Raw genomic sequence first — 57,671 nt, 5'->3', positions numbered from 1 at the left:
CACGATGACGACCCCGAAGCGGGCGCGCTCGCGGCGGGCGGCAAGCAGGGAGCCGACGACCGCACCGACCGCCATCATCGACGACAGCAGCCCGAACTCGGCGGCTCCCTTGCCGAAGACTCCGGTGGCCATGGTCGCGATGAAGACGGGAAAGTTGAAGCCAAAGGTGCCGACCAGAAAGACCATGACGAGCACAATCAGAATGTCGGGCCGGCCGCGAACATAGCGCAGCCCATCCCGAATCTGGCCCTTCGCTCGGCCAAGCTTCGCCACCGGAAAGAGCTGCCCGCGCCGCATGAACCAGAGCGAGGCGAGTACGCCGGCGAAGGATGCCGCGTTCACGATGAAGACCGGCCCGGCACCGATCGCGGCGACGAGCACGCCAGCTACGGCAGGCCCGATGAGGCGAGCGGTCTGGAACGACATCGAGTTGAGCGCCACAGCGTTGGGCAGGTCTTTGTCGCTCACGAGTTCTGAGACGAACGCTTGACGAGCGGGGGCATCAATCGCGGTCGCGACTCCGAGCAGGAGTGCGAAGACGTAGACCTGCCACAACTGCACGTGACCCGAGATCACAAGGATGCCCAGGCCGAGAGCAAGAGCAAACTGGCTGAATTGGGTCCACAGCAGCACGGTGCGACGGTCGAAACGGTCGGCGATGATTCCTGTGAGTGGCATCAGCAGCAGCATGGGGCCGAACTGCAGCGCCATTGTGAAGCCGAGAGCGGCGGCGTCGTAATCGGTCAGGTCAGTAAGCACGATCCAGTCTTGCGCGGTGCGTTGCATCCAGGCGCCGGTGTTGGAGACGACAGCACCGATGATCCAGAGGCGATAGTTGAAGAGGCGAAGCGAGCGAAACATTGCGCTCACGAATTGGCCAACTTCACGAGAACGGGGATGGCGGCGTGCAGGGCGGCATGCTCCTCGGGGCTGAGCCCCTCGAGCTCTGCGGCGAACCAAGCTGCGCGGCGTTGGCGGGTCTTGTCGACCAACTCGATTCCGGCATCCGTGGCTTCAATGAGCACTTTGCGGCCGTCGTCGGGCGAGCTGGAGCGGGTGATCAGGCCTTCGTCGCTGAGGCAGTTGACGGTGCGGTTCATCGAGGGCGGGGTGACGTGTTCATGCTCGGCGAGGGCGGCGAGGGTGCTGCCGCCGTGGTGAGTCAGCACGTAGAGAACGGAGAGTTGGCTGTCGCTCAGGGTGTCGTCGTGACGCTGCTGGCGGATGCGACGAGCGATACGCATGAGGGTGATTCGAAGCTCGTCGTCTAGTTTGTCTGGCACTTTCGTTAGTTTAGCAAATTAGTCTTGCTAACTAAATGTGAATCTGGCCAGCTTTACCCATATTGCTTGGAACTTCGCCGCCATAGAATGGAGGCAGCAAGGAGGCCCAATGCCCAAGTTCACGGTGCCACGAACTGATCACTCCTACACGGATGCCCACGGAGTGACGATTCACTATTACGTGTGGCAATCGCCCAAAGCCCATGCGGTGCTTCAGCTCACGCACGGCCTCGGCGACCACGCCCGCCGCTACGAATATCTCGCCCAAGCGCTCGTCGCTGCCGGCTACACGGTCTATGCCGATGACCACCGTGGGCACGGTGCAACCGGTCTCGACCAGAACGCGGGCGACGCCAGCAAACTGGGCAAGCTCGGCAAGGGCGGCCTGCGGGCGGCGACCGAAAACATCCGCGACCTCACGAAGATCATTCGGGCCGAGAACCCCACCCTTCCGTTGGCGCTGCTCGGTCACTCGTGGGGCTCCCTCATGGTGCAAGACGTGCTCAATCACCACGCCGACGAATACGAAGTGGCAATCCTCACCGGCACCGCGCACCGCACCTTCGCCCACATGAACAGCGGCAACCTCAACGCCAAGCACAAAGACCTCGGCACCACTGGCTACGAATGGCTTAGCCGCGATGCGCAGGTCGCCGAAGACTTCGTGCACGATCCGCTGACGTTCTACGCGGATGCTCTGAAACTCTTCGGCCCCATCGACGGCATGCGTCTGCTCGGTCGTCCGGCCAAACACCTCAAGCGCGACATCCCGATTCTCATCATGATCGGCGACGAAGATTCGCTCGGTGGCGAAGCCAGCATCGAGGCGCTCGCTGCCGACTACGTGGTGCGCTCCAAGCTCACCGACGTTGAGGCCATCGTGTATCCGGGTGCCCGCCACGAAATCTTCAACGAGACCAACAAAGACGACGTCATTCGAGACCTCGTGGTGTGGCTCGATGCTCGGCTCAAGCCCGTGCATCCTGACGCGACACCTCCGGCGCCAGCCCACCCCGAGGCGACCGAACCCAAATAAATGGCATCAATTTTCACTGAGATTCTGAACGGCCGCTCGCCCGGGCGCTTTATTTGGGCGGATGACCGTGTCTTCGCCATTCTCACGATCGAGCCCCGCAAGCCAGGCCATGTGCTCGTGATTCCGCGCCTCGAGGTTGATCGGTGGAGCGAACTCGACGAAGACCTTGCGATGCACATCTTCCGTGTCGGGCGGCTCATCGGCCTTGCCCAGCGTGACGAGTGGGATGCCGACCGGGTCGGTCTCATGTTCGAGGGCTACCGGGTGCCGCACGCGCACTTGCACGTCTGGCCGTCGTGGAATGTGTATGAATACAGCCACACGGGCATCAACCGCGACCCGGGTGCTGCGGCTCTGGACGAAGCTTTTCGGCGATTGCGGGCCCGCATGATCGAGCACGGCCACGGCGAGTTCGTGCCGCCGCTTGACTGGTCAATTCCGCAGGCTGACACTGCCCAGTAGGCTGGATTCGGTACAACTAGACAGGGGTGAGTGATGCACGGCGAATTCAAGGTGCCTGGCGGAAAACTCGTAGTGGTCGATCTCGACGTTGTCGACGACGCCATCACCAGCTTCCGGCTCGCCGGCGACTTCTTTCTTGAACCGGATGATGCTCTCGAAGACATCAACGCCGCCATCAACGGGCTCCCCGCAAACTCTGACGCGAAGACCATCACGGCCGCGATTCAGCAGTCGCTGCCCGAGGGCACCGTCATGCTCGGTTTCTCTGCCGAGTCGGTCGCCACGGCCATCCGTCGTGCACTGCAACGTGCCACGACCTGGAAAGACTACGACTGGCAGATCGTCACTGGGCCACCTCTCGAACCGCGCCTGCAAATGGCGATGGACCAGGTGCTCTCCGAAGAGGTTGCCTCCGGTCGTCGCCAACCCACTCTGCGCATTTGGGAATGGGACAAGCCCGCCGTCGTGATCGGCAGCTTCCAGTCTCTGCGCAACGAAGTTGACCTCGAGAACGCGAAGAAGTTCGGCTTCGAGGTCGTGCGCCGAATCTCAGGCGGTGGCGCCATGTTTATGGAGGCGGGCACCGTCATCACCTACTCGATCTACGCGCCGGTCGAGCTCGTGCAGGGCATGACCTTCGCTGACTCGTATGCGTTCCTCGACGAGTGGGTCATCATCGCTCTCAAATCACTCGGCATCGATGCCAGCTACCAACCCCTCAACGACATTGCGAGCCCCACGGGCAAGATCGGCGGGGCAGCCCAAAAGCGTCTCGGTGCTGGTGCTGTGCTGCACCACGTCACCATGAGTTACGACATGGACGGCGAGAAGATGGTGCAGGTGCTGCGCATCGGTCGCGAGAAAATGAGCGACAAGGGCACCAAGTCGGCGGCCAAGCGAGTCGACCCGCTGCGCAGCCAGACCGGCATGGAACGTGCCGATATCATCGACAGAATGGTTGCCACCTTCCGTGGGCTGCACGGTCTCACCGAGAGCGAACTCACCAGCGATGAGATCGCTCGTGCTGAAGAACTCGTGACCGAAAAATTCGGCACTGAAGAATGGTTGCAGCGCGTTCCGTGAACACCACTCTCCGCGGCCTGACCCTCACGCTCACCCTTGCCGCGCTGCTGCTGGGCGGCATCGTGGCGTCGGCTGTGCTCGGGCAACTTCCGGTGAGCCCTGCCGAAGTGGGCGGATCGCTGCTGCGCTCGCTCGGCATCCAGAACGCCTGGGCACCCACCGATTCGATCGTGGAATCCACGCTCTGGGTGGTGCGTTTCCCCCGGATTGCGATGGCCATGGTCGTGGGTGCAGCGCTCGCCGTTGCGGGCGCTGTGATGCAAGCCATCTTTGGCAACCCGCTGGCCGAACCTGGCGTCGTGGGTGTTTCATCCGGTGCCGCTCTTGGTGCCGCGATTGCGATCGTGGTGGGAGTTGCCGCGCTCGGTGACAGTGCGATTGCGCTCTTTGCTTTCGTCGGCGGGCTGCTCGCCACGCTGCTGGTTTACTTCGTCTCGCGGGCCAACGGTCGCACCGAAGTGGTGACGCTGCTGTTGACCGGTATCGCCGTGAACGCCTTCGCTGGCGCCGGCCTCGCTTTCTTGCTGTTCGTCGCCGACTCGGGCAGCCGCGAACAAATCGTGTTTTGGCAACTGGGCTCGCTCAATGGTTCGCGCTGGAGCGAAGTGCTCATCGTGGCGCTCGTCACCGCGATCGGTCTCGTCGCCGCCGTGGTGCTCGCGCGCCCCTTCGACCTGCTCGCGCTGGGGGAGCGCAACGCTCGTCACCTCGGTGTGAACGTTGAGCGCCTGCGCATCGTGTCGATCGTGATCGTTGCTCTTCTCACCGGTGTTGCCGTGGCGTTTGTGGGAATCATTGCCTTCGTCGGTTTGGTTGTGCCGCACGCCATGCGGATGGCGATCGGGCCGGCCCATCGCCCGCTCATCATTGCCAGCGCTGTCGGCGGCGCAGTACTGCTCGTGCTCTCCGACCTGCTCGCCCGCTCCGTCGTGCCCGGCGGCGACCTACCGATCGGTCTCCTCACCTCGCTCATTGGCGGCCCGTTCTTCTTCTACCTTCTGTTCCGCCAACGCCGCCAGAGCGGAGGGTGGGCATGATTAGCGCACGCAACGTGAGTGTTCAACTCGACTCTCGCGCCATCCTCGACGACGTCAGCCTCGATGTTGCTCCGGGCGAAGTCCTTGCCCTCGTCGGGCCCAACGGTGCCGGAAAGTCGACGCTGCTGTCGGTCTTGAGCGGCGACCGCAAGCCAGACAGCGGAACCGTGACCATCGACGGGCGCGATATCGGCGGCATCCGACATGCAGAGCTCGCCCGCTTGCGCGCCGTTCTCACTCAAGAGAACACGGTCAGTTTTCCCTTCCGGGTGTCTGAAGTCGTTGCCATGGGCCGAAGCCCGTGGTCGCGAACCACGGATAGCCGTGACGACGTTGCCGTCGTTAATGATGCTCTTGCTGTCACGGATGTCGCCCACCTGAGCGAGCGCCGGTTCACCACGCTGTCGGGGGGCGAAAAGGCGCGCGTCTCGCTCGCGCGAGTTCTCGCTCAGCACACCCCCGTCGTGTTCTTGGATGAGCCGACTGCAGCCCTCGACCTGCGCCACCAAGAAGAGGTGATGCGGGTTGCCCGCTCGATGGCCGCCGATGGTCGTGCTGTCGTGGTCGTACTCCACGACCTCAGCCTCGCCGGTGCCTACTCCGACCGCCTCGCCCTCGTTGCGCACGGCACGCTCGACGCGATCGGTACTCCCAGCGAAGTACTCACCGCCGAGCGCGTCGAGCGGGTCTATGGCCTCGCGGTCGACCTGCACGACGTTGGCGGGCATCCGGTAGTCGTTCCCCGACGCTGACGGCGGCTATTGACAGACCAGCCGCCTGGAACGATTAGCGGCTGAGAAGGTCGCGGTACTCGGGGTGATCGGTGATGAATTTATCGATGAACTCGCACTTTGCCACGACGCGGGTTTCGCTTTCGGCACGCACCAGATTGAGGGCGCCGCGGGCTAGTTCGCTGCCGCGACCCCGGCCTCGAAACTTGGGATCAATCTCGGTGTGCACAAAAACGATCTGATCGTCGCGCAGCTGGTAGTCGGCGAGTCCGGCCTGCACGCCATCGACAAGCAACTCGTACCGGTGCATTGCAGGGTCGTGGATAACTTCGCTGGCCATGACCAAAGCCTAGTCGCGGTGTCTCGGCTGGGGATGTGTTCTGCGGCGCGTCAAAGCATGGGAATAGTATCGACGGGTGTCTGATTCTCCTCCCCCCAAATTCGGCGGGTCACGCCGTCGATTGATCATCATCGCCGTCACCGGTTTCGTACTGATCGTTATTGCCGCAGTGGCTTCGTTTGTCGCGCTTGAGCCCAGTCCCGAGCCGGTTGCGACCGCAACCCGCACGCCTACTCCGACGCCCACTCCCACCCCGACGCCAACACCTACCCCCACTCCCACGTTCGACAAAACCCAGTTCTCCATCGACGATGCGAGCAGTCTCTGGGTCGTCGCGAATAAGTTACGCCCGCTCAACCCGCAAACCTACGAACCGAACCTCGTGTTCGTCGATGTGCCGTACGTGTATGAGCCCTACTTGACGCCGGATGCTGCCGCGGCGGTCATCGAAATGTTTGCTGCGTTCGAAGCTGAAACCGGGCTTCAGATGCAGTCGCAGAGCTCCTACCGCAGCTATTGGTCTCAAGAGAGCGTCTATGCCGGCTGGGTATCAAGTCTTGGGCAAGAGGCTGCAGACCTCACGAGCGCGCGCCCAGGCCACAGCGAACACCAAACCGGTCTCTCGATTGACGTGAGTGCGTCGCCTGCGAATTGCACCCTTGACCAGTGCTTTGGTGACACCCCGCAGGGGCAGTGGTTGGCGGAAAATGGCTGGAAGTACGGCTTCACTGTCCGCTATCCCGAGGGAAAAACCGACATCACCGGGTACGAGTACGAGCCATGGCACATGCGCTACGTGGGCAATGCACTTGCCGCTGAACTTCACAGCACGGGCATCCAAACCTTGGAAGAGTTCTTTGGTCTGCCTGCCGCACCGAACTACGGCTAGTCGCTGGCACCCTAAACTCGTGTCATGACTTCGACGCCGCACCCCGACACTGTGAGCTACAGCTACCTCGGGCCTGCCGGAACCTTTACGGAGGCCGCGCTTAAGCAGGTTCCCGAAGCGGTCGGTGCCCGCTGGCAGAGCGTCAACAACGTTGGCGAAGCTCTCGACGATGTCACGAGCGGTCGCAGCGTTGCCGCGATGATCGCTATCGAAAACTCGATCGATGGTGGCGTCAGCGTCACTCAAGATGCGTTGACCACCACCCCCAATCTGCGGATCTTGGGCGAATACTTGGTGCCCGTGAACTTCGTGCTCGTGGCCCGGCCTGGAACGACGCTCGCCGACGTGACGACGGTGAACGCGCATCCGGTCGCCTATGGGCAAACGCGGCGCTGGATTGATGCCCAGCTTCCCCAACACGGCTACATCCCTGCGACCTCCAACGTTGCCGCTGCCGCATCCTTGCTCGACAACAGCATTGCGGATGCCGCAGTCGCCCCACCCGGAATCACCGAGCACTATCCGCTCGAGGTTCTTGCTGAGAACATTGCGAATAACCAGAACTCTGTGACGCGGTTTGTGCTGGTCTCGTCGAACGCCGAATTGCCTGAGCCGACCGGCGCAGACAAGACGAGTGTGATCGTTGAACTCCCCGACAACGCTCCTGGTCGCTTGCTCGAAATGCTTGAGCAGTTTGCGACGCGCGGCGTCAACATGAGCCTCATCGAATCGCGGCCGATTGGTGACGAGCTAGGTCGCTACCGCTTCGTCATCGATCTTGAGGGGCACATCCTCGATGAGCGGGTGGCAGACGCGCTGCTCGGGCTGAAGCGGTTCAGCCCGAACGTCATCTTCTTGGGCAGCTACCCGCGGGCAGACAAGCTCGCCACGACGGTAACGCCGCGCTACGGCAACGATGTGTTTGTTGAGGCACGCGACTGGTTGCGGGCCATCACCACTAACGAGCCTTCGGCTACTCGCGAGCCGTAGCCTTTTTGCTTCGCGCTTTTTCTTGAGCGGTCGTGCGCGCAGTGGTGCGCGCTTGTGATCGCGCCTTGGAATGAGCCCGTACTTCGGCGCGAGTGTGAACCTTCGGTACGCGCACAATGAGCGCGCCGGGTTCCACCCAGGCGTGCACTGATTTGGCGAGACCGAAGTCGTCTCCGTCGAGCTGAAACTCCTCCGGGGTATCGACGATCATGTTGAGGTCGCTGCCTTTGGCGTAGCGCACGTCACGCACGTCTTTCGAGAGGTCGATAATGCGGCGGCCGATCACGCTTTTGCGCAGCACGCCGTTCTCCCACGCAATCTTGTTCCAAATGTTGAGCCACCCGAAACGACCGCGAGGTATGAGCGCGGCCATATCGAGGATGCCGTCGTCGGGTTGGGCTTCGGGCATCAGCAGCAAACCACCGGGCAGTGATCCGCAATTGCCGATGATCACGGTGTGCGCGCTGAGGGAACGATTGGGGGAGCCATCCACGCTGAAGCGCAGCTTCACAGGTTTCAGCTCGGGAATGGACCGCGCAATGCCGTCGACGTAGGCCAACCAGCCGACAGCTTTCTTCAGCTTCGTGCTGGTGTTCTTGATCATCTTGGCGTCGAGCCCTAGGCCCGCCATCACCAAGAAGGCGTGTTTTTCGTGCTCGTCGTTGTCCCGCACAATTTCGACCATGCCGAGGTCGATGGCGTGGTCTGCACCGTGGAAGGCCAGTTCAACACTGTCGCGGATGCTGCCTGTTGGTAGATCCAAGTTGCGAGCGAGGAGATTACCTGTGCCCGCCGAAACGACAGCCAACGCGACTCCGCTGCCCCCGAGGGCCTCGGCCACAGCACGCACGGTGCCATCGCCGCCTGCAGCGATCACCACGGCGACACCACGACGGATCGCACTGCCGGTGACGTTCTGGCCGGCATCCTCCTTGGTCGTGGAAAACCAGATGGGGGCAGCCCAGTCGGCGGCCTTCGCCGCAGCAGTGACCATCTTCTTGAGCTTGGCAAGATCGACCTTGATGGGGTTGTAAACAACCGCAACTTTAGGTTTTGAGTTTCGAGGGGTGGGCACAGATAAACGCTACGCCATGAATCGGTAGGCTGTAGGGGTGATTGACCCCCAAATTCTTAGAGAAAACCCTGAAGCCGTGCGGCGGTCGCAAATCGCGCGCGGAGCTTCGGTCCAGTTGGTCGACGATGCTATTGCCGCCGACCAGAAGCGTCGCGTCAGTATTGGCGAATTTGAGGCGCTCCGGGCTGAGCAAAATAGTTTCGGCAAGAAGGTCGCTCAGGCGCCATCCGAAGAGAAGAAGGCGCTCGTCGCTGAGGCTCAGAAGCTGGCTGCTCGGGTAAAGGCCGCTCAGCTGGTTTCCACCGAGGCTGAGGCAGAATTCACTCGCATCGTCGGTGCACTCGGCAACATTGCTGTTGAGGGCGTTCCCGTGGGTGGCGAGGATGACTGGGAGCTCGTGCGCGAAGTTGGCACTCCCAAAAAGTTCGACTTTGAGCCCCGCGACCACGCGGATCTCGGCGAAATCCTGGGAGCCATCGACATTCCCCGCGGAGTGAAGGTATCGGGCAGCCGGTTCTACTTCCTCAAGGGTGTTGGTGCGCGACTCGAAATCGGCCTCATGAACATGGCTCTCGATCGCGCTATCGCTGGCGACTTCATCCCGCTCATCACGCCAACGCTCGTGCGCCCCGAGATGATGGCCGGCACCGGGTTCTTGGGTGAGCACTCCGATGAGATTTATTACTTGCCCGCCGACGACTTGTACCTCACTGGTACGAGTGAAGTGGCACTCGCCGGTTATCACTCCGACGAGATCCTCGATCTCTCGAAGGGCCCGCTGCGCTACGCCGGTTGGTCGACCTGCTACCGCCGTGAGGCCGGTTCTGCGGGCAAAGACAACCGCGGCATTCTGCGGGTGCACCAGTTCAACAAGCTCGAGATGTTCAGCTACGTGCTACCCGAGAATGCTCAGGCCGAGCACGAGCGCCTGCTGTCGTTCCAAGAATCGATGCTGCAGGCGTGTGAGCTCAGCTACCGCGTGATCGATGTTGCCGGTGGTGACCTCGGTTCGAGCGCTGCTCGCAAGTACGACATTGAGGCCTGGGTTCCTACTCAGGGCACCTACCGCGAACTCACTTCCACCTCGAACTGCACGACTTATCAGGCGCGCCGTCTCGACATCCGCTATCGCACCGAGTCGGGTAAAACCGCCCCGGTAGCGACCATCAACGGAACTCTCGCAACCACCCGCTGGCTGGTTGCCATTCTTGAAACCCACCAACAGCCCGACGGGTCGGTCGTGGTGCCGAAAGCACTTCGCCCTTACCTCGGTGGCCTAGAAATTTTGGAGCCAATCGCGTGACAACCGCAGCGCAGGATGACCGCTGGATGATCGCACTCGACATCGATGGCACTGTGCTGCTCGAGTCGGGCGAGATGAACGACGCCGTTATTGCGGCGGTCGCGAAGGTTCGAGATGCCGGGCACGAAGTTATGTTGGCCACCGGTCGTTCGGTTGCCATGACTTTGCCTATTCTGCAGAAGCTCGGGCTGAAGCCGCAGTACGTGGTCTGCTCTAACGGGGCGATTACGCTCAAGCGCAACCCGATGGGCGAGGGCGGCTACAGTCGCGAATTTGTGGAGATGTTCAACCCCAGAGAGGTGCTCACGAGCATCAAGGAGCACTTGGGTTCGGCGAACTACGCGGTTGAGGATGCGACGGGCAAGTTCTTTGTCAACGGCAAGTTCCCCGACGGTGCGCTCGGTGCGGTCAGCGAAGATGTGGCTTTCGATGAGCTCGTGAAGGTGCAGGCGACACGCGTTGTCGTGATCTCGCCCCAACACCAAGTCGATGATTTCCTCTCGGTTGTCGAGAAAATGGGCCTTCACAAGGTCAGCTACAACGTGGGCTGGACTGCCTGGCTCGACATCGCGCCCGATGGCGTCAACAAGTCGACGGCGCTCGAAAATGTGCGTTCGCGTCTCGGCATCCCGCGCACGCGAGTGCTCGCCATGGGTGATGGTCGCAACGACATCGACATGCTCGAGTGGGCGTCACGTCACGGCCGTGGCGTTGCGATGGGCCAGGCTCCGGATGACGTGCTCGCGGTCGCCAACGAGGTCACCGAGAGCGATCTCGACGATGGCGCCGCGCTCGTTCTTGCCGCCTTCAAGCCGTAGCGAGCCGTAGAACGCCGTAGCGAGGTTTAGCCGAGCCCAAGCCCGAACGCCGAGCTCAGCCAAACCACCCGCTTCTGCGCTGAACCCCTTCGGCGCAGAACTCTGTTAAAGCTCGCTGAGTGCTTCGTCGTAGATGGCCATGGCGCGCGCAACTTCGTCGGGTGTCACGACAGCCGGCGGTACGACGTGGATGCGGTTGTCGGCAATAAACGGCAACAGTCCGCGCTTCACGAGCGCACCCTTGATGCGGCCCATGTCAGCCGCGCTGAGAGGCTCGCGCGTCTCGCGGTTGGCGACCAGTTCGAGCGCCCAGAACACGCCGCTTCCGCGAACGTCACCGATGCAGTCGTGCTTCTCGGCGAGAGCGGCAAGGCCGGGGCCGATGTGATCGCGACCGATCATGGCAGCGTTCTCGATGATGCCTTCGTCTTCCATCGCGGTGATGGCCGCGACGATCGAGGCAGCCGCGATGGGGTGACCCGAGTAAGTGAGTCCGCCGGGAAAGACGCGCTCGTCGAACGTTGCGGCGATCTCGTCAGAGATAATCACACCGCCGACGGGGATGTAGCCGGAGTTCACTCCCTTGGCGAAGGTGATGAGGTCGGGCTTCACGTCGAACGCTTCGAACGCGAACCAGTGTCCGGTGCGACCGAAGCCGACCATGACCTCATCCAGAATCAGCAGGATGCCGTACTTGTCGGCGATCGCGCGAACACCAGCCATGTAGCCGGGCGGCGGGGTCAGCACGCCAGCAGTTCCGGGGATGCTTTCGAGCAGGATCGCGGCGATTGACTCGGCGCCTTCCGCTTGGATGGTGCGCTCTAGGTGGTGCAGGGCGCGCTCGGATTCTTGTTCGGGGGAGTCCGACCAGAATTCGGAGCGGTACTCGTAGGGGCCGAACACGTGCAGGTGGGCGCGAGCGTATTCGTTGGGGATGCGGCGCCAGTCGCCGGTGGCGACTACGGCCGATCCGGTGTTGCCGTGGTACGAGCGGTAGCGCGAAATGATCTTGTCGCGGCCGGTGTGCAAGCGGGCCATGCGCATGGCGTTCTCGTTGGCATCCGCTCCACCGTTGGTGAAGAAGACCTTGTTCATGCCGTCGGGCGCGTGGTCGGTGATTTTGCGGGCTGCTTCGCCGCGGATGTTGATGGCGTGGGCCGGCGCGACGGTAGCCATGATGTCGGCCTGTGCCTTGATGCCGGCGATGACTGCTGGATGCTGGTGGCCGATGTTGACGTTGACGAGCTGGCTCGAGAAGTCGAGGTATTCGTTTCCTTCGTCGTCCCAAACCATGCTTCCGTGGCCGCCTTCGAGCACGAGCGGTTTGAGTGCGCCCTGTGCTGACCAGGAATGGAATACGTGGGCGCGGTCAAGCGCGACGGTGTCGGCGTTGCTGTGCTGGGGTGTTGCGGGCGCGGAGTTCATGGGGCACCTTTCGTGACGAAGCTGAATGACTCAACTATTGCTGCCGGCCACTCGCGCGTGGCTGCCAATATGTACACCAGATCACCAATTGTTCGACATAATGTGACTACAGGGCGATGAGGGGAGAAACCGGATGCTCCCGACGATTCAATGGCTGCTCACGAGGCGCACATTGCGACTGAGCGTGATCGAGGCGAGCGCCACCGCAGGCGCTAACACCAGCCCCGTGGAGAGTGCCAGACTCAGCTCCGCTTTCACGGCCAGAATGAGCGCTCCGATTAGTTGGGTGCACAGTTCCGACCTCGATGACCCGACGCCGTTCTTGAGCCGCGGCAATGTTTTGCTCACCGATGGTGCGCAGTTCGGGTTCGGAGCAGCTGCTGAGCTTTACGACTACGACTCCTACATTGAGCGCCTCATCGACACCGGTCTTGTCGGGCTCGGTTTCGCAACGCACTTTCTTCACCAAGGCATGCCAGAGGCGCTCGCTGCGGCTTGTGCGCGTGTGGGCTTCCCCCTTATTGACGTTCCCGATCGCGTTCCCTTTATTGCGGTCATCCGCGAAGTCGCTGATCGCATCGCGGCGGAGCGCAGCCGTCGCATGGCATGGTCGATTTCTGCCCACAAAGCCATTTCGCACGCCGCTCTCAAACCAACAGGCTTGCGGTCAACCCTCATCGAGCTCGAACGTCAACTCTCATGCTGGGTTGGGCTCTTCGACGCGACAGGTCACCCGATTCCCGTTCCTGGCCAGCAACGCTCCGCAGCTCGCTTTGCTCAGCCGGTAAGGGATGAGGTGGCGCGGGCGCTGCGCAAGGGCAGCCGGTCATCCACCGCCTTCACTCTCGACTCTGGGCAAGTCACCATCCAGACCCTCGGCCAGAACGGAGAGTTGCGCGGTGCGCTGGCTCTTGGCCGCGGCGTGCCTCTTGATCGTGCTGAGAACGAACTCGTGACGAGCGTGATCGCGATGGCCACCCTTGCGCTTGAACAGAACCGCACCCTGGATGCCACGCGTGGTCAGCTGAGGTCGTCACTGCTCGAGCTGGTGCTCTCCGGCAACGTCGCCGCGGCCGCGGCAATTGCTGGCGAAGTGTGGGGCGCTCTTCCGGTAGCGCCGCTGAGCGTCGTGGCGATTGCACGGCAAACCCACAGCCACTTCGTACTGGATGCCCTCGACGCCCTCTCGCTTGATGCCGACGGCAGCGCATTTTTCGCCGTTCGCGGCGACACCGTCGTCGTTCTCGTTGAAGCGGGCGCACAGCAGCAGTTCTCCGCACTGCCTTCTGAACTGACCGACGTGCAGCGAGACCTCACACAACTCATCGCTGACCACGAGCTCGTGGCAGGCAGCTCCAGTGCCGTCGATTATGCGGGGCTGGGCGCAGCGCTCGGGCACGCATCCAGCGCCCTCTACGCTCGCGGCGGTCAGGCTGGGCTCACTGATTTCGCGGATATTGGCGACTCCGGAATGCTCGGGGTGCTCCAGGCTGCTGGTGCTGAGCGAGTGGCGCACCGAGTGCTCACGCCGCTCAGCAATTTCGATAGCGCGCATTCGGCGGCTCTCGTGGAGACGTTGCGCTCCTGGTTTGCGAACGATTGTTCGTGGGGCGCGACGGCTGCGAAGCTCGGCGTTCATCGGCATACGGTGCGGTCGCGCGTCGACCAAGCGGCGAGCATCCTGAACCTCGATCTGGAGTCGTTCGAGGGGCGGCTTGAGGTGTGGGCGGCGCTTCGGCTGCACGGCTAGAGCTCACTACCCCCATTTCGAGCCTTCTAGCCTGCCTTTCAGGTACGCCTTGCGGGCATCAGATACACTCTGAACTTGCGTCACGCAAGGAGGGCTGTCCGAGCGGCCGATGGAGCCAGTCTTGAAAACTGGTGGGCAGAAATGTCTCGTGGGTTCGAATCCCACGCCCTCCGCTCTGCGTGTCATGTCTTGTTTCCGGCTAAAGAAAGGGGAGTGCGATGAGTGAACTTCGTCCGCGCTCAGAGTTGCGTTCGCGCTCTGTAGACCGCACCGACTCGAAGAAAAAGCCTGAAGTCCAAGGTCTGGCACGTCACGGACGGTTGAAGAAGCCAGGACCGTGGGGCTCGATCGCTAAGGTCGTTGCCGCATCGCTCGCTGTTCTGTTAGTCAGTGGTGCCGCTGTTGGCGCTGTCGCCTTTGACAATGTTTATAGTCAGCGCGACACCGTTGCCCTCATCGGTGAAACCGAAGGCGCTCCGCCTCAGATCGGCAGCTTTGAGGGTGGCTTCAACATCCTCATCGTGGGTAGCGATACTCGCGTTGATCAGGATGGCGTCGGAGGCTCCGCAGCGGTTGAATCTGGTGAACTCAATGACGTCAACATGATTTTGCATGTGGCGGCTGACGGTCAATCCGCGACTGCCATCAGCTTTCCGCGCGACTTGGTTATGGGTATTCCGGAGTGCCCGAGCTTGGATGGCGATTACAACAAGTACTACTCCACCGAGGCGCTCAACACGGCGATGTCGTATGGCGGCCTAGCCTGTGTCGTCTTGACGCTGTCAGAGTTCACCGGCCTCGATATCCAGTTCGCCGGCGTTATTACTTTCCAAGGTGTCATCGAGATGACCAACGCCATCGGCGGCGTTCCTGTCTGTATCGATGGCCCGCTCGTTGACCCGCTCGCAGACATCAACCTTCCTGAAGCAGGCACATATGTACTTCAGGGTGCTGAAGCTCTAGGCTTCCTCCGTTCTCGCCACGGTGTGGGTGACGGTAGTGACCTCACGCGCATTAGTTCGCAGCAGGTTTATCTTTCTTCGATGGTGCGCACTCTCAAGAGCGAAGACACGCTCGGTGACTACAAGAAGCTCTACAATCTGGCGCAAGCCGCGATCGATAACATGCAGCTGTCGACTGGACTCAGCGATGTTCCGACCCTCGTCTCCATCGCTCTGGCGTTGAAGGATGTTCCGCTCGATACGGTTCAGTTTGTGCAGTACCCCGGTACCACTGGCGGCGTCGGCGTGTACTCGGGCAAGGTTCAGCCGAACACGTACCTGGGTGATCAAATGATTGACTTGATCGCGGCCGATGAACCATTTGTGCTCGCAAACGCTGGAGACGACATGGGGTCCTACGTCAACCCTGATTCTGTTGAATCGACTACGGAACCCGAAGCCACAGAGTCGGCCGACCCCAATGCAACGGCTGCTCCTGAGGTTGATGCCGAGGTTCTCGATATTCGCGGCCAGAGCGCTGCGGATGAGACCTGCACGATCACGAACAGCTACTAATCGTTCTATTTGAGGCTCGGTTCGTCGTTCCGCTCCTAAGCGGTTATGATTGCTGAGTACGTCTGGAGACGTCGCATAGTCCGGCCTAGTGCACCACCCTGCTAAGGTGGAGTACCCGTAAGGGTACCGAGAGTTCAAATCTCTCCGTCTCCGCTCTGCAAAGAAAACCCTTGATTGTTCAAGGGTTTTCTTGCGTTAAGAGCGGTGATCATTGCCAACGCGAAGGGACGTCGTGAAAACCTACACCGTCGCCGAAGCGGCCGCGCGAATCGAGTTGCTGAGCGAGCGCACAAGCGGTGCGCCCTTTCTGCTTGGCGTTGTCGGGCCGCCCGGGGCAGGTAAGTCGACGTTCGCGGAGAAGCTCGCGGTGCCTATCCTCCCGATGGATGGTTTCCACTTCGCCAATGAACACCTCGACCGTCTAGGCCTTCGGAACAAGAAGGGTGCGCCGGGGACTTTCGATGTTGAAGGCCTTGCCTCAACACTGCGTCGGCTGCGTGCCGGGGAGACTGTCGTCGTTCCGCGATTCGATCGAGCGGTCGACGCCGCCATCGCTGGCGCGGTTCTGCTCCCCGGCGATGCCCCGTTGATCGTGACGGAAGGCAACTACCTTCTCCACGACAATGCCGGCTGGGGTGCGATACGACCCCTGCTTGATGAGGTCTGGTATCTCGACGTCAATGACGACCTTCGGCGCGACAGGCTCGTGGCCCGTCACGAGCGTTACGGGCGTTCGGAGGCGGATGCCGCCCGCTGGGTTACCGAGGTCGACGAACCCAATGCTGTGCTCATCCGCACGACGCGCCAGCGAGCGGATGCCGTCGTCGCTGCTTCCTGAGCGCCTGGCTGGCGCCTGAGCGCTGGCTAGCACCGGCGCGTCCACAGACTAGGCTCGGGCGTTATGGCAACTGGCTCAACGATCCACACTTTCACGGTGCAATTGGCGGATGTGGACCGCGGGGTTTACGACGACTTCACGCTTCGCGTCGCGCGGCATCCCTCTGAAACAGACTTGTACATGATGACTCGTGTGCTCGCGTATTGCCTCGAATTCGAGGAGGGAATCGCGTTCAGCGAGGGAGTCTCGTCGACCAATGAACCTGCAGTTCTGGTTCGCGACCTCACCGGCACGATCACGGCCTGGATTGAGATCGGTGCACCGGATGCTGCCCGACTTCACTTCGGTAGCAAACTGGCAGACAGGGTCGCCATCTACACGCACCGTAACCCGGTAAAGGTTGCAGCTCCGTGGGCAGGCAAGAAGATCCACAACGCGAGCGAAATTGTCTTCCGCAGTTTTGATCCCGGCTTCATCGAAGACGCTGTGGCCGCCCTGGAACGACGCAACGCTGTCACCCTGTCGGTGACGGAGGGGCAGCTGTATCTCGAGCTCAACGGCACCACGGTGAGTTCGGCACTGCATAGCCACCCCGTGGAGTAGCGACGGTGCGTTGACCTTTCCCGAGAAGCACCTGTGGTGTGTGAAGTTCTCGGAATGAATGCCGCCCGCCGCTATGTTGGTCTAGAAGATGACTATTCTGCCGCGCACCCAGCCTCCCGCCCTTTCGTTGCCACTCGCGCGCGGAGGTTCCCTTGAGGATCTCGCGCTGGGGACGGGCGCCGATGGCCGTTTCACCCTTCTGGTTTTCTATCGCGGTCTGCACTGCCCGGTGTGCCGCAAGCAGCTTCGCGAACTTGACGACAACATGGATGCGCTGCGTGAAGCCGGGGTGGGTCGCGTCGTGGCCATCAGCATGGACACCCTCAAGCGCGTCACGATATCGATCGAGGATTGGGAACTCAGTCGGCTTCCGATTGCTTATGGGTTGAGCGAAGAGCAGGCTCGCGAATGGGGTCTCTTCCTCTCGAGCGGTTTCAAGAAGGGCGAACCGGAGCTGTTTAGCGAGCCGGGCATGTTCATTCTTGACGCCGACAACACCGTGTTCTGGACTACTGTTTCCAGCATGCCTTTCGGTCGGATGCCCGTGAAGGCCATCATTCATGGTCTCGAGTACGTCACCGAGACCGATTATCCCGCGCGCGGAACGGTAGCGCCCGCGCACTGAGTCGTGCACGCCGGGTGTAGCTCTGAACGGTAAGGCATTCTTCGGCGCCGAAAGGCAGAGAGCTCTCTTCGCGGGGGATCGCTTCTGCTCGCTATGAGTGTGCTGTGCTTGCACGATCTTTGTGGTCCGTGCTTTACTGTCGGAAAGCGTTTACCGAAGGCCGCGACGACGAGGCCGGATCGAACAGAAAGCAGGACCGGCATGACTGACACCACTGTTGCCACAGCGACCCCTTCTCTCGCGCCCGTGCGTGAAATCGGCATCATTATGAATGGTGTCTCGGGCCGCATGGGATACCGCCAGCATCTCGTTCGCTCCATTCTGGCGATCCGCGACAACGGTGGCATCCTGATGCCCGACGGTTCGAAGGTCACCGTGAAGCCGATCCTCGTTGGTCGAAACGAAGCGAAACTCGCCGAGCTCGCTGCCAAGCACGGAATTGCGGACTACACGACCGATCTCGACGCTGCCCTCGCCGATCCGCAATGGGAAATTTACGCTGACTTCCTCGTCACCAAGGTCCGTGCTTCCGCTCTGCGCAAAGCTATCGCTGCCGGTAAGGCGATTTACACGGAGAAGCCCACCGCTGAATCGGTCGACGAGTCGCTCGAACTGGCACGCCTCGCCCGTGATGCTGGGGTCAAGACCGGGGTCGTGCACGACAAGCTATACCTTCCGGGATTGCAGAAACTCAAGCGCCTTATCGACTCCGGGTTCTTCGGCGAGATCCTCTCCGTGCGGGGAGAATTCGGCTACTGGGTGTTTGAGGGGGACTGGCAGCCAGCTCAGCGTCCCAGCTGGAACTACCGCAGCGAAGACGGCGGCGGCATCATCGTCGACATGTTCCCTCACTGGAACTACGTGCTTGAGAATCTGTTCGGTGCGGTAGAGACGGTCTATGCGCAGGCATCCACTCATGTTCCGACTCGCTGGGATGAAAATGACGAGCCGTATACGGCCACAGCAGAGGATGCCGCGTATGGAATTTTCGAACTAGACGGCGGAGTGGTCGCTCAGATCAATTCCTCCTGGACCGTTCGTGTCAATCGCGATGAACTCGTCGAATTTCACGTTGACGGCACGCTCGGATCTGCCGTGGTTGGCCTATTCGGTGCAAAGATTCAGCACCGAAACGCCACACCCAAGCCAGTGTGGAATCCCGACCTCGCTGACGACCACGATTACGACGGCGATTGGGCAGAGATCCCGACGAATGACGTCTTCCAGAATGGCTTCCGTCAGCAGTGGGAGGAATTCTTGACGTCGCACGTTGAGGGCACCGACTACGAGTTTGATCTGCTTGCTGGAGCTCGCGGCGTCTTGCTCGCTGAGGCTGGACTTCAGTCGAGCCGTGAAGGCCGCAAAATCCAACTGTCCGCGCTCACGCTCGACTGATTTTCGGGAGAACCTACCGATGACGAGCCTCACCCTCCTTTCCTCCGCCGGCGAAATCTCTTCGGTAGAACTTGCCGAAGCGGCGAACTACACGAAACCGGAAGCCGCGCTGCGCAGCCGCGTTGCGTACGCCGCTGCCCATGTGGTGCCCACAGTCACGGCAGACAATACGCCAGGGCAGCCTGCGAGCGTCGACTGGGATGCGACTCTCGCGTTCCGGCGTCACGCTTACTCGTGGGGCCTCGGTGTTGCCGATGCGATGGACACCGCGCAGCGAAACATGGGATTGGATGCCGCGGCGACCCGCGAACTCATCTCGCGTTCGGCTGAAGTGGCTCGTGAGGAGGGCGGCTCGGTCGTCGTCGGCGTCAACACCGATCATGTCGATGATGAACACATCACCCTCGACGAAGTGATTGACGCCTACAAAACTCAGCTTCACTTCACCGAGGAACAGGGTGCCGGCCCCGTGCTCATGGCGTCGCGACACTTGGCCCGCGCCGCCGAATCCGCTGACGACTACAGGCGCGTCTACCGCGAAGTGTTGTCGTCGGCGTCGGGACCGGTCGTGCTGCACTGGTTGGGTACCGCTTTTGACCCGGCCCTCGAAGGGTATTTCGGGTCAACCGACTGGCGCGTAGCCGCCACCGTCGTGCTCGAAATCATTCACGAGAATGTCGAGAAGGTCTCGGGCATCAAGATGAGCCTGCTCGATGCTGCGTCTGAAGTTTCGGTGCGCGAACGCCTGCCAGCCAGCGTGCGCATGTTCACCGGTGACGATTTCAACTATGTCGGACTGATTGGTGGCGCGGATGTTCCAAACGCGGAGCAGCCAGCGCGCGACCCTTTGAGCGATCGCCAACACTCCGACGCGCTCTTGGGGGCGTTCGCGGCACTCACGACATCGGCATCAGCGGCCATTCAAGCGCTCGATGCGGGGGACGCCGCTCGGTACCGCGCAATTCTCGAGCCGACGGAAGCTCTCAGCCGACACATCTTTGCGGTGCCCACGTTCTACTACAAGACCGGTGTCGCGTTCATGTCATGGCTGAATGGGCATCAGCCCGCTTTTCAGATGGTTGGCGGTTTGCATTCGGCTCGAAGCCTTCCGCACCTCTCGCGGATTATCGAACTTGCCAATGCGTCTCACTCCTTGGAGCAGCCAGAACTCGCGAGCGTCCGCTGGCACGGGATGCTCCGGCACAACGGAATCGACGCACCGGGAGCGAAATCATGATCACCATCGACCCGCGCCTGTCGATCAATCAGGCGACGATCAAGCACGCGGATCTGGCGACGGCTCTGCGCGTTACCTCCGAGGCAGGCGTTCAAGCGATCGGGCTATGGCGCGAACCTGTCCACGAGGTGGGGCTCTCTGTCGCGGCATCTATGCTGAATGGATCCGGCCTCCGCTTCACCACTCACTGTCGATCGGGCTTCTTTACTATGCCGGAGGGTAAAGAACGCCGCGCGTCAATCGACGACAACAGGGTCGCTATCGAGGAAGCGGCAACACTCGCAGCAGCGGGGGCTGCTGGTTCCACCGCGATCTTGGTTCTCGTATCCGGCGGTCTGCCCGAGGGCTCGCGCGACCTCGTTGGCGCGCGGGAACTGGTGCGGGACGCGATCGGAGAGCTTGCGCCGCACGCGGCTGCGGCGGGCGTGACGTTGGCCATCGAGCCGCTTCACCCGATGTTTGCCAGCGATCGATGTGTGGTCTCGACGCTCGCCCAAGCCCTAGATATTGCTGCCGATTTCGATTCAGCGGTAGTGGGGGCGGCGGTTGATACATTCCATATTTTTTGGGATCCCGATGTCTTAGCGTCTATCGCGCGTGCGGGCAATGAGGGGAGAATCGCGACTTATCAGGTGTGCGATTGGAAGACGCCGCTTCCGTCAAATGTTTTGCTGAGCCGGCACTACCCTGGCGACGGAGTAATTGACTTTGGGTCCCTTACTCGTGCCGTCGTCGACGCTGGATACGACCGAGATATTGAAGTCGAGATCTTCAACGAAGAGATTTGGGCTACTGATTCAGCAGTGGCGGTAGATCGCACAGCAAGAGCCTTCGCCTCGGTTGTTTCGCCCCATTTGGCGGCAGCTACCTCGTCGTCGTGAGTCTGGCTCATGAGGCAGGACCTCCTCGGATGTCGTGGCGGCGCCCTCTAGACTCGGGCATGTGAGCGATTCCCCGACCTCGTCCCGCGCAGCAGCGACCCTGCATGATGTTGCGCGTGAATCCGGCGTCTCGTTGGCCACAGCATCCCGGGTTCTGAATGGTTCTCAGCGAGTGGTCGCGGAGAGCTATCGAGAGCGTGTGCATGCTGCGGCAGAAAAGCTTGGGTACACGGCCAACCTCTCCGCCCAAGCAACAGCACGGGGCACGGCGGCGATAGTTGCGCTGCTCGTGGCAGACATTGCGGATCCCTACTTCGGCCAGATTGCTGCGGGGGTCGCCCGCGGGGCGGACGAAGCGGGGCTTGTCGTGACAATTGCAATTACCGAGCGTGATCCGCAGCGTGAAGTGCGTCTCATTCGGGCGCTACGCGGTCAGCGGCCGCGAGGTCTCATCTTGGCGGCATCGCGCACCGAAACAAACGAAGCCGCAGGCTTGCACTCAGAGCTGGAGTCATTCGCCGCTGGAGGCGCGCGCGTTGTGACGCTCGGCAGTGCATCTGGCGACCACCGAGCAGTGCTGTTCGATAACCGTGCCGGAGCTCGAGAGCTTGGATCGGCTCTGGCCGCGCGAGGATATCGCGATGCGATCGTGATCGGTGCTGCACAAGGAATCCGCACCTCTGACGACCGAATCAGCGGATTCAACGAGGGCTTCGTGGATGACGGCGGCGGGAACATCCATCAGGTAATCAGGGGCGAGTTTACGAGGGAGTCCGGATACGACTCGGTCTCACAGCTGCTTCTAGGAGACCTGCCAGCGGGCACGCTTATTTTCGCGATCAGCGACGTCGTTGCCATCGGCATAATGTCGGCACTTCGAGATGCCGGGCGAGGTGTTGGCGAGGACATTGCTGTGGCTGGTTTTGACGATATCGCCACGGGCCGAGACGTTCGACCGGGCCTAACCACGGTGAGAGTTCCTCTTGACGAGCTCGGCTACCGCCTATTGTGCGCGGTGATTGATGATGAGTGGGATGCGGCAGCTGAGCCAAAGCCGCTAGAGGTCATCATTCGCGGGAGCACTCCGGAGCGTTGAACGCCGCGGGGGTGCGATTCGAGCATCGCCTCTCCGTGCAGCGCTCTGAACTGCACGTGGACACTAGACGGGAAAGCGCTATCCCTGACACAATGGGGGCAATGACTGCCGAAAGAGAACGTGCTCCTCTCGCCCTCATCGCCAGCGGCGGTGGGCGCTACGGCGACCCCTGGCACCCTTTCGACGAGACCTCCGCAGCACTAGCGATGCTGCTCGAGGCGGATGGATGGCGGGTGATCATCGACTCGGATGTCGATCACGCGCTCACGAGATTGGACGACGTACAGCTTTTAGTGGTCAACGCCGGTGACCCTTCGCGGAACATACCAGACAGCATCCAACAGCCCACAGCAGCCCTGGTCGCTGCCGCCACCGCTAGCCTTGCCCGTGCCATCGATCGAGGGATGGGAATCTTGGCAACCCACACCGCGGTGGCATCGCTTCGCGACTATCCGCGATGGCGTGCATCGATTGGAGGCGTGTGGCGAGTGGGCACGTCGTGGCATCCACCGCTCGCGTTGTCATCCGTTCACGTGCGGGAAAGCTCTCACCCGATTAGTCGAGGCACGACGGATTTCACTCTGGTCGATGAGCTGTACACCGACCTCGAAGTTGATGACAATGTGTGTGTTCTCGTAGACCATTCGCTTGACGGAGTGGTTCATCCACTTCTGTGGGCACGGGAGACGACTGGCCGGGCGGTGGTTTCTGCCTTCGGGCATGACGTGCGCGCCTACGAATCGACCGCCGTGCAGCATTTAGTCCGTCGGGCGGCGCGCTGGGCCAGCCGAATCGACTCCTGAACCGAAACTCATCACAGCAACACAACTGAAAGGGGCACACGTGGGCGCAATCGAGCAAGAACTCGCTCTCGGTGTTACGTCGCAGCAAGGGCGTACCGCAAAGATCGAGGGCAAGAGCTATGGAATAGCTATCGCGTCTGAACTCCTCGCGAAGCGGATCTTTGGGGAGAACTACGAGCTCCTCGATGCCGTTCCTGGCGACGCAAATTTGCCGATCGTGACAGCGTGGGACGATGCCGCGCTTGAGCGGCTAGCAGACGTGGATGTTCTCATCACGGGATGGGGCGCTCCGAAGCTGACCGATGAGGTTGGCGACCAGCTTTCGCAACTGACCGCGGTGGTTCATGCCGGCGGGGCGACGGCATCGCTCATGACACCGAACATGCGCGAGAGGCTCTTGCTCTCGAGCGCGGGTGATGCGAATTCGATTCCTGTGGCGGAGTACTCTCTTGCAATGATTCTGCTGTCCTGCAAGCAGGTGTTTCGATCGCAGAAACTCTATCGAGAGCGGCGCTCGCAGATCAACCGAGAAGTATCGTTTCCCCTTGCTGGAAATTACGGCCAGACAGTGGGCTTGGTTGGTGCCTCGAAGGTTGGGCGACTGCTGATTGAGCTCCTTCGCCCTTTCGATCTGCGAATTCTCATGCACGACCCCTATCTTTCGGAGCGGGAAGCCCGTGAACTAGGGGTCGAGCTGGTATCGCTGAATGACGTCATGTCGTCGAGTGATGTGGTCTCGTTGCACGTTCCATTGAACTCTGAGACAAGGGGGATGATCGGGCAGGCCGAGTTGTCCGCAATGCGACCTAACGCGACTCTGCTGAACACAGCGCGGGGTGCGGTTATCGACTTTCCGGCCCTCGAGAAGGAACTGCTTACAGGCCGAATTGACGCCATTCTCGACGTGACTGACCCATTCGAACCCTTGCCGAGCGATTCGCCACTGTGGGATTGCTCGAACGTCATGATCACTCCCCATGTGGCCGGCTCGATGGGCACGGAGCTTCGGCGTATCGGACAGCACGTTGCAGAAGAGGTGGCGCGTGCGTTGCGAGGAGAGGCGTTTGTTGCGCAGGTTGAAACGCAGCCTTAGTGAAACCGAGGCCTGATACAGCACCGTATCGCGCAAATTTCGCCATTCACCCGCGTGTCCCCCTGATGGGGGTAGACAGCGAGTGCCACTCGCCATAGGGTCGATGCTGAATCGTTATTCAGTAGTGCGTGTAGGGCTGTCGAAACCTAGTCGGCACCCGCGTACGTGAGCCCGACGAAGGACTTTGGCGTGAATCCTCCTGTAGATCCCGACGTACGTCCGCGAGGTGACGGCGAGGCTCTACTCGCTCGTCGCATGATTATCACGAGTGGCATCGCAGCGCTTGCCGCCGTCGGTGCGGCCGCCGCGAGCAGTGCCGCTTTTGGTCCGGCGAGCACCCTCTCTCTGCTTCCGGATGGCGCGAGCCCTCCCGCGGCTCCTCCGTCTACCGGGTCTGCGCCGCGCAACACTCCGGTGCCGACCACTCCGACACCGAGCGCGACGTCCACGAACCCGCCGGCCACGAAGAACCCGACCGGGGGCACGAACCCACCCGCGACTCAAGACCCGCGTTCACCGGCAACGGCAAACCCGCCCGCCGACCGCGACCAGAGTTACGCGAATCCGGGCGCAGGAACCGGCACGACGCCCCGTGCTGACACGCCATCAGCGGCGAAGCCCGCGACCAAGCCAACACCGCAAAAGGGGTCGACCGCTCCCGAGGTTATCTCCACCGGCGTCGCCGACAACGACGAAACCCACTCTCACTTGCTGGCGCGCGCAACTTTTGGCCCGCGCAGCAGCGACTTCGTTGACCTCTCGTCGATGGGAATCGACAAGTGGTTGGGCGCACAACTTGCTCCGGCATCCATCGCAGACCCGGATGGCGATGCAGCGTGGGCTGCCTTCCCTCTCGCGAAGTCGTCTACTGCCAAAGTGCGCTCCTCTATCAAGCAATACAGCTGGGATGCTGCACGCCAGACCGGCCAAGGAACCTTGGCGGCACAGGTCTTCAGCAAGCGCCAGCTGTTTGAAGTCGTTGTCGATGTGTTCTCGAACTTGCTGAATGTGACTACGCCATCAGACAGCGTGTGGGCCACGGGGCCCGACTATGCGAACTCGGTTATTCGGGCGAACGCTCTCGGCACGTATTCCGCCATGCTGCATGCGGCGATGCGACACCCCGCCATGTTGACCTACCTCAACAACGAGCAGTCAAACAAGGGGAATGTCAACGAGAACCTCGGTCGTGAGTTGCTTGAGCTCCACACGCTGGGAGTCGCGTCGGGCTACACCGAAGATGATGTGCGCAATAGCGCCATGATCCTCTCGGGCCGCGGGATTGACTATGAGACCGGCGAATTCCGCTATCGCGCGGATCGCCATTACGTCGGCCCCGTCGCCACGTCGTTCTTTACCGACGAAAACACGACCGCTGAGGGCGGGCTCGAAATGGGCGACCGCTACGTGAGCGTGCTGGCGCATCACCCCGCAACTGCAGCGACGGTCGTCCGAAAGCTTGCAGTTCGATTCGTTTCGGATTCGCCGCCCCAGGCTTTGCTCGATCGCTTGGCTCAGACCTATCTCGACAACGACACCGCGATCCTTCCCGTGCTCAAGCAGCTTTTTGCCAGCGATGAGTTCTGGTCGGCAATCGGAGAGAAAGCGCGCCGGCCGCTCGAAGACGCGGTGGGGGCGGCCCGTGCGGTTGGCGCTCAGCCCAGCGACAAGCTTGCTGATGGTGCCAAAAATCTCTACTGGGTTCTTCAGAATCTTGGGCACGCGCCTCTCACGTGGACCCCGCCCAATGGTTTCCCCGACGTCACCGGAGCTTGGCTTTCTGCCAGCCAGACGGTGTCGCGCTGGAACCTGCACCGGAGCTTGACCGGTGGCTGGATGAAGGGACTCACCCCACCCGCCAAGCTCAGCGAAGAACTCGTGCCGAGCACGGGCCAGACGAACGCCCAATGGATCGACAGCATCGCTCAGCGCATGATCGGCCGTCCGCTCAGTGATACCCATCGCGCTGTGCTGCTGTCGTATCTCGATGCTGACGGTTCTACTGAAGCCGAAGCGGGCGATGCGTGGCAGGTCCCCGCTCTCGCGGCCCTCGTGCTCGACTCGCCCTATTTCCAACTGCGCTAATCGACTGCGCTAATCGACTGCGCTGACCAGACTCACCCTCCCCTGTAGCTCGAACCCGACTCGAGAAAGAACCCTCTAATGACCGAGACCCGTTTCCTTCACCCTGACTGCCCAGACTGGCGACAGTTGGGTCCGACTGATTTAGATTCCGCAGTGCGAGCCCATAGCGAGATTGTGGTGGCCGAGGAGACGGCACGACGCGAGCTCTGGTCGAAAGGCTTTACCCGCCGACGGATGCTGCAGGGCGGGCTCATGGCCGGAGTCGCCGCTATCGGCTCCCAGATCGTGACCACGCAGGCGTCGTACGCGGCCCCCGGCTCGCCTGACACGGGTGCGCTTATCGTGGTCTTCCTCCGCGGCGGAATGGACGGTCTCTCCGTGCTGGTTCCGGCTACCGACGCTGACCTCTTGAAGGCACGCCCCGGCATCGCGGTCAAAGAGAACTCGGGTCTCATTGCCTTCGAACGCGGTTTCGGGTTGCACCCGGCGCTGTCTGCCTTGAAGCCGATGATGGCTCAGGGCAAGATCGCTGCTGTGCCAGCTATCGGCACGCCCGACCTTTCGCGAAGCCACTTCCAAGCGCAGGATTGCCTCGAACGCGGTGGCTCCGCTGGCAGCGCTTCGCAAACGGGGTGGCTCAACCGCGCTCTTGAGCAGAGCGGTCCAGGAACGACTTGGCGCGGGGTGGGGGCAAGCGATCGTCTTGCTCGCTCTCTCGTGGGTGGTTCGAATGCGCTCGTTGTTCCTGACCTCGAGCGCATGGCGATTGACGTGGATGACTCGCTCCTTGAGCCCACTCGCACGGCCCTTGCAAGTCTCTACACCGGGCTAGATCACCCGATCGCGCAGCAAGCCAACCTCGCTTTGAGCGCCTCCAGCGAAGCCTCCGAAATTGCGGCTTCCGCTGGAGACGCGAAAGCGCGTGGCTACGGGGACGACAACTTCTCTAGCGACCTCGCGACGTTGGCCAGCCTCATCCGGGCGAATGTGGGCCTTCGGGTTGGCACGTTGGATCTCGGTGGCTGGGACATGCACACCGACATCGGCACACCAGACAAGGGCGACATGCACGACATGCTCAGCGCTGTGGGCAACGGTCTCGCGGCATTCTTCGCTGACCTTGGCCCGAAGGCTGACACCACCACTGTGGTGCTCATGAGTGAGTTTGGTCGTCGCGTAGGTCAGAACGACAGCTCAGGTGTTGACCACGGTCACGGCGGCCTCGCCATGGTGCTCGGTGGCGGAGTCAAGGGCGGCGTGCACGGCAAGTGGGAGGGCCTCGGGGCTGATGTGCTCGATCACGGCGACGTTCCCGGCAGCAACGACTTCCGCGATCTTCTTGGCGAGGTCGTCATGAACCGCCTCGATCTCAGCGCGGCCGACGCCAGCATCATCTTCCCCGACTGGAAGGTGTCGCCGATTGGCGTGATGGCGTAGCTGCCCGGGGCGACACAGCCCGCAGCGAATAGACTAGAGGCTGTGGCGAGCCCGACACCCGTCGATCGTCACGCTGACGGGGGATGAGCTGCGGGTCATGATCGAATTCAGAAACGTCACGAAACGCTTCCCCGACGGTACCCTCGCGGTCGAAAACTTCTCTCTTGTGCTGCCATCGCACAAGGCAACCGTGTTCGTGGGTTCGTCTGGCTCAGGCAAAACAACCTTGCTCCGCATGATCAATCGCATGATCGACCCGACGTCAGGCGAGGTGCTGATCGACGGCGAGGATGTGGCCACCTTCAACCCCGTCACACTGCGTCGTCGAATTGGCTATGTGCTGCAGGCGATAGGCCTTCTTCCGCACCGCCGCGTGGTTGACAACGTTGCTTCGGTTCCACGACTCACTGGTGTTTCCAAAAAAGATGCTCGCCAGGGCGCATTGCAACTGCTCGACACCGTCGGGCTTGATCGCGCGTTGGCAGACCGGTACCCCGATCAGCTCTCGGGAGGCCAGCAACAGCGCGTGGGCGTGGCGCGAGCGCTCGCCAACAACCCCGACATTCTTCTGATGGACGAGCCGTTCGGCGCCGTTGATCCGATAGTGCGAGCAGAGCTTCAACTCGAACTGAACCGTTTGCAGCGCGAACTGGGCAAGACCACGGTGTTCGTCACCCACGATATTGACGAAGCATTCGCTATCGCGGATCAAGTGGTGATCCTCAGCGATGGCGGCGTCATTGCACAAGTCGGCACGCCGGCCGAAATTCTCGCAAACCCAGCCAGCGATTTTGTGTCGACTTTCATCGGCGCCGACAAGGGAAAGCGCACGCTTCGCTTGCAGCATCGTGACGGTGACAATGCGACGTTGGTCGTCGATGCTGATGGGCGCCCCGCCGGCATCCTCGAGGCCGACTGATGCAGGCTTTCGTATGAGTTGGCTGTTCGAGAACTTTGAGTTGGTGGCAGAACTCACGCTCAACCACGTAGCGCTCAGCATTCTGCCCATTGTGCTGGGATTCGCCATCGCCGTTCCGCTGGGATGGTTGGCCAATCGCTGGTCGGCCATGCGATCAGTGGTGGTTGCTGGCGGAAGCTTGCTGTACACGATCCCGTCGCTGCCACTCTTTGTGATGCTGCCGTACCTGCTCGGCACGAAGATTACGGATGACCGAAACATTGTTGTGGCGCTCACTATCTATGCGGTCGCCATGATGGTGCGTACTGCGGCCGACGCGCTCGCGGCGGTGCCCGGAGCGGCTGTGGAAGCGGCGACGGCCATGGGGTATTCCGCGTGGAGTCGATTCTGGCTTGTCGAGTTTCCGCTAGCGGGGCCGGTGCTGCTCGCCGGCCTGCGCGTAGTTTCGGCGAGCACTATTGCGCTGGTCTCGGTCGGAGCGATCATCGGGTCGGCCAATCTGGGATACCTGTTCACGAATGGAAAACAGCGGGACTTCCTCGAGGAAATCCTGATCGGAATCGGCGCGAGTCTGCTCATTGCTCTGGTGTTCGACGTGCTGCTTGTCTTACTTGGGCGCCTCCTCATGCCCTGGATGCGTCGCGGCGGCCAGTCCACCCGGGCGCGCCTTCCTCTGCGCGAGAGGACGGTCTAGCCCATGCAGTTCTTCCTCGATGCCGTTCGTTGGCTCACCGACCCCGCTAATTACGCTGCCGGCGCGCGGAATCCTTTGCCGATCCAAGAGCGCATTGGAGAGCACCTTCTCTACACCGTGGTGGCAGTCGCCATTGCTGCGGTGATCGCACTCCCGCTGGGCTTTTACATCGGCCATACCGGGCGCGGGCGCCAGTTCGTCATCGGCTTCACGGGCGCAATGAGGGCGCTGCCCACTCTGGGTCTACTGATGGCGCTCTTCGTCATTGTCGGGGCAACCGTGCCGTTTACTCGCGCGGCGTTCATCGCCTCCATCATCGCGCTCGTCGTTCTCGCTATTCCGTCGATTCTGGCTGGGGCGTATGCCGGGATCGAGTCGGTGGATCGGAATACGGTCGACGCCGGGCGCGCGATGGGAATGACCGAGCTGCAGATCGTGACGCAGATCGAGATCCCGCTCTCGCTGCCGCTGATTATCGGCGGAATTCGCGCATCCGCCCTCCAAGTTATTGCTACCGCCGTGATCGCGTCGTATATCTCGCTCGGCGGCATCGGAACCATCATCTCGAGCGGCATCGGCCTCAATGACAACAACCGCATTTTGGGCGGGGCCATTCTCGTCACGGTGCTCGCGCTGGTTGTTGATGGCCTCTTTGCCATCGCGCAGCAGCTCACCAAGCGCCGAAGCTCTCCCGGCGCCCCACGCCGGAACACACACGTCCGCAGCCGGTCATTCGGGTCCGCTGCGGTGGCGGGAACAACCGCCCACGAAGGGGAGAACTGATGTTCACAATGAAGAGGTCACGGATCGCTATCGCGGCCGTCGCAACCGGAGCAGTGGTCGCCTTGACCGGGTGCGCAACGTCTGACCCCACCGACAGTTCCGCAGGTGACTCCACGGATGCGTCAGCGATCGTCGTCGGCTCATTTGCTTACCCCGAGAGCGAAATCCTCGGCAACATTTATGCTCTCGCGCTCGAAGACGCGGGCTTTGAGGTCGAGACCAAGTTCAACCTCGGCCCACGCCAAACCACCATTCCTGCGCTCGAGGATGGCTCGATCAGCTTGATGCCCGAGTACAACGGCAACCTGCTGTTCTTCTATGACACCGAAAACGAGGCTCGCACCACCGCCGACGTCGACAGTGCCTTGGAAACCACGGTTCCCGACGGTTTCCGCGTGCTCGACTCCTCGCCCGCTGAAGACAAGGACGCCTACGTCGTCACTCAGGAACTCGCTGATGCCGAGGGCCTGGTTTCCATCGGAGACCTGAAGAAGATCGAACCGTTTAGCCTCGGTGCTAGCCCGCAGATCGCGGAACTTCCCTACGGCATCCCCGGACTCGAAGAGTTCTACGGCCTCGAAAGCATCACGTTCGTTCCCATCGAAGACTTCGGTGGACCCGACACTGTGAAGGCTCTCGTCGACGATGCTGTGCAGGTTGCTGACATCTTCACGACCTCGCCTGACCTCGTTGCGAAGAACCTTGTTGTTCTGGATGACCCCGAGAACCTGATCGCCGCACAAAACATCGTGCCGCTACTCAACTCGAACATTTACAGCGATGAACTCGCCGACGTGCTCAACCGAATTTCGGCCGCGCTCACGACCGAGGACCTGATTGCCCTGCGCGATCGTGTCGAAGGAGCTGAAAAGGCACAGGCCGCAACGGCCGCCATGGACTGGTTGACCGATAAAGGTCTGCTGGGCTAACTGCTGGTGAGGCGCCCCGTGCACTAGCGCGGGGCGCCTTTCTCTGTGCTGATGCCCCGCACGTTGCGGGCTCACGCTGCGGTAGCCTCAGTGTCATGTCTGAGGCCAAGTCGATGAGTTCAGTAGAAAACGGTGCGGAATCGCGTCGAGTCGATGTGCTCTCGCCGACCACGGCTCTCGCCCGTGCCATCCTGATCCACGGCCCCATCCAACGCGGTGAGCTGCTGAAGCGACTGCAGCTAACGCCGCCGACCTTGACGCGGCTATCCAAGCCTCTGCTCGACAGTGGACTCATTGTCGAAGCCGGGGAGACGTTGAGCGGCACTGTGGGTAGGCCGATCAAACCTCTCGACATTCCGCCGAACCCGCGTCGCTTCTTGGGCGTCAAGCTGACGAGCGAGACCGCCTTCGGCGTCGTGTCAGATCAGCGTGCCCGAGCGTTCGCTCGCGCCGATCGTGCGCTGGCTAGCCATGATGTCGCCGACGTGATCGACGCTATCGTCGCCCTATTCGCTCAGCTTAACGACGACGGTCAGAATGCCATCGCCGGCGTCGGCGTTACCGTCGGCGGCCGGGTTATAGACAACCGTGTCGTTGATAGCGTGCGCTTTCTGGAGTGGAAGTCGGTCGATCTCGGGGGAGCGCTTGAAGCGCGCCTCGGGGTTCCGGTTACGGTCGAGAACGACCTCATTGCGCTCATGGAGGGCGAACACTGGTTTGGGCTCGGTCGAAGCATGCGGGACTTTGCAGTGATCACGATCGGCGCGGGCGTCGGTTATGGTCTCGTCTGGGACGATACGGTGATCCGCACAGCCGAGACCGGAATCGAACTGGGTGGTCACTTGCCACTCGAGCCGGGAGGGCCCCGCTGCTTCCGCGGGCACGAGGGGTGTGCCACTGCGATGCTGACGGTAGACAGCATCCGAGCGCAGGCGCAGGAGGCGACCGGTGCAGAACTGAGCTACGAAGAAATTCTGAAACGGGCAGCGGCGGGCGACCCCGCTTTGCGCGCTGTCGTGGATCGGGCAGCGCGAGCGCTTGGCCGTTTCATCGCGCTCGCAGCCAATCTCGCGATGGTTCATGAGGTGTTGTTGGCAGGGGAGGGCACGGGCATTTTGGATGTCGCCCGCGACGAAGTGTTGCGAGTCGTGCAGGAAGAGCGTGACCCTGATGCAGACCCGATCTCGCTCGTTGTCGACGAAACAGGGTTCGGAATCTGGGCCAAAGGTGCGGCAGCGGTCGCGATTCAAACGTCGTTCGACCGTTCGATCTCAGCCCTGTAGGTTTCGCACGCCGCGTGCGGTGCGCGCCAAGAGGCTCGCGCCCGACCGTTTTGTTGCGCCGAAAAACTTTCACTTTGCCCCTTGACTCTATTACTTCCGTAGTGGAATAATTCAGGCAACGACGACGTTAGGTGGGATTCCGCTCATGGCAGCAAAGGTCAGTAGGGATAATCAGATCGTTCCGGCGATGCTGTTTCTCATTCCTGCCAGCATCGGATTCTTAGCTTTCTTTCTGTGGCCGACCATCCGTGGTCTCTACCTCAGCTTCACGGATTACAACCTGCTGAGAGACCCCACCTTCATCGGTTTTCAGAACTACATCGACATTTTCAACGATGCCGTCTTCTGGCGTTCGATGGCTGTGACATTCCAGTACGTCTTCATCAACGTCGGGCTCCAGACAGTCATTGCCTTGGCGTTAGCCGTGCTGATGCACCGCTTCACCCGGTCGATGATCATCCGGGGTGTCGTCGTATTGCCGTACTTGATCGCTAACGTCATCGTCGCGCTGGTCTGGTTCTGGCTCGCCGACTACAGCCTCGGTCTTATCAACGCTGTGATCGAAGGAATCGGTCTTAACAAGATTGGCTTCTTCGGCAGTGAGGCCTGGGCAATGCCCACGATCGCGTTCGTCAACGTCTGGCGCCACGTCGGGTACACCGCGCTGCTGCTCTTCGCCGGCTTACAAGCCATTCCCCGTGATGTCTACGAAGCAGCAGAAGTGGATGGCGCTGGCGAGTTCCGAGTGTTCCGAAGCGTCACTCTTCCCCTGCTTCGTCCGATCCTCGCTTTCGTCTTGGTCGTCACTGTTGTCGGTTCGTTCCAGATCTTCGACACCATCGCCGTCACCACTGGCGGTGGCCCGGTCGACGCAACCCGAGCGATCAACTTCTACATCTTCGAGCGAGCATTTGAAAGGTTCGACTTCGGCTACGCCTCGGCACTCGCGGTCATTCTGATGATTCTGCTCGCCACCATCGCGCTCATTCAAAACCGCCTACTGCGGGCCAACGAGTCAGACATGGAGAGGTAGATCATGTCCACCAGCACACGTACTAAGCGGGTAAAGAAAGTTCGGGCGAGCAGCGCCGAAGATCCCGCAATGGCTAAATCACCGGTGTCTAAGTTCTTCGGCCGGTTGGCTCTCGCGATTGTCGTAATCATTACGTTGTTCCCGATCTACTGGATGGTGCGTACGGCCTTCAGCGACAACCGGGCGATGTTCGGTGAACCGCTCTCGCTGCTGCCGGTCGACTTCACCCTGGGCCCGATCGAGCGAGTTCTCGGTCTAGCAACCCCCGAGGAAGCGATTGCCGAGGGAGGTTCGGGAGCATCGATCAATTTCGGTCTCTACATGCTGAACTCGATCATCACGGCCACTCTCATCACGGTGTTCCAGATCGCGTTTAGCGCCATGGCGGCCTACGCCTTCGCACTGCTCAAGTGGAAGGGGCGCGATGCGGTCTTCAATCTCTTCTTGGTTGCGTTGATGGTGCCCGTCATCTTCACGATCCTGCCCAACTTCGTGCTGATTAAAGAGTTGGGGTTGCTCAACACAATCATCGGCATCGCTCTGCCCGCGATGTTCATGACACCGTTCGCAATCTTCTTCCTTCGCCAATTCTTCTTTGGCGTAAACCTCAGCATCATTGAGGCGGCAGTGATCGACGGTGCAAGCCAGTGGCGCATCTTCAGCCGTATCGCCGTGCCCTTGGTCTGGCCGCAGATCATTACGTTGGCGCTGTTGCAGTTCATCTTCTACTGGAACGACTACCTGTGGCCGCTTCTGGTTGGCACCACAGAGGAGTCGAAGCTGATCACGGTCGGCCTCGGAATCTTCCGCTCGCAGACTCCCGCGGGAAACCCCGACTGGGCGGGCCTCATGGCCGGTGCTCTGCTCGCGGCGATCCCCATCTTCGCCCTGATCCTGATCTTCGGTAAGCAGATCGTCGGATCCATCCAATCGTCGGGCGTGAAGTAGCCGACGACACCACCATTATTTCGCTCCGCACTGAGCGATCATGCGACCGGATCAGCATTGTCGCTGAACGGTTGATCCCCAAGAGAAAGAGAAAGCAATGACGAAAGCACTAGCGGGAATCGCTGTACTTGCAGCGGTGCCCCTTGTCTTGGCCGGTTGTTCCGCTGGTTCAACTGACGCAGATGGCCCTGTAGAAATCAAGTACAGCCTCTGGGATGCCAACCAAATGCCCGCGTACCAGCAGTGTGCTGATGACTTCCACGCGGCAAACCCTGACATCACGATCTCGATCGACCAGTCTGGGTGGGAAGATTACTGGCAGAAAATCAACACCGGTCTCGTTTCTGGAAACAGCGCCGACGTCTTCACGAGCCACTTGGCGTACTACCCCGAGTTCGTGCTCAACGATCAGATCCTTCCCCTCGACGACTACATCGCAGCCGATGGCGTCGACACCTCGATTTACCAAGACGGACTCGTCGACCTGTGGAAGAGCCCCGAGGGAGTTCAGTACGGACTACCCAAGGACTTCGACACGATCGCGCTCTTTTACAACCAGCAGCTGACGGATGCCGCGGGAGTCACGGCAGAGCAGCTCGGCTCGCTTGACTGGAACCCGAAAGACGGCGGAACCTACGAAGACGTCATCGCCCACCTGACCGTTGACAAAAACGGTGTGCGCGGTGATGAAGCTGGCTTCGACAAGAACAATGTGAAGACCTATGGCATTTGGTTTGAAGCCTCCAACGCCGGCGCCCTTGGCGATGGTCAAACACAATGGAGCTACCTCGCGGCAGCGAACGGTTGGGAAGCAACCGATGGCCCCTGGGGCAGCTCATACAACTTCGACGCTCCTGAATTTCAGGACACCATTACGTGGTGGCACTCGCTCATCGAAAAGGGCTACATGCCTTCCCTCGCAGCTCAGACCGGTATTTCCTGGTCTGATCAACTGACCGCTGGATCAGTAGCGTTGGCAAGCAATGGCTCATGGATGACCGGTTACGTGTTCGGTGCAACAACTGACTCCTTCACTCCAGCAGTTGCGCCAACACCGACCGGTCCGACGGGCGAGCGTGCGTCGATGTTCAACGGACTAGCTGACAACATTTGGGCTGGTACGAAGCATCCTGAAGAAGCGTGGGAGTGGGTTAAGTACATGGGCTCGCTCGAGTGCCAGTCGGTAGTAGCCGATGCTGCCGTCGTATTCCCCGCGATTCCCGAAGCGACGGATGCCGCCGTTGAGGCCTTCGCCGCCAACGGTGTAGACGTGAGTGCTTTCACGGTTCAGGTGGAGGAGGGAACGACGTTCCTGTTCCCCATCACCGACCACAAGTCTGATGTGAACGCACTGATGACGCCGGCGATGGAAGCAGTGATGTCGGGCAAGGAGCCTGTCTCGTCGCTGACTGCCGTCAATGACCAGGTGAACGCGCTCTTCAAGTAGCACCCGCTGTAACCAGGTGGCCATCCGTAACCCCGTACGCGGGTGGCCACCTCTTCTGGGCTCTAGCCCGCCGAAAGTGAATGAATTATGACCGCGCAGAACCTTCACCACCTCAGCGCAGCGGGGGTTACCCTCGTGATTGACACCTCGAGCGGAACGCCGCACATCATCCACTGGGGTGACGACTGGGGTCAGCACTCCCTCGACGATCTGGCGGTACTGCACGCCGAGACTGCCGTCGCACCCAACGGCGACGTGAGTGCACCGACCGGACTGTGGCGCGAGAACGCCCGGGGATTCTATGGTCGCCCCGCGGTGAGCGCGCACCGGGCCGGAGCCGACTGGACTCAGCGTTTCGACCTGACGTCGGCCAGCACATCCGACACCGCCTTGAGCTTTGAAGCCGAGGATGCCGCAGCCGGAATACGAGTCTCGCGCTCGTTCACGATCACCGCTTCGGGAGTGCTGCTGATCGATTCGACGATCACGAACGTGGGCGCGGCCGGGCTTCAGGTCGACGAGTTCGCGACCTGGATGCCGCTGCCAGGCGCAGCAACAGAGTCGATCGACTTCAGCGGACGCTGGGTCAACGAGCGTCAAATGTTCCGCCGAGAGATTCAGCCCGGACTGTGGAGCCGGGAGATTCGGGAGGGCCGCACGAGCCACGACTCTACGATCATGGAGTTCGCGACCACGCCGGGAGCCACGTTCCAGAACGGTTCCGTGTGGGGCCTCGGGCTGATGTGGAGCGGCAATTCGCGTCATATGGTCGAGCGCACCGCCACCGGTCAGACCGAGATGGGTGCCGCCGAACTGCTACTGGCTGGCGAAATGATTCTTGACTCCGGAGCCAGCTATCAGGCCCCCACTGTGGTCGCCGCTTTCTCTTCCGGCGGCTTCGACGGCGTCTCTCACCGCGTTCACGAATGGCTGCGGGCACGCCCTCGTCACAAGGGGGCGGCAACTCCGCGGCCCCTCACCCTCAACGTGTGGGAGGCGGTTTACTTCGACCACAGCTTCGACAAACTCAGCGCCCTCGTGGATGCCGCAGCCGAGGTCGGCGTTGAGCGTTTCGTTCTCGACGATGGGTGGTTTGCCGGGCGCCGCGACGACCACGCCGGGTTGGGCGATTGGGTTATCGACTCGGCGGTCTGGCCCGAGGGCTTGACCCCGATCATCGACCGCGTCACGGCGGCAGGCATGCAGTTCGGTCTGTGGTTCGAGGGCGAGATGGTGAACGCCGACTCTGACCTGTACCGCGCGCATCCGGAGTGGATTTTTGGTGCCGACGGCCGCATCCCGGCTGAGGTGCGCAACCAGCAGGTGCTCGACCTGACTCATCCCGGCGCCTACGCGCATGTTCTCGGGCAAGTGGATGCGGTGCTGAGCGCCAACGCGATCTCGTACATTAAGTGGGATCACAATCGCCCGCTGGTCGAGCCTTCGCACCTCGGTCACGCCGCCGTGCATGAACAGACACTCGCGATCTATCGCTTGTTCGATGAGATCAAGCAGCGGCATCCGCACGTCGAGATTGAGTCGTGTGCGTCGGGCGGGGCACGTATCGACTTGGGCATGGCGCAGCACGCCGATCGTTTCTGGGCATCCGACTGCAATGACGCGCTTGAACGTGAACGCATTCAGCGCAACACGATGTTCGCGATTCCGCCGGAGATGCTCGGCACCCACATTGGCCCGACGCGGTCGCACACCACGGGGCGAGTGCACACGCTGCAGTTCCGGGCCGCCATCGCGCTGTTCGGGCATGCCGGTATTGAGTGGGACATCACTGAGTGCACGCCAGAGGAACGCGCCCAGCTGGCCTCGTGGGCGCAGTATTACAAGGACAACCGCGCGCTGCTGCATAGCGGCCGCGTGGTTCGACAGGGTGACGACGATGCTCCCGTTCATGTCATGGGCGTCGTTGCCTCGTCTCAGGATGCGGCGATTTACAGTTACGTTCAATTGCGTGGCATTGGGTCCAGCATCCCTGCCCGCATTCGGCTGTCAGGTCTCGACCCGGATGCGCGCTACAGCGTGAGGCTCGTCGAGCCCGCTGGTGCGGCGCCGCCGTCCGCTCGCTCGATCCCGCAGTGGTGCGCGGGGGCTGAGGTGAGCGGACGGGCGCTGGCAGAAATGGGGCTCTTGGCGCCGATCCTGTTCCCCGAGAGCGCAGTCATCATCGAGACCAGAAGGCTGTGACCGCGGCGGTGTTCTCGGCGCACTGATCGTGCGCGCAGTATTATCGCGGTAATGACTACTTTCTCTCGCCGGGGGCTGCACGGGCACGTTGTTGACGTGCTCGGCCGCCGCATCATGCGGGGCGAACTCGCTTCGGGAGACATCATCGATCCGGATGCGCTGCTCGCCGAGTTTCAGGTCAGCCGCACCGTTATTCGCGAAGCGATCAAGGTTCTTACGACCAAGGGGCTCGTGGATGCGCGGCCACGCCTCGGCACCTATGTCACCCCGCGGAACCGCTGGCAGCTTCTCGATAGTGACGTCATGACCTGGCGATCTGAGGGCGTGCCCGACCCGCTGCTGGTGCTGGAGCTCAGCGAAGTGCGCCAGGTGCTGGAGCCCGCCGCCGCCCGTCTCGCTGCCGTGCGCCGCAGCGATGAGCAGTGCGCCGAGATCGAAGCCGCGATGGTCGACCTTGCGGCAACGTTCGAGAACACCGAGGTCGCCTCCCATGTGAAGGCCGACTTGGCTTTTCATCGGGCCATCTTGGCGGCATCCGGCAATGAACTTCTGGCCCGCTTTGAGGTGGTGCTCGAGCCGGCGCTTCACGCCCGTGATGAGCTCGCGTTTGCGCACGAAACCACCACCCAGTTCTTGGATGAGCATCGGGCCGTTGTGACCGCGATCGTGGCCCGCGACGCCGATGCTGCCGGCACCGCGATGAAGATTCTCATGGATCAGTCGAATCGCGACTCTGAAACTATTGTCAGCAAAGACCCCTCCGGGGCTGCCCTCGTCGCGAACCGAAAGTCGGCTCTCTAGTGGCGGCCCTCGCGAGCGGAAGGTTGCGAGCATGACCCGCACCGTGCTCATCACTGGCGCGGCCCATGGCATCGGCGCTGCTGCTGCGCGCCTCTTTGCTGCCTCCGGTGACGATGTGGTTGTCACCGATATTGACGTGGATGCCGCTGCCGCGGTTGCCGCCGAGATCGTCGCGGCCGGTCGCGCAGCCACCGCCCATCGCCTCGACGTCGCGGACTCTGAGCAGTGGGAAGAGCTCTCGCGTGAGCTGCGCTCCGCGAATCGCCCGCCTGCCGTCATCGTGAATAACGCGTTCTTCCAGGTCGCGGGAATCGCACACGAACAGAGCGAAGACAACTGGAATCAGCAGCTCTCGGTGACGCTGTCATCCGTCTACCGTGCGATGCGTACTTTCCACGACACTCTCACCGAAGCCAAGGGCAGCATGGTGAATGTGTCGAGCGTGCACGGAGTGCTGTCCTGGGCCGAGCAGCCTGCGTACGGGGCAGCGAAGGGCGGGTTGATTTCGCTCACGCGTCAGCTTTCGCTCGACTACGCACCGCACGTGCGCGTGAACGTCGTGCTTCCGGGATCGATCGAGACTCGGCAGTGGGATCACCAAACCCCTGAAGCGCAAGAGTTAGCGCGACGCCAGGCCACCCTGCAGCGGCTGGGTAAACCTGAAGAAGTCGCCTCGGTCATCCAATTTCTGGCTGGCGACGGTGCCTCGTACATCACGGGCGCTTCGCTCGTTGTCGACGGCGGCATGACAACGACGCTCGGCGCTTAGCGGGCACTCGCGGCCGCGCGCTCGGCTACCGCTGGCGTTGCCGACCGGTTACCACTCGGCGAGAGACCCGTCGTCGTGACGCCACACGGGGGAGCGCCACTGGTGCCCGACCTTGTCGGCGGCGCGTACGGCAGTTTCATCAATGTCGATACCGAGGCCTGGAGCAGTCAGCCGCTCAATGTAGCCACTCGTGAAATCGAAAACGCTCGTATTCATCAGGTATTCGAGCACGTCTGATCCGACGTTGTAGTGGATGCCGATGCTCTGTTCCTGAATCAAGAAGTTCGGTGTGTTGAAGCCGACCTGCAGGCTCGCCGCCAAGGCGATAGGGCCAAGGGGGCAGTGCGGCGCCAGCTGAGCATCAAACATGTCGGCGAGGGCGGCAATGCGGCGCACTTCGGAGATACCGCCGGCATGGGAGAGGTCGGGCTGCACGACCGCGACACCGGCCTGAAGCGGCCCGAGGAACTCGTTGCGGGAGAAGAGGCGCTCGCCGGTGGAGATCGGGATCGATGTTGACGCCACGATGCCGTCGAGCAGGTGTGACTTTTCGGGTACAACAGGTTCTTCGACGAAGAGGGGAGCGTAGGGCTCGAGGAGGGGGAGCACACGACGGGCGTTGGCGACGGTCATCCGTCCGTGGAAGTCGATCGCCATGTCGCGGTCGGGCCCCAAAACTTCGCGGGCGAGCGCGGCCCGTTCAACAACCTCGTCAATGGCCCTGACGGTGCCGATCGGCTTCATCCGTCCGCTGCCGTTCATCTTCACAGCGGTGAGGCCAGCCTCCAGCTGCTGCGCAATATTGTCGCGCAGCTCGGAGGGTTCGTCACCGCCAACCCAGCCGTACATGCGGATGCGGTCGCGCACGGCACCACCGAGAAGGTCGTGAACGGGAACGCCATGAGCTTTGCCCGCGATGTCCCAGAGTGCTTGGTCGATGCCGGCGATAGCGCTGGAGGCGACGGGGCCGCCGCGGTAGAAGCCGCCGCGGGTGAGCACTTGCCAGTGGTCTTCGATGCGAGTGGCGTCGAGGCCGATCAGGTATTCGGCATACTGTTCGACGGCGGCGCGCACGACGTCGGCCTGGCCTTCAACAACCGGTTCGCCCCAACCGACGATGCCGTTGTCGGTCTCGATGCGCACGAACAACCAGCGTGGTGGAACGAGAAATGTTTCGATGCGTGCGATCTTCATGGCGCCCCTCCAACTGCTAAGTCTTATTATCCTACTAATGGCGACTACTAAAGTGAGCATCATGGATACCACCACGACGAGCCACCGCGACTGGCGGGGCGAGACGCTTGCCCACGTTCGCGCACTGATCGTGCAGGCTGAGCCCGCGATCGTGGAAGAGGTCAAGTGGCGAAAACCCTCGAATCCGGATGGCGTCGCAGCATGGAGCCTCGACGGACTGATCTGCACCGGCGAAACGTACAAAGACAAGGTCAAACTCACGTTTGCGCAGGGCGCTTCGCTCGACGACCCCACCGGTCTCTTCAACAGCAGCCTTGACGCCAAGGTCAGACGCGCGATCGATCTCCACCAGGGCGACGTGATTGACGCTGACGCTTTTCAGTCGCTCATCCAGTCCGCGGTGGCGTTTAACGCAGCTCGCTAGCTTTCGCGCCTGCCGCGATCCGCCAGCCGCCTGCTTCTGGTCGGGTCTAGGTTGCGCCCACGTTCGGCGCCACAAGCGGCACCACAACCGCGGCCAAACCGGCATCCGCACCGTTAAGAATCGCCCCCTTTAGCGATCTCTAAAGTGTTGCCCGAACTGTGCTTTTCTGAACGCGCATGCTGAGCATCCGTCTGGGAGAATGGATGCGGGACCAGCCGTGCCACAAGCGCGCCCGCGGACCAAGACAGTGCAGTCGGAAGGAACCTGATGCAACGCGAACACAGCGACGAATTTGACCGGTGGAATGCCCGCCAAGAACTGGCCGAGGCAATGATTCCCCTCATCGGTGGGCTGTATCGCAACCACGGCGTCGTGACCTCGATTCATGGTCGCCGTCTCATCAACAAGTCACCGGTTGAGGTTCTCAAGGCCCACCGTTTTGCGCGTCAGCTCAACGAGAGCGAGCTGCCGATCGAAGAGACCATGCCGATCATGGTGGCGCTCTCGGCGATGCCGCTGAATTCGGCATCCATTGATTTGGCGAAGTTGGTGAATCGGTTCCGCCAGGTAGGCGGCGACCTGGGCGAGTTTCTGGCTGCTGAGCTTGCTCCCGTGCTCAAGAACGGCACCGAGCCCAAGGCGGCGGGAGCGGATGTCGTGCTCTACGGTTTCGGACGTATCGGTCGACTGTTGGCCCGCATCCTAATCGCGCACGCCGGCAACGGCGAGGGACTCCGGTTGCGCGCGGTCGTCGTGCGCAGGGGCTCCGACAACGACCTCGTGAAGCGTGCCAGCCTGCTGCGTCGCGACAGTGTTCATGGCCCGTTTGAGGGAACGATCTCGGTCGATACCGAAGCGAACACGATTCTTGCCAACGGCACCCTCATCCAGGTGATCTACTCGAACGACCCGGCCACGATCGACTACACCGAGTACGGGATTTCGGATGCCATCGTCGTCGACAACACCGGTCGCTGGCGTGACCGTGAGGGTTTGAGTCAGCACCTCAAGTCGAAGGGGGTCAAGCGGGTTCTGCTGACCGCTCCGGGCAAGGGCGACCTCAAGAACATCGTGTATGGCCTCAACCACGACACGATCGAGGACACGGACACGATCCTGTCGGCGGCCTCGTGCACGACGAATGCCATTTCGCCCGTGTTGAAAGTCATCAGCGATGAGTACGGAATCGAGCACGGGCACGTCGAAACCGTGCACTCCTACACAAACGACCAGAACTTGACCGACAACTTCCACTCAGGTGACCGCCGCGGCCGCTCGGCCCCGATGAACATGGTCATCACCGAGACGGGGGCGGCGAAGGCCGTCGCGAAGGCAGTTCCAGAACTGGCGGGATTGCTTACCGGCAGCGCCATCCGCGTTCCGACGCCCAACGTATCGATGGCGATTCTGAACCTCAACCTCGCGACCGAAACGACTCGCGAAGAGGTGAACCGGTACCTGCGAAAACTCTCACTTGATTCGACTCTGCGACAACAGATCGACTTCATTGATTCCCCCGAGGTGGTATCGAGTGACTTCACGGGTTCGCATCGCGCGGGCATTGTTGACGGACTCGCGACGATCAGTTCTGGCAAGCATTTGGTGCTGTATGTCTGGTACGACAACGAGTTCGGCTACACGAGCCAGGTCGTGCGTGTCATCGAGCATATGGGCCACACTCACCCGCAAGTTATTCCCGAACGCGCCGTAGTCGGAGCATAATTTTCCGAACCGTGATCGTGTTACGCCTCGGTCCCATGCTGTGAGCGTAACAATGGGAAGTTCTCAAACTTGGCGTGCAAACATCGTGGCATGAACGATTCCGCACTCCCTGTTATTGACCTCTCGCTACTTGACGGCGGCCCTGAATCGGCCGCCAAATTCCGGGACGATTTGCTGTGTGCGACCCACGACGTGGGGTTCTTCTACCTTGTCGGCCACGGTGTCGAAGAATCGTTGATGGATGACCTGCTTGCGGCATCCCGCGAGTTCTTTGCCCTGCCCGCCGAACAGAAGCTTGCGGTCGAGAATGTCAACAGCCCGCAGTTCCGTGGGTACACCCGCGTGGGCGGCGAGCTGACCGAGGGCAAGACCGACTGGCGCGAACAGATTGACGTCGGCCCGGAACGCGATGTTGTCGACAGCACTGCCGGACTCGCTGATTACTGGCGCCTCGAAGGCCCGAACCTGTGGCCGGATGCCGTGCCCCAGCTTCGCGAATTGGTCAACGAATGGAACGACAAACTCAGCGCTGTCTCGCTGCGCCTGCTGCGCGCGTGGGCCCAGGCCCTCGGCGCCCCGGAGGACGTGTTCGATCACGCCTTCGCTGACAAGCCGTTCCCGCAGCTCAAGATCGTGCGGTATCCCGGCGAGTCCAACCCGGAGCCCAAGCAGGGCGTGGGCGCTCACCGCGATGGCGGCGTTCTCACCCTGCTCATGGTGGAGCCCGGCAAGGGCGGTCTGCAGGTCGACTTCCAAGGCGAGTGGGTGGATGTTCCACCCAAGCCGGGCGCGTTTGTCGTGAACATTGGCGAGATGCTCGAGCTCGCGACCGAGGGTTACCTCAAGGCGACGCTGCACCGCGTCATCTCGCCACTCATCGGCGACGACCGCATTTCGATTCCTTTCTTCTTCAACCCGGCTCTCGACACCGTGATGCCGCAGCTGCAGTTGCCGCCCGAGCTCGCCGCTCAAGCGCGCGGCCTTTCGCTCGACCCCACGAACAGCCCGATCCTCGAAACGTACGGAGACAATGCGCTCCGCTACCGAATGCGGGCGCACCCCAACGTTGCCCAGATCCATCACGACGATCTGATTCAGGGCCCGCGGGGTGCGATTTAGGGCTGTTCGCCGCATTGCCGCCTCCACGCGTTTGGTATATCGTTTGATCACGAGTTATACCGCCTACGAGAGCCGGAGCACCCCGTGTCGCCCTTTCCAGAACGTGAGCCAGCCGAGGCGTACACTCTCGCGCTGCCGCAGCACCCGCGCCCGATCGTCATGATTGGCGCCGGCGGAATTGTGAAAGACGCGCACCTTCCGGCCTACCGCAAAGCGGGGTTCGAGGTGTGGGGGATCGTCAACCGCACCGCGGCCAAGGCGCAGGTTCTCGCCGACGAGTTTGGCATCCCGAATGTCTTCACCTCGCTGTCGGATGCCGTCGCAGCGGCTCCGAAAAACGCCGTCTACGATCTCGCGCTCATGCCCGAACAATATGCAGCGGTGCTCGACCAGCTACCCGATGGCGCGGCCGTGCTCATCCAGAAGCCGTTCGGGCAGAATCTTGCCGAGGCGCGCGGGCTGCTCGAGATTTGTCACCGCAAGAACCTTATTGCTGCCGTCAACACGCAACTGCGGTTCGCGCCGTATATCGCGGCCGCCCGCGCGCTCATCGCCGAGGGAGCGATTGGCGAGCTCTATGACCTGGAGATCCGTATCGCCACCGAGACGCCGTGGGAGATCTTCCCGCACGTGCTGGGCATCGAGCGTCTCGAACTCAACATGCACAGCGTGCACTATATGGACCTGGTGCGCTCGTTCTTGGGTGACCCCGACAGCGTGAGCGCAGCGACGGTGCGGCATCCGGCCAAGCCTCAAGTCTCAAACACGCGCTCCACAATCATCATGCGGTATCGCGACCGCCCGCTGCGGGTCACGATCAGCACGAACCACGACCACGGTTTCGGCGGCGACTACGAAGAAGCTTTCGTGAAGTGGGAGGGCACCAAGGGCGCCATTCGCGCGCAGCTGGGCCTCATGCTCGACTACCCGCGCGGTGGCCCCGACGCTCTCGCCATCGCGTACACCGATAAGCCCGAGCTGGGCTGGCAGCCGGTGCCGTTCGAGGGCAGCTGGTTCCCGGATGCCTTCATCGGTTCGATGAGCGCGCTTCAGCGCTACCTCGAGGGCTCAGTTTCTGCACTTCCGACCTCGGTCGACGACGTCATGCACACCATGGCGGTTGTCGAGGCCGGTTATGAATCACAAGAGCGCGAAGGTATCGCGCTGGCAACGAAGGAGAACACTCAGTGAGATTCGCGCGACTCGGGCCGGTTGGCTCAGAAATTCCTGTTGTTCTCGATGAAGGTGGCGCCTTCAATCTGACGTCGATCACCGCGGACATCAACGGAGCCTTCTTTGCCAGCGGTGGCGTCGCCGCGGTGCGTGCCGCGCTCAACGCCGGCACCCTGTCGGCTATCGAGACCGAGGGGGTGCGCGTGGGTGCTCCCATCGCTCGCCCCGGCAAGATCGTGTGTGTCGGCCTCAACTACAGCGACCACGCTGAAGAGACCGGTGCAACGCTGCCCGACGAACCCGTCATCTTCATGAAGGACCCGAGCACCATGGTCGGCCCCTTCGACGACGTGCTCATCCCGCGCACGAGCGAGAAGACCGACTGGGAGGTCGAGCTCGGCGTCGTGATCGGCGCAACCGCTCGCTACCTTGAGTCTCCGGATGACGCGACTGCCGTCATTGCTGGTTACGCCGTGTCGCACGACGTTTCCGAGCGCGCTTTCCAACTCGAACGTGGCGGAACCTGGGACAAAGGCAAGAGCTGCGAGACCTTCAATCCGTTCGGGCCTGAGCTGGTGACCGCCGACGAGGTGGCCGACCCCCAAGCCTTGGGCTTGCGCCTGTGGGTGAACGGTGTCGAACGCCAAAACGGCACGACCGCAAATATGGCCTTCGGCGTGAACCACATCATTTGGTACCTGAGCCAGTTCATGGTGCTGCAGCCCGGCGATGTCATCAACACGGGCACTCCCGCGGGCGTCGCCATGGGCATCGAGGGTCAGCCGTACCTGCGTGCCGGCGATGTCGTTGAGCTCGAGATCGACGGCCTCGGTCGCGCTCGCCAAACCTTGGTGCAGGCATGAGCGCCGAGTTCGACGGTCTCGTCGCGGTCGTCACGGGGGGAGCATCCGGCATCGGCCTCGCTTCGGCACTCGCGCTAGTAGAGCGTGGTGCCACGGTTGCGGTTCTCGACCTCAACACTGAGGGGTTGGATGCTCGCCTCCACGGATTCACCGCGGACGTGTCAGATCGTGACTCCGTCGACGCCGCCGTTTCTGCGGCCGCCGAGAAGTTGGGCGGCATCGACATCGTCGTGAACAACGCCGGTATCAGCGCGGTCGGAACCGTCGAAGAAAACGACGACGCCGAGTGGGCGCGTGTTCTCAATATCAACGTCATCGGTATGGCGCGGGTGTCGGCGGCGGCCATGCCCTGGCTTCGCAAATCCGAGCACGCCGCGATCGTGAACCTCTGCTCCATCGCCGCCCTCAATGGCCTCCCGCAGCGCGCGCTGTACGGCGCCTCCAAGGGTGCCGTTCTCGCGCTGACCTACGCAATGGCAACGGATCATGTGGCGGATGGCGTGCGCGTCAACGCGGTCAGCCCCGGCACAGTCTCCACCCCGTTCGTGGAGCGGATGCTGCAGGGCTTCGACGACCCCGTCAAGGAACGTGCCGCTCTGGACGCCCGCCAGGCCACCGGCCGCATGGTCACCCCCGAAGAAGTTGCCGGCGCGGTCGCGTACTTGGCAAGCCCGCTCTCCGGCTCAACGACGGGTACCGCGCTCGAAGTTGATGGCGGGGTTGCGCACCTTCGCGTCAGAAAATAGGCGCTCGCGGCATCCGACTGTCAAAAGTGTCACTGGCAGTCCGAATCCGCTGGTATAGTTTTCTGGTTGGCGAAAGTCATCGAGATGCGCCCGTAGCTCAGCGGATAGAGCAATTGACTACGGATCAATAGGCCGGGGGTTCAAATCCCTCCGGGCGCACCAGCTGAAAGCCTCACATTCGTGTGGGGCTTTCGTCGTTAATGGCCGCCGCTGTTCACGGCAGACAATTCGTTAGAGTGACGCCATGGCATCCACTGAGCAGGGCCGCGTCGTCGAGCACGCGCTTCTTCCCGTCAAGCCCGGCCGTGAGGCGGAGTTCGAAGCGGCTTTCGCCCAGGCGAAGAGCATCATTGCGGCGATGCCGGGATTCCGTGGGCTGACGCTCGCACGCGGGGTCGAGCATCCCGAAACGTATCTGCTGCTCGTGAGGTGGGACTCTGTTGACGACCACGAAATTGGCTTTAGGGGTTCGCCTGAGTACCAGCAGTGGCGAGCTCTGCTGCACGAGTTTTACGAGCCGTTCCCGGTCGTCGAGCACTTCGATGAGGTCGAGCGGGTCGAGACGACTGGCTGAACGCCCGAACCACTTTCGCTCGCGAGCCGTGAACAGGACAAAATAGGGAGATGCTGCTGCCTGCGATCATCCTCATCACTCTGGCCCTCGTGTTTTACACCGTCGGGGTGTGGAGCGAGCGAGTGCAGAAGGTACTCAAGCCGTGGCACGTCGTGCTCTTCGGGCTGGGCCTAGCGGCGGATGCCACGGGCACGTTTCTGATGAACCTGATCGCGACCGAGAATCGTGCAGCCGGAATCGAGCAGAGCGCGTTGAACCAGCTGATGGGTGTCACGGGGGTGCTCGCGATCGTTCTTATGGCCGTGCACCTCGCTTGGGCGATCGTCGTGCTGGTGCGCAACCGCGAAGCCGAGAAGACCAGCTTTCACCGATTCTCTGTCATCGTGTGGGGCATCTGGCTCGTGCCGTACATCGTCGGTGCCCTGGGATCGAGTCTCGGCTAGAGCGGTTCAGCTCGCGTAGCCAGCATCGCCAGCGCTGCGTTCGTCGCTAGTCGCGCGTCGCCAGCCGGGCCCCGCTGCCCAGTCGTAGCCGCTCAGCCGATTCGCTCGCGCAAGAATGCCACGACCCGCTCGCGGGCAACCGCCGCCGAGTTGTCCGGGTTCTCGCGCACTTCGCCCGTGAGCACCGAGTGTGCGGTCGGCGCATAGCCATCAGGGTTTCCGGGCGAGGAATCCAGCTGGATGATCTCGAAGGCGTCGCCGAGGCGAGCCTTGATGGTGTCGAAGCGGGCGCGCGGAGCAGCGGTGTCTTCACTGAATCGCAGGCCGAGAGCACAGACTTCGCCGGCATCCGCTCGGGTGGCAATTCGATCGAACTCGGCGGGCGAGACTCCCGCATCGAGTTGGCGCGCCCGGCCGACCGGAAAGGGCACGGCCGGTTGGCTGAGAACGGATGCCGCCACGGAGTCATCAATCGCCGCAGCTAACGCGAATCCGCCCGTGAAGCACTGCCCGATCACACCAACACCTCGCCCGGGGGTGCGAGCGGCGAGGTTGGAGGCAACCGCCCGAAAGTAGTCGGTGACGGGCCGCGACGAGTTCGTTGCGAACGCGCGGAACTCGGCGGTCACGCACAGCCGCAGCACGATCCGCGTCATGTAGCCCCGGGTCTTGACCTTGCCCGGCTCGCCGAACGGCGAGGGCACGACAACGGTGAAGCCCGCCGCGACAAGGTGCTCGGCCAAGCCCAGCACCTCCGGGGTGATCCCGGGAATCTCGGGGATCAGCACCACGCCTGGCCCCGCCCCTTTTTCGAAGCAGTCGTAGGTCAGGCCCGCGGCAGAGAAGGGCGCGCGAACCCAACCGTCGAGCGTGCCGACCGGGGCGGAAGGGGTGGTTGCGGGTGTCATGGGTCAATCTTCGCGCATAGAAGCGCGGCGCACGCTGTGGGGGCAGAGCTCGGTCGAGAAGGTGGCCTGTAGCGCCGTTTTGACATCCACGGCTCACGCATATCTTGCTCATAGAAATCTCATAGAGAACCCCGATGTGATGGAGCACGTCAACCACCAGAGGAGCTTGATCATGAAGCGAAATCACTTCACCCTTACCGCCGCCGTCAGCACGTTTCTGATTGGCGGAGTGCTGTTGGCCGGATGCTCGACCGCCGTTGAAACTCCCGCCGTCACCTCCAGCGTGATCGCCGAGATCAGCGAAGCGAACGTCGATCTGAACCTTGGACCCGTTGCGACAGAAGTTCTTGCGGCGAACGCAAACTCAACGACCACCAACGACGATGAGTGGACCCTCGATGGCGCCGTTTCGATCGCCCTCGACGGCTCCACGGCAACTGCCGACGGCGATGGCGTGAGCGTCTCCGGTTCCACGATCACCATCAGCGCGGCCGGAACCTACATTCTTTCGGGGCAATTCGATGGCCAAGTAGTCGTCGACACCGACGATGAAGACGTCGTTGCCCTCGTGCTCGATGGCGCCAAAATCTCCAGCTCCACGAGCGCCGCAATCGCGGTCGCTAACGCCGAAGACGTCGTCGTTTCGCTCAGCGGAACGAACTCACTCTCCTCCACCGGAGACGACGCCGACTACAACGCCACGCTCTTCAGCGACGCCGACCTCACCATCTCGGGCGACGGATCGCTCACGGTAAGCAGCGCGGTCAACGATGGCATCACAAGCCACGACGACCTCGTCATCCTCTCCGGTGACATCACGGTCACCGCCGGAGACGACGGCCTCCGCGGCAAAGACTCGCTGACCATCGAAGGCGGCACTGTCACGGTGGATGCCGGCGGCGACGCTCTCAAGTCAGACAACGACGCAGACGAAACCCGCGGCTACGTCTACATCGCGGGCGGCACCGTCGACCTCACCGCGGCGGATGACGGAGTCCAGGCCGAGACCGACATCGTGATCGCCGGTGGTTCGACCACGCTCGCGGCCGAAGACGACGGGCTCAAGTCTGAGGTCAACATCGTGATCTCGGGCGGCGCAACGACTGTCGAGAACTCGTATGAGGGTGTCGAATCGTTCACGATCACCATCGAGGGTGGCGCGCTCGCGGTCAACGCCAGCGACGACGGCATCAATGCAACGAGCGGCACCAGCACCACCACCGACATCGGCGGCATCGTCGAAGCGGATGACGGAGCAATGGTGTCGATCGCCGGCGGCGAGACCACGGTCAACTCTGCCGGCGACGGAATCGACTCCAACGGGTCGATGCTCGTCACGGGCGGTATGACCACGGTGTTCGGATCGTCAGAAGACCGTGAGGGTGCGCTCGATGCGAACGGCACCATCGTGGTCGACGGCGGAACAGTCTTGGCAGTCGGTATGACCTTCATGGCAACCGCGCCCGAAACGGCATCCGCGCAGGGCTGGGTGAGTGCGTCACTCGAGCAGGCGTACGGCGCCGACCAGACCGTTCAGGTGCTCGATAGCAGCGGCACGGTGATCGCCGAGTTCACGTCGATCAAGTCGTTCCAGTCGGTCGTGCTGTCGGATGCCGCCATCACGAACGGCGACACCTACACGATCACGGTTGACGGCGACTCAGCCGGAACGGTGACCGCCGGAGTCGCAGCGGCGGGCAGCGAAAGCGCCGGCGGCGGCGGAGCGCCTCGCCCGTAATCTGACGCAGCAGCGGTTGCCACCAGCGTTCGCCCCCGTGGCGTTCGCTGAGCGGCAGCCGCTGTTGTGCTGTCCCTCACAGACGACGGTGACAGGCTGGACCCACTGACGAAAGAGGGTTCTGATGAACGACTATCCAGGAATGATTTCCGAGAAGAACCTCATCCAGCCTGTCCCGCGTCGCATCCGTGGCTATTTCGCGGGCGAGCTCATCTTCGACACGACGGCGGCGCTCTATGTGTGGGAGTGGGCGCCGTATCCGCAGTTCTACATTCCTCTCGCCGACGTGAAGTCCGAGTTCCTCGTCGGTGAAGGGCAGGAGCACCATCCCGCGCGCGGCACCTATCAAGTTCAGGGTCTCGCGGTGGGGGAGCGCGAGCATCCGGCAGCAGCCAAGGTTTACGCCGGCGACGGGCTCGAGGGCCTCGCCGACATGGTGCGTTTTGAGTGGGATGCGCTCGACTCCTGGTTCGAGGAGGACGAGCAAGTTTTCGTGCACCCTCGAAGCCCCTATACGCGAGTGGATGCCGTACGTTCGACCCGCACAGTTCGGGTCGAACTCGAGGGGGTTGTGCTCGCCGAGTCCTCGTCTCCAGTCATGGTCTACGAAACGGGTTTGCCGACGCGGTATTACCTCAACCGCACCGACGTGAACTTTCAGCACCTTGTCGCCAATGACACCGTGACCGAGTGCCCTTATAAGGGAACCACTACCGACTATTGGTCGGTAAAGGTGGGCGACACGGTTCACGAGGATTTGGCGTGGTCGTACTCGTTCCCCACGCGACAGCTGTTGCCAATTGCCGGCCTCGTGGCGTTCTACAACGAGAAGCTCAACATCTTCATCGATGGCGTCGAGCTCACGCAGGCCAAAACGCACTTCTTCCCGGAGAAGGATGTTGCTTAGGGATTAGAGGCTCGCCTCTCGTGCGCTAGGGCGCGTTCAGGCCGCGGCTCTGGGCGAGCGTAATCACACAAATTTTCGTTGATTTTCGTGATGATACGTATAATCACTTTATTTTGTGTACGGTAATACGCATCATCAGTTTCGACTCAACGAAGAGAACGGCGGACGACTAGTGGCGATCAATCGGCCAGAGCGAGTCACCCAGCGCATGATCGCTGAGCTCGCCGGCGTCAGCCAAGCGACCGTTTCGCTCGTGCTCAATGGCAAAACTGATTCGACCACCCGCATTCCCGACGAGACCCGCCAGCGTGTTCTGCAGGTTATCCGCGACACGACTTATGTTGCAGACCCTGCGGCTCGCCGCCTTGCTGGGGTTGGAAACAACCTCATTGGAATCTTCACGTACGAGCATGCTTTCCCGAATGAGAGCTCTGACTTCTATACTCCATTGCTCACCGGTATCGAAGGCGCCGCGGAGCAGATCGGTGTCGACCTGCTCATGTTCACGAGCGCTCCTGTTATCGAAGGCCGTCGCAGGCTGTTCCACGAAAACAATCGACTTCGACTAGCCGACGGATGCCTGCTGCTGGGCCGTGAGATGGATGCGGACGAGTTGACTCGACTCGTCAACAGCGACTACCCCTTCGTCGCCATCGGTCGCCGGGACGCAGCAGAAGGTCGGATTCCATACGTGGGCGTTGACTACGGAGCAGCAACTGCCAGCCTTGCCCGCCTCGCGATTGACCTGGGCCACAAGAGCTTTTACTACCTGCACCTTCCCTATGACGCGGAGTCCACTCGCGACCGCAAGGATGGCCTTAATTCTGAGCTAGCCGCTGCTGGCCTTGCTGTTGAGACTGCCGTCACCGACGGCACGAACCTCGCCGCTGATTGGGCGCGGGTTCGCCGCGGACAGCCCACAGTCCTCTTCGTCGAGGATGCCGGTCATGCGGAAGCACTCCGAAACCTCGCGATCGCAGATGGCGTTTCCGTTCCTGAGGCGCTTTCCATCATCGCGCTCGGCGAGCGCACGCGTCCGAGCGAGCACACCGTTGACTTCACACGCCTCAGCGCGCCACGCGAAGAGCTTGGCTCACGCGCCGTAGCGCTGCTCGACCAAATTATGAACGGAACAGGTGGCTCAACCGGGCTGCCTCAGCAGCAGCTTGTGAGCTGCACAGTCATCGCGGGCACCACTATGGCAATCCCGCGAGTAGGGAGCATTTAATGAGAAACCTCAGCGCAGACGTTGTCGTCGTTGGTGGCGGAATGGGCGGGGTCGCTGCAGCGCTCGCAGCACTACGGGCTGGCCGCAGCGTCATCCTCACTGAACAGTACGAATGGTTGGGCGGCCAGCTCACAAGCCAAGCCGTGCCGATGGATGAGCACACGTGGGTTGAGCAGTTCGGCGTTACCGCCTCGTACCGCGAATTGCGAGAAGGTATTCGCGACTACTACCGTAAGAACTACCCGCTGAACAGCGCAGCGCGAGCCCAGCGGGACCTCAACCCCGGAGCGGGACTCGTCAGTCGTCTGTGCGCGGAGCCTCGAGTCGCCGTCTCGGTAATCGACGCAATGCTCGCGCCGTTTATCGGATCAAGCAAACTCACGCTGATCAAGGGCGTTACCCCCGTCAGCGCTGATGTCGAGGACACCATCGTGCGGTCCGTTATCGTGCGCGACGTTGTGACAAAGGAAGAAACGCAGCTCACTGGTCCTTACATTCTTGATGCCACCGAACTCGGTGACCTCCTCCCGCTGACCGGCGCAGAATATGTAACCGGTACAGAGAGCAGAGCAGACACCGGCGAGCCGAGTGCTCCCGAGAAAGCCGCACCCGACAACGTGCAGGCGTTCTCGTGGTGCTTCGTCGTCGATCACCGTGATGGTGAAGACAACACGATCGAGAAGCCGCGCGACTACGACTACTGGAGCACCTACCAGCCTGACTTCTGGGGCGCTCCACTCGTCAGCCTTACAGCACCGCACCCTCGCACGCTTGAGATCGTGACCCGTGCGTTCACTCCGACCATTGATGATGATCCCTTCGCTCGCATCGCCGACCAGCGCGCCGGCGGCGGCGATGACGAGTTGTGGATCTTCCGCCGCATCCTCTCAAAGAAGATGTTCGAACCAGGGCACCTCGACAGTGACGTTGTCATGGTCAACTGGCCGATGATTGACTATCTCGACGGTAATCTCATCGACTCTGATGATGCGGATGCCCACCTTGAGGCATCACGTCAGCTCTCGCTCTCGATGTTCTACTGGTTGCAGACTGAGGCACCTCGACCAGACGGCGGCAAAGGATGGCCTGGCCTGCGCCTTCGTGGCGACATCACGGGCACTCCAGACGGACTGGCCCAAGCGCCGTACATTCGCGAATCACGACGAATCATTTCGGAGTATCGCGTAGTCGAAGACGACCTATCGATCGCAGTTCGCGGCCACGGACGCCCCGCAACTTTTCCTGACACGGTCGGCGTCGGTATGTACCGCATTGACCTGCACCCCTCTACCGGTGGGGACAACTACATTGATGTCGCTTCGGCGCCATTTGAGATTCCGCTCGGAGCACTGATCCCGGTTCGCCTGGACAACCTGCTTCCTGCGGGTAAGAACGTCGGCACCACCCACATCACTAATGGAGCGTTCCGGCTTCACCCGGTGGAGTGGAACATCGGCGAATCGGCGGGCTGGCTAGCGGCCTTCTGTCTGAACCGTGAGGTTGATCCCCGAACGGTGCGTAATTCTCCTCAACTTCTTGAGGAGTTCCAAACCCTGCTAATCCGCCACGGCGTCGAGCTTCACTGGCCCGACGTTACTGGCTACTGACCGAGGAGAAAGACCAATGAGATCAGCAAAGTGGCTGACCGCCGCTGGACTGCTAACTACAGCAACTCTGGTTCTAACCGGATGTTCCGCAGCGAGTTCTGACGACAAGGCAACAGACGTTGACTTGCGGATGACCGTGTGGACGTCGAACGAGGATCATCTCGCGATGTTCGATTCGATCGCCGATGCCTATATCGCCGAACACCCAGAAATCGCGTCGATCACCTTCGACCCGCTGCCCTTCGATGACTACACGACGACACTGACGACTCAGGTCGCTGGTGGAAAGTCGCCTGACCTTGCCTGGATCCTAGAGAACACGGCGCCTGACTTCGTCGACTCTGGTGCACTCGTTCCAATTCAGGAAGCCCTCGAAGCTACCGAGGGGTACGAGTACGAAGACCTCAGCGATGCAGCGACGAAGCTCTGGAAGAGCGACGGCTCGCTCGTTGCTTACCCGTTCTCAACTTCGCCACTGGTGATGTTTGTAAACAACGATCTTCTTGCTGAAGCCGGCCAGCCAACGGCAGCCGAGTTGCGAGCCGATGGCATGTGGGAGTGGGAAAGTGTCGCGGCAGCCAGCAGCGAGGTCAACTCGGCTACGGGCAAAGCCGGGTTCGTCATCCGTGACTTCGACTACACCTCATGGGATAACCTTGCTTCGATTTGGGACGGTTGGGGAGCCCAGCCGTGGAGCGATGACGGCGCTACGTGCGAGTTTGCCTCTGACGAAATGATTGACGCGTTTAGCTTCATCCATGACGCGGCGTTTGAGTCAAGCGCGATGCCCGGCCCAGGAACTACGGCCGACTTCTTCGCGGGAGAATCAGCTTTCACGGTGACTCAGATCTCACGCGCATCGCTTCTCGCTGAGGGCGGTTTCAACTGGGACCTGCTGCCACTGCCCGCTGGTCCCGCCGGTGAATACTCGATTGTTGGTCAGGCCGGCATCGGTGTGATGTCCCAGGGTGAAAACCCCGACGCCGCTACAGGGTTCTTGGCCTACTTCTCGAACCCTGAGAACTCCGAGCTTCTGGCACAGTGGTTCCCGCCTGCTCGAAACTCTCAGCTAAACGCCGAGACGCTTGCCGCGGCAAACCCCGTGTTGTCAGCTGAGCAGATCGAAGATGTTGTCGTTCCTGGAATCCTCACTGGTGTCGTTCGACAGGGCCACACCGACTCCGCCAAGATCAGCCAGACCGTGCGCGCATCGCTCGATGCAATGTGGACAGCGGATGCTGACGTACCTGCAGTGCTTCAGGGCGTATGTGACGCCGTGGATCCGCTGCTCTAAGGAATAGATCGTGGTTTCTTCTTCCCCAGTGCTGTCGGATCGGGCTCGCGCCCGGTCCGGCGGCACCCGGCCGCGGCGCACGCTGACCTATCGGCAGCGTGACGCGGCGGCCGGCTACCTTTTCGTTGCACCCCAAGTACTCGGTGTGACCGCGTTTGTTTTGATCCCTCTTGCTCTGGTGGTGTACTTCAGCCTCCATGAGTGGAACGTGCTCGGCAACAAGTTCACCTACGTTGGCGTCGAGAACTTTGAGCGATTCTTTACCGACCCTCAGATCGTGCCTGTCATGCAAGCGACCGGTGTTTTCTCGATCGGCCTCGTCTTCTTCAACCTGACGATCGCTCTCCTGCTTGCGGTAATGCTGAACCGTTCCATGGCTGGCATCACTTTCTTCCGCACCATTTTCTTCTCACCAGTTGTCGTCTCACTGGTCGCGTGGACGATTGTGTGGGGCTTCCTCTTCCAAGACAACGGTGGCATCAACGGGATGCTCGAGGTGGTTGGCATCGACGGGCCCAACTGGTTGCGCGAAGGCCCAACGGCGATGATCAGTGTGATCATCGTTCAGGTCTTCAAAAACCTCGGGCTCAATATGGTTCTCTTTCTTGCCGCGCTGCAGGGTGTACCTCGCGAACTGACCGAAGCGGCAACCATGGATGGTGCCAACGCGCGGCGACTCTTCACGCGGATCACCATCCCGCTGATTTCGCCAACCATTCTGCTGACCTTCATCATCACGATCGTCGGTTCGCTTCAGGTATTCGCGCAGATCGCGGTGCTTACCCAGGGTGGCCCCGGTATCTCCACCACCGTGCTCGTGTACTACCTCTTCCAGCAGGCTTTCCTCTTCGGAGAATTTGGCTACGGCTCCGTACTGTCCATCGTTCTATTCGTCATCGTGCTGATTCTCACAGTGGCGCAATGGCAGCTACGCAAGAGGTGGGTGTTCTATGAAAACTAATGCCGCAACGATCGCTGCACCCGTAGTGGCGCAGCGCATATCGAAAAACCAGATCACGGTGAAACGTGTCCTGTTCTACGTCGCGCTCACCATAATGGCTGTGCCGTTCATCCTTCCTACACTCTGGATGATTAGCTCGTCGTTCAAGCCGATCGGCGAGATCTTCGCGTTTCCGCCGACACTCTGGTCCGCCAATCCGACACTGGATGGTTATGTCAAAGCGTTCGAATTGCAGCCGTTCGTTCGGCAATACTTCAACTCGCTCTACATCGCGTTCTTTGTGACTGCGGGAACGATGTTTATCTCATCGCTTGCTGGCTACGCCTTTGCGCGCATCCGCTTTCGGGGCCAGAACGTCCTGTTCTTGATTGTGCTTGTGGGGCTTCTCATTCCCAGCGAGGTCACCATTGTTCCGCTGTTCCAGATCTTCAGTGGGATGGGGCTAATCAATACCCACTGGCCGATTCTGCTGGTCTCGACTTTCGGGGCACCGAGCGTGTTGGCGACGTTCATCATGCGGCAGTTCTTCATCTCGCTACCGATCGAGCTAGAAGAAGCGGCACGACTGGATGGGTTGGGTCGCTTTGCGATCTGGTGGCGCATAGCGATGCCGTTGGCGAAGAGTGCGCTCGCTGCAGTCGCGATCTTCACCTTCTTGGCTATTTGGAACCTGTACCTAGAGCCAACGGTGTACCTGCAGTCGCCCGAACTATTCACCCTCCCGCAGGCACTAACTCGGTACGCGGATGCTTACGGTGGGCAGCTCTGGAACGTGCAGCTCGCTGCCGCAACGATGACGGCGCTACCCGTGCTGGTGGTCTTCGTGCTGGCACAAAAGCAGTTCGTTGAGGGCCTGGCGCAGACCGGCCTGAAAGGTTAGGCCTAGACAGACCTCGAGGGGAGGGGCGGTCACTCGACTGAGTGACCGCCCCTCCTTCGCATGAGGGTGACGCACAGTCCTCAGTTCAGCCGTACTGCCGTCGCAAGGTGGTGCGTTGGCGAAGGACAAACACAGTGTTTTGGGGCCCTCATTTTTGCGACACGCCCGGGATGTTGTCGGTGTTGGCGAGGGGGGCAGAATGCACGTAATGTTTCCTCTTGTCACCCCAAAGGTGCGGAAGTCCCGGGCA

General features: G+C 61.4%; 55 protein-coding genes and 3 tRNA genes (1 of these 58 running past the window's edge). 51 read left to right on the top strand and 7 right to left on the bottom strand.

The genetic code is table 11. From position 1 onward, the window contains the following. Positions 1-870, bottom strand: the 5' portion of a protein-coding gene (locus I6E74_RS00290; protein WP_197121894.1) for an MFS transporter. It extends 468 nt beyond the left edge of the window; 870 of the gene's 1,338 nt are visible here — the first part of the coding sequence; it begins with the start codon at positions 868-870; its stop codon lies off the left edge, out of view. Further along, on the bottom strand, positions 867-1,283 hold the full coding sequence (locus tag I6E74_RS00285; RefSeq protein ID WP_197121892.1) for a MarR family winged helix-turn-helix transcriptional regulator: 417 nt from the start codon (positions 1,281-1,283) through the stop codon (positions 867-869). Before I6E74_RS00285 ends, I6E74_RS00290 begins: the two co-directional genes overlap by 4 nt. Positions 1,284-1,392: 109 nt before the next feature. Between I6E74_RS00285 and I6E74_RS00280 the strand changes: the two genes are divergently transcribed. The 5 genes from I6E74_RS00280 to I6E74_RS00260 are packed head-to-tail and all read left to right on the top strand — an operon-like array spanning position 1,393 to position 5,653. Continuing rightward, positions 1,393-2,319: an alpha/beta hydrolase gene (locus tag I6E74_RS00280; protein ID WP_197121890.1), complete on the top strand. Its 927-nt coding sequence runs from the start codon at positions 1,393-1,395 to the stop codon at positions 2,317-2,319. Continuing rightward, a complete protein-coding gene (locus I6E74_RS00275; RefSeq protein ID WP_197121887.1) occupies positions 2,320-2,781 on the top strand; it encodes an HIT family protein in 462 nt (153 codons plus the stop codon). Positions 2,782-2,814: 33 nt separating this feature from the next. After that, positions 2,815-3,864 (top strand): biotin/lipoate A/B protein ligase family protein, encoded by a 1,050-nt coding sequence (locus I6E74_RS00270; RefSeq protein ID WP_197123559.1) that lies wholly within the window; start codon positions 2,815-2,817, stop codon positions 3,862-3,864. Beyond that, the gene (locus I6E74_RS00265) at positions 3,843-4,901 is read left to right on the top strand and encodes an iron ABC transporter permease (RefSeq protein WP_197121885.1); all 1,059 of its coding nucleotides are present in this window, start codon (positions 3,843-3,845) and stop codon (positions 4,899-4,901) included. The genes I6E74_RS00270 and I6E74_RS00265 overlap by 22 nt, the downstream gene beginning before the upstream one ends. Next, positions 4,898-5,653: a heme ABC transporter ATP-binding protein gene (locus I6E74_RS00260; RefSeq protein ID WP_197121883.1), complete on the top strand. Its 756-nt coding sequence runs from the start codon at positions 4,898-4,900 to the stop codon at positions 5,651-5,653. Before I6E74_RS00265 ends, I6E74_RS00260 begins: the two co-directional genes overlap by 4 nt. Before the next feature lie 34 nt (positions 5,654-5,687). Here I6E74_RS00260 and I6E74_RS00255 read toward each other — a convergent pair whose 3' ends face one another. Further along, on the bottom strand, positions 5,688-5,972 hold the full coding sequence (locus I6E74_RS00255; protein WP_197107051.1) for a GNAT family N-acetyltransferase: 285 nt from the start codon (positions 5,970-5,972) through the stop codon (positions 5,688-5,690). Between the two features lie 76 nt (positions 5,973-6,048). Between I6E74_RS00255 and I6E74_RS14670 the strand changes: the two genes are divergently transcribed. After that, positions 6,049-6,861, top strand: coding sequence for a M15 family metallopeptidase (locus I6E74_RS14670; RefSeq protein WP_197121880.1), 813 nt, complete (start codon positions 6,049-6,051; stop codon positions 6,859-6,861). A 24-nt stretch (positions 6,862-6,885) separates the two neighbouring features. After that, positions 6,886-7,851, top strand: a complete 966-nt coding sequence (gene pheA / locus I6E74_RS00245; protein ID WP_197121878.1) for a prephenate dehydratase — start codon at positions 6,886-6,888, stop codon at positions 7,849-7,851. Here the strand turns inward: pheA and I6E74_RS00240 are convergent. Further along, positions 7,835-8,926: a diacylglycerol kinase family protein gene (locus I6E74_RS00240; protein WP_197121876.1), complete on the bottom strand. Its 1,092-nt coding sequence runs from the start codon at positions 8,924-8,926 to the stop codon at positions 7,835-7,837. The two genes, pheA and I6E74_RS00240, sit on opposite strands and share 17 nt — an antisense overlap. A 37-nt stretch (positions 8,927-8,963) precedes the next feature. Here I6E74_RS00240 and serS point away from each other — a divergent pair, with 37 nt between their 5' ends. Next, the gene (serS, locus tag I6E74_RS00235) at positions 8,964-10,229 is read left to right on the top strand and encodes a serine--tRNA ligase (RefSeq protein ID WP_197121874.1); all 1,266 of its coding nucleotides are present in this window, start codon (positions 8,964-8,966) and stop codon (positions 10,227-10,229) included. Continuing rightward, entirely contained in the window at positions 10,226-11,047 is an 822-nt protein-coding gene (locus tag I6E74_RS00230) for an HAD-IIB family hydrolase (RefSeq protein ID WP_307784338.1), read from the top strand. The genes serS and I6E74_RS00230 overlap by 4 nt, the downstream gene beginning before the upstream one ends. A gap of 105 nt (positions 11,048-11,152) precedes the next feature. Here I6E74_RS00230 and I6E74_RS00225 read toward each other — a convergent pair whose 3' ends face one another. After that, positions 11,153-12,472: an aspartate aminotransferase family protein gene (locus tag I6E74_RS00225; RefSeq protein ID WP_197121872.1), complete on the bottom strand. Its 1,320-nt coding sequence runs from the start codon at positions 12,470-12,472 to the stop codon at positions 11,153-11,155. A gap of 133 nt (positions 12,473-12,605) precedes the next feature. Between I6E74_RS00225 and I6E74_RS00220 the strand changes: the two genes are divergently transcribed. The 26 genes from I6E74_RS00220 (at position 12,606) to I6E74_RS00095 (ending at position 39,640) form a co-directional block, all read left to right on the top strand. Continuing rightward, positions 12,606-14,222 carry a PucR family transcriptional regulator gene (locus I6E74_RS00220; RefSeq protein ID WP_197121870.1) on the top strand — a complete coding sequence of 539 codons (1,617 nt, stop codon included), beginning with the start codon at positions 12,606-12,608 and terminating at the stop codon, positions 14,220-14,222. A gap of 88 nt (positions 14,223-14,310) precedes the next feature. Further along, positions 14,311-14,395: transfer RNA gene (locus tag I6E74_RS00215), tRNA-Ser, on the top strand. A gap of 45 nt (positions 14,396-14,440) precedes the next feature. Then, positions 14,441-15,739: an LCP family protein gene (locus I6E74_RS00210; protein WP_197121868.1), complete on the top strand. Its 1,299-nt coding sequence runs from the start codon at positions 14,441-14,443 to the stop codon at positions 15,737-15,739. A gap of 64 nt (positions 15,740-15,803) precedes the next feature. After that, positions 15,804-15,892: transfer RNA gene (locus I6E74_RS00205), tRNA-Ser, on the top strand. A 79-nt stretch (positions 15,893-15,971) separates the two neighbouring features. After that, positions 15,972-16,577: a nucleoside/nucleotide kinase family protein gene (locus I6E74_RS00200; RefSeq protein WP_197121866.1), complete on the top strand. Its 606-nt coding sequence runs from the start codon at positions 15,972-15,974 to the stop codon at positions 16,575-16,577. A 63-nt stretch (positions 16,578-16,640) separates the two neighbouring features. After that, positions 16,641-17,180 carry a YaeQ family protein gene (locus I6E74_RS00195; RefSeq protein ID WP_197121864.1) on the top strand — a complete coding sequence of 180 codons (540 nt, stop codon included), beginning with the start codon at positions 16,641-16,643 and terminating at the stop codon, positions 17,178-17,180. Between the two features lie 88 nt (positions 17,181-17,268). Then, complete coding sequence (locus tag I6E74_RS00190; RefSeq protein WP_197121862.1) at positions 17,269-17,805, top strand: redoxin domain-containing protein; 537 nt, start codon at positions 17,269-17,271, stop codon at positions 17,803-17,805. 201 nt (positions 17,806-18,006) lie between these two features. Then, the gene (locus I6E74_RS00185; RefSeq protein WP_197121860.1) at positions 18,007-19,200 is read left to right on the top strand and encodes a Gfo/Idh/MocA family protein; all 1,194 of its coding nucleotides are present in this window, start codon (positions 18,007-18,009) and stop codon (positions 19,198-19,200) included. 19 nt (positions 19,201-19,219) lie between these two features. Continuing rightward, positions 19,220-20,437, top strand: coding sequence for a dihydrodipicolinate synthase family protein (locus I6E74_RS00180; protein ID WP_197121857.1), 1,218 nt, complete (start codon positions 19,220-19,222; stop codon positions 20,435-20,437). Continuing rightward, on the top strand, positions 20,434-21,318 hold the full coding sequence (locus tag I6E74_RS00175) for a sugar phosphate isomerase/epimerase (protein WP_197121856.1): 885 nt from the start codon (positions 20,434-20,436) through the stop codon (positions 21,316-21,318). The genes I6E74_RS00180 and I6E74_RS00175 overlap by 4 nt, the downstream gene beginning before the upstream one ends. Positions 21,319-21,379: 61 nt before the next feature. Next, positions 21,380-22,414, top strand: a complete 1,035-nt coding sequence (locus I6E74_RS00170) for a LacI family DNA-binding transcriptional regulator (RefSeq protein WP_197121854.1) — start codon at positions 21,380-21,382, stop codon at positions 22,412-22,414. 101 nt (positions 22,415-22,515) lie between these two features. After that, a complete protein-coding gene (locus tag I6E74_RS00165) occupies positions 22,516-23,217 on the top strand; it encodes a ThuA domain-containing protein (protein ID WP_231604436.1) in 702 nt (233 codons plus the stop codon). Positions 23,218-23,257: 40 nt separating this feature from the next. After that, entirely contained in the window at positions 23,258-24,310 is a 1,053-nt protein-coding gene (locus I6E74_RS14665) for a hydroxyacid dehydrogenase (RefSeq protein WP_197121850.1), read from the top strand. A gap of 189 nt (positions 24,311-24,499) precedes the next feature. Next, complete coding sequence (locus tag I6E74_RS00155; protein ID WP_197121847.1) at positions 24,500-26,395, top strand: DUF1800 domain-containing protein; 1,896 nt, start codon at positions 24,500-24,502, stop codon at positions 26,393-26,395. A gap of 78 nt (positions 26,396-26,473) precedes the next feature. Continuing rightward, complete coding sequence (locus tag I6E74_RS00150; RefSeq protein ID WP_197121845.1) at positions 26,474-27,832, top strand: DUF1501 domain-containing protein; 1,359 nt, start codon at positions 26,474-26,476, stop codon at positions 27,830-27,832. A 97-nt stretch (positions 27,833-27,929) separates the two neighbouring features. Further along, positions 27,930-28,751, top strand: a complete 822-nt coding sequence (locus I6E74_RS00145) for an ABC transporter ATP-binding protein (RefSeq protein WP_197121843.1) — start codon at positions 27,930-27,932, stop codon at positions 28,749-28,751. Between the two features lie 13 nt (positions 28,752-28,764). Continuing rightward, on the top strand, positions 28,765-29,445 hold the full coding sequence (locus I6E74_RS00140) for an ABC transporter permease (RefSeq protein ID WP_197121841.1): 681 nt from the start codon (positions 28,765-28,767) through the stop codon (positions 29,443-29,445). A 3-nt stretch (positions 29,446-29,448) separates the two neighbouring features. Then, the gene (locus I6E74_RS00135) at positions 29,449-30,228 is read left to right on the top strand and encodes an ABC transporter permease (RefSeq protein ID WP_197121839.1); all 780 of its coding nucleotides are present in this window, start codon (positions 29,449-29,451) and stop codon (positions 30,226-30,228) included. Further along, a complete protein-coding gene (locus I6E74_RS00130; protein ID WP_197121837.1) occupies positions 30,228-31,157 on the top strand; it encodes an ABC transporter substrate-binding protein in 930 nt (309 codons plus the stop codon). The genes I6E74_RS00135 and I6E74_RS00130 overlap by 1 nt, the downstream gene beginning before the upstream one ends. Before the next feature lie 95 nt (positions 31,158-31,252). Beyond that, complete coding sequence (locus I6E74_RS00125; protein WP_197121835.1) at positions 31,253-32,440, top strand: ROK family transcriptional regulator; 1,188 nt, start codon at positions 31,253-31,255, stop codon at positions 32,438-32,440. A gap of 145 nt (positions 32,441-32,585) precedes the next feature. Beyond that, complete coding sequence (locus I6E74_RS00120) at positions 32,586-33,473, top strand: carbohydrate ABC transporter permease (RefSeq protein WP_197121833.1); 888 nt, start codon at positions 32,586-32,588, stop codon at positions 33,471-33,473. Between the two features lie 3 nt (positions 33,474-33,476). Then, positions 33,477-34,421, top strand: coding sequence for a carbohydrate ABC transporter permease (locus I6E74_RS00115; protein WP_197121830.1), 945 nt, complete (start codon positions 33,477-33,479; stop codon positions 34,419-34,421). A gap of 97 nt (positions 34,422-34,518) precedes the next feature. Beyond that, on the top strand, positions 34,519-35,868 hold the full coding sequence (locus I6E74_RS00110) for a sugar ABC transporter substrate-binding protein (RefSeq protein WP_197121828.1): 1,350 nt from the start codon (positions 34,519-34,521) through the stop codon (positions 35,866-35,868). Positions 35,869-35,955: 87 nt separating this feature from the next. Next, positions 35,956-38,070: an alpha-galactosidase gene (locus I6E74_RS00105; protein ID WP_197121826.1), complete on the top strand. Its 2,115-nt coding sequence runs from the start codon at positions 35,956-35,958 to the stop codon at positions 38,068-38,070. Between the two features lie 51 nt (positions 38,071-38,121). After that, positions 38,122-38,871: a FadR/GntR family transcriptional regulator gene (locus I6E74_RS00100; RefSeq protein ID WP_197121824.1), complete on the top strand. Its 750-nt coding sequence runs from the start codon at positions 38,122-38,124 to the stop codon at positions 38,869-38,871. Positions 38,872-38,902: 31 nt separating this feature from the next. After that, positions 38,903-39,640 carry an SDR family oxidoreductase gene (locus I6E74_RS00095; RefSeq protein ID WP_197121822.1) on the top strand — a complete coding sequence of 246 codons (738 nt, stop codon included), beginning with the start codon at positions 38,903-38,905 and terminating at the stop codon, positions 39,638-39,640. Positions 39,641-39,688: 48 nt separating this feature from the next. Here I6E74_RS00095 and dgoD read toward each other — a convergent pair whose 3' ends face one another. Then, positions 39,689-40,834 carry a galactonate dehydratase gene (dgoD, locus tag I6E74_RS00090; RefSeq protein ID WP_197121820.1) on the bottom strand — a complete coding sequence of 382 codons (1,146 nt, stop codon included), beginning with the start codon at positions 40,832-40,834 and terminating at the stop codon, positions 39,689-39,691. Between the two features lie 61 nt (positions 40,835-40,895). Here dgoD and I6E74_RS00085 point away from each other — a divergent pair, with 61 nt between their 5' ends. The 9 genes from I6E74_RS00085 (at position 40,896) to I6E74_RS00045 (ending at position 47,898) form a co-directional block, all read left to right on the top strand. After that, positions 40,896-41,258 (top strand): DUF1801 domain-containing protein, encoded by a 363-nt coding sequence (locus I6E74_RS00085; RefSeq protein ID WP_197121818.1) that lies wholly within the window; start codon positions 40,896-40,898, stop codon positions 41,256-41,258. A gap of 267 nt (positions 41,259-41,525) precedes the next feature. Then, on the top strand, positions 41,526-42,980 hold the full coding sequence (locus I6E74_RS00080; RefSeq protein WP_197121816.1) for a glyceraldehyde-3-phosphate dehydrogenase: 1,455 nt from the start codon (positions 41,526-41,528) through the stop codon (positions 42,978-42,980). A gap of 90 nt (positions 42,981-43,070) precedes the next feature. Then, a complete protein-coding gene (locus I6E74_RS00075; RefSeq protein WP_197121814.1) occupies positions 43,071-44,099 on the top strand; it encodes an isopenicillin N synthase family oxygenase in 1,029 nt (342 codons plus the stop codon). An 84-nt stretch (positions 44,100-44,183) separates the two neighbouring features. After that, complete coding sequence (locus I6E74_RS00070) at positions 44,184-45,290, top strand: Gfo/Idh/MocA family protein (protein WP_197121812.1); 1,107 nt, start codon at positions 44,184-44,186, stop codon at positions 45,288-45,290. Then, a complete protein-coding gene (locus I6E74_RS00065; RefSeq protein WP_197121810.1) occupies positions 45,287-46,135 on the top strand; it encodes a fumarylacetoacetate hydrolase family protein in 849 nt (282 codons plus the stop codon). The genes I6E74_RS00070 and I6E74_RS00065 overlap by 4 nt, the downstream gene beginning before the upstream one ends. Continuing rightward, positions 46,132-46,881 carry an SDR family NAD(P)-dependent oxidoreductase gene (locus I6E74_RS00060; RefSeq protein ID WP_197121808.1) on the top strand — a complete coding sequence of 250 codons (750 nt, stop codon included), beginning with the start codon at positions 46,132-46,134 and terminating at the stop codon, positions 46,879-46,881. The genes I6E74_RS00065 and I6E74_RS00060 overlap by 4 nt, the downstream gene beginning before the upstream one ends. Before the next feature lie 86 nt (positions 46,882-46,967). Further along, positions 46,968-47,043: transfer RNA gene (locus tag I6E74_RS00055), tRNA-Arg, on the top strand. Positions 47,044-47,125: 82 nt separating this feature from the next. After that, positions 47,126-47,455, top strand: coding sequence for an antibiotic biosynthesis monooxygenase (locus I6E74_RS00050; protein WP_197121806.1), 330 nt, complete (start codon positions 47,126-47,128; stop codon positions 47,453-47,455). A gap of 50 nt (positions 47,456-47,505) precedes the next feature. Next, complete coding sequence (locus tag I6E74_RS00045) at positions 47,506-47,898, top strand: HsmA family protein (RefSeq protein WP_197121804.1); 393 nt, start codon at positions 47,506-47,508, stop codon at positions 47,896-47,898. Positions 47,899-47,990: 92 nt separating this feature from the next. Here the strand turns inward: I6E74_RS00045 and I6E74_RS00040 are convergent, their stop codons facing one another. Next, positions 47,991-48,806, bottom strand: a complete 816-nt coding sequence (locus I6E74_RS00040) for a dienelactone hydrolase family protein (RefSeq protein WP_197121802.1) — start codon at positions 48,804-48,806, stop codon at positions 47,991-47,993. Positions 48,807-48,978: 172 nt separating this feature from the next. On the opposite strand from I6E74_RS00040, the gene I6E74_RS00035 reads away from it, so the two are divergent. From I6E74_RS00035 to I6E74_RS00005, 7 genes are all read left to right on the top strand, one after another. Beyond that, on the top strand, positions 48,979-50,544 hold the full coding sequence (locus I6E74_RS00035; RefSeq protein WP_197121800.1) for a carbohydrate-binding domain-containing protein: 1,566 nt from the start codon (positions 48,979-48,981) through the stop codon (positions 50,542-50,544). A 124-nt stretch (positions 50,545-50,668) separates the two neighbouring features. Continuing rightward, positions 50,669-51,451 (top strand): DUF427 domain-containing protein, encoded by a 783-nt coding sequence (locus tag I6E74_RS00030; RefSeq protein WP_197121798.1) that lies wholly within the window; start codon positions 50,669-50,671, stop codon positions 51,449-51,451. A 115-nt stretch (positions 51,452-51,566) separates the two neighbouring features. Then, on the top strand, positions 51,567-52,679 hold the full coding sequence (locus I6E74_RS00025; RefSeq protein ID WP_197121796.1) for a LacI family DNA-binding transcriptional regulator: 1,113 nt from the start codon (positions 51,567-51,569) through the stop codon (positions 52,677-52,679). Then, entirely contained in the window at positions 52,679-54,286 is a 1,608-nt protein-coding gene (locus I6E74_RS00020; protein WP_197121794.1) for an FAD-dependent oxidoreductase, read from the top strand. The genes I6E74_RS00025 and I6E74_RS00020 overlap by 1 nt, the downstream gene beginning before the upstream one ends. A gap of 16 nt (positions 54,287-54,302) precedes the next feature. After that, on the top strand, positions 54,303-55,580 hold the full coding sequence (locus I6E74_RS00015; RefSeq protein ID WP_197121792.1) for an ABC transporter substrate-binding protein: 1,278 nt from the start codon (positions 54,303-54,305) through the stop codon (positions 55,578-55,580). Between the two features lie 10 nt (positions 55,581-55,590). Continuing rightward, entirely contained in the window at positions 55,591-56,541 is a 951-nt protein-coding gene (locus tag I6E74_RS00010; RefSeq protein WP_197121790.1) for a carbohydrate ABC transporter permease, read from the top strand. Then, a complete protein-coding gene (locus I6E74_RS00005; protein ID WP_197121788.1) occupies positions 56,531-57,421 on the top strand; it encodes a carbohydrate ABC transporter permease in 891 nt (296 codons plus the stop codon). The genes I6E74_RS00010 and I6E74_RS00005 overlap by 11 nt, the downstream gene beginning before the upstream one ends. Positions 57,422-57,671: the final 250 nt, after the last annotated feature.

Origin of the sequence: Salinibacterium sp. SWN139 (assembly GCF_015864625.1) — a bacterium.
Lineage (GTDB): Bacteria > Actinomycetota > Actinomycetes > Actinomycetales > Microbacteriaceae > Rhodoglobus.
This window is presented reverse-complemented; position numbering and strand designations above follow the sequence as displayed.

Bases quoted from the DNA above. Each gene is read 5' to 3' on its own strand.
- I6E74_RS00260 (WP_197121883.1), top strand. From the start codon at position 4,898: ATGATTAGCGCACGCAACGTGAGTGTTCAACTCGACTCTCGCGCCATC.
- I6E74_RS00195 (WP_197121864.1), top strand. From the start codon at position 16,641: ATGGCAACTGGCTCAACGATCCACACTTTCACGGTGCAATTGGCGGAT.
- I6E74_RS00015 (WP_197121792.1), top strand. From the start codon at position 54,303: ATGAGATCAGCAAAGTGGCTGACCGCCGCTGGACTGCTAACTACAGCA.
- I6E74_RS00045 (WP_197121804.1), top strand. From the start codon at position 47,506: ATGCTGCTGCCTGCGATCATCCTCATCACTCTGGCCCTCGTGTTTTAC.
- I6E74_RS00035 (WP_197121800.1), top strand. From the start codon at position 48,979: ATGAAGCGAAATCACTTCACCCTTACCGCCGCCGTCAGCACGTTTCTG.
- I6E74_RS00150 (WP_197121845.1), top strand. From the start codon at position 26,474: ATGACCGAGACCCGTTTCCTTCACCCTGACTGCCCAGACTGGCGACAG.
- dgoD (WP_197121820.1), bottom strand. From the start codon at position 40,834: ATGAAGATCGCACGCATCGAAACATTTCTCGTTCCACCACGCTGGTTG.
- pheA (WP_197121878.1), top strand. From the start codon at position 6,886: ATGACTTCGACGCCGCACCCCGACACTGTGAGCTACAGCTACCTCGGG.
- I6E74_RS00120 (WP_197121833.1), top strand. From the start codon at position 32,586: ATGGCAGCAAAGGTCAGTAGGGATAATCAGATCGTTCCGGCGATGCTG.
- I6E74_RS00060 (WP_197121808.1), top strand. From the start codon at position 46,132: ATGAGCGCCGAGTTCGACGGTCTCGTCGCGGTCGTCACGGGGGGAGCA.
- I6E74_RS00265 (WP_197121885.1), top strand. From the start codon at position 3,843: ATGGTTGCAGCGCGTTCCGTGAACACCACTCTCCGCGGCCTGACCCTC.
- I6E74_RS00115 (WP_197121830.1), top strand. From the start codon at position 33,477: ATGTCCACCAGCACACGTACTAAGCGGGTAAAGAAAGTTCGGGCGAGC.
- I6E74_RS00100 (WP_197121824.1), top strand. From the start codon at position 38,122: ATGACTACTTTCTCTCGCCGGGGGCTGCACGGGCACGTTGTTGACGTG.
- I6E74_RS00105 (WP_197121826.1), top strand. From the start codon at position 35,956: ATGACCGCGCAGAACCTTCACCACCTCAGCGCAGCGGGGGTTACCCTC.
- I6E74_RS00190 (WP_197121862.1), top strand. From the start codon at position 17,269: ATGACTATTCTGCCGCGCACCCAGCCTCCCGCCCTTTCGTTGCCACTC.
- I6E74_RS00075 (WP_197121814.1), top strand. From the start codon at position 43,071: ATGAACGATTCCGCACTCCCTGTTATTGACCTCTCGCTACTTGACGGC.
- I6E74_RS00270 (WP_197123559.1), top strand. From the start codon at position 2,815: ATGCACGGCGAATTCAAGGTGCCTGGCGGAAAACTCGTAGTGGTCGAT.
- I6E74_RS00185 (WP_197121860.1), top strand. From the start codon at position 18,007: ATGACTGACACCACTGTTGCCACAGCGACCCCTTCTCTCGCGCCCGTG.
- I6E74_RS00110 (WP_197121828.1), top strand. From the start codon at position 34,519: ATGACGAAAGCACTAGCGGGAATCGCTGTACTTGCAGCGGTGCCCCTT.
- I6E74_RS00005 (WP_197121788.1), top strand. From the start codon at position 56,531: ATGAAAACTAATGCCGCAACGATCGCTGCACCCGTAGTGGCGCAGCGC.
- I6E74_RS00225 (WP_197121872.1), bottom strand. From the start codon at position 12,472: ATGAACTCCGCGCCCGCAACACCCCAGCACAGCAACGCCGACACCGTC.
- I6E74_RS00135 (WP_197121839.1), top strand. From the start codon at position 29,449: ATGCAGTTCTTCCTCGATGCCGTTCGTTGGCTCACCGACCCCGCTAAT.
- I6E74_RS00095 (WP_197121822.1), top strand. From the start codon at position 38,903: ATGACCCGCACCGTGCTCATCACTGGCGCGGCCCATGGCATCGGCGCT.
- I6E74_RS00255 (WP_197107051.1), bottom strand. From the start codon at position 5,972: ATGGCCAGCGAAGTTATCCACGACCCTGCAATGCACCGGTACGAGTTG.
- I6E74_RS00220 (WP_197121870.1), top strand. From the start codon at position 12,606: ATGCTCCCGACGATTCAATGGCTGCTCACGAGGCGCACATTGCGACTG.
- I6E74_RS00080 (WP_197121816.1), top strand. From the start codon at position 41,526: ATGCAACGCGAACACAGCGACGAATTTGACCGGTGGAATGCCCGCCAA.
- I6E74_RS00125 (WP_197121835.1), top strand. From the start codon at position 31,253: ATGTCTGAGGCCAAGTCGATGAGTTCAGTAGAAAACGGTGCGGAATCG.
- I6E74_RS00085 (WP_197121818.1), top strand. From the start codon at position 40,896: ATGGATACCACCACGACGAGCCACCGCGACTGGCGGGGCGAGACGCTT.
- I6E74_RS00165 (WP_231604436.1), top strand. From the start codon at position 22,516: ATGACTGCCGAAAGAGAACGTGCTCCTCTCGCCCTCATCGCCAGCGGC.
- I6E74_RS00030 (WP_197121798.1), top strand. From the start codon at position 50,669: ATGAACGACTATCCAGGAATGATTTCCGAGAAGAACCTCATCCAGCCT.
- I6E74_RS00130 (WP_197121837.1), top strand. From the start codon at position 30,228: ATGTTCACAATGAAGAGGTCACGGATCGCTATCGCGGCCGTCGCAACC.
- I6E74_RS00145 (WP_197121843.1), top strand. From the start codon at position 27,930: ATGATCGAATTCAGAAACGTCACGAAACGCTTCCCCGACGGTACCCTC.
- I6E74_RS00175 (WP_197121856.1), top strand. From the start codon at position 20,434: ATGATCACCATCGACCCGCGCCTGTCGATCAATCAGGCGACGATCAAG.
- I6E74_RS00280 (WP_197121890.1), top strand. From the start codon at position 1,393: ATGCCCAAGTTCACGGTGCCACGAACTGATCACTCCTACACGGATGCC.
- I6E74_RS00040 (WP_197121802.1), bottom strand. From the start codon at position 48,806: ATGACACCCGCAACCACCCCTTCCGCCCCGGTCGGCACGCTCGACGGT.
- I6E74_RS00275 (WP_197121887.1), top strand. From the start codon at position 2,320: ATGGCATCAATTTTCACTGAGATTCTGAACGGCCGCTCGCCCGGGCGC.
- I6E74_RS00020 (WP_197121794.1), top strand. From the start codon at position 52,679: ATGAGAAACCTCAGCGCAGACGTTGTCGTCGTTGGTGGCGGAATGGGC.
- I6E74_RS00140 (WP_197121841.1), top strand. From the start codon at position 28,765: ATGAGTTGGCTGTTCGAGAACTTTGAGTTGGTGGCAGAACTCACGCTC.
- I6E74_RS00050 (WP_197121806.1), top strand. From the start codon at position 47,126: ATGGCATCCACTGAGCAGGGCCGCGTCGTCGAGCACGCGCTTCTTCCC.
- I6E74_RS00210 (WP_197121868.1), top strand. From the start codon at position 14,441: ATGAGTGAACTTCGTCCGCGCTCAGAGTTGCGTTCGCGCTCTGTAGAC.
- I6E74_RS00180 (WP_197121857.1), top strand. From the start codon at position 19,220: ATGACGAGCCTCACCCTCCTTTCCTCCGCCGGCGAAATCTCTTCGGTA.